Here is a 57671-nt window from a genome sequence, read left to right on the forward strand (position 1 = left end):
TCAACAAAGTCCGTTTTGTAAATCCGGTACGCAACTACCACATGATCAAAGACGAAATCGACGCAGCCTACTTTGATGTCATGGAAAAAGGCGAATACATCGACCGCTCGCACCTCAAACAATTCGAAGAAAACCTCGCGAAGTTCGTCGGCACCAAATACGCCGTCGGCCTCAACAGCGGCTACGATTCCCTACATATGTCCCTCCGGGCCGCCGGCATCGGACAGGGCGACGAAGTCATCGTCCCCGCCCACACCTTTGTCGCCTCCTGCTCGGCTATCGTCAATGTCGGCGCAACCCCGGTGCTTGTCGACGTCACCAAAGACTTCAACATCGACTGCGACAAAATTGAAGAAGTCATCACTGAGAAAACAAAAGGTATCATGCCTGTCCACCTCAGCGGCTGGATGGCCGACATGCAGCGGGTTATGGCCATTGCCGAAAAATACAACCTCGTTGTCGTCGAGGACGCCTGTCAGAGCCTTGGCGCCAGCATCAACGGCAAAATGGCCGGGGCTTGGGGACTAACCGGCTGCTGGAGTTTTTACCCCTTCAAAATTCTCGGCGGCTACGGCGATGGCGGCGCCATCACCACCAACGACCCGGACGTAGCCGCTTTCGCCCGTAGGATGCGCTACAACGGCGAAGACCGCGAAACTGGTGAATACTTCGGTCACGGCTTCACCTGTCTCCTAGACAACCTCCAGGCCGCCTTTCTCGACGTCAAACTCCGCCATCTGCCTGAAGGCATCAAAAGAAGAAAACAAGTCGCCACGCGCTACAAAGAAGCGCTCAGCGACCTCACGGATCTGCTACTGCCCCACTACGAAAAGCCCGGCTTCGACCACGTCTACCAGAACTACACCCTCAGGTCCAAGCAAGGCAGCGAGTTTTCCGATTACCTTAAAAAGAACGGCGTCGAAGTCCTGACCCAATTCCGCAAGCCCTACTACAAACACGAGGGCCTCAAACTCGTCGACCGCGGCTTCCCCGAGACCGAGGCGCTCAGCCGCGAAGTATGCTCACTGCCCATGAACGTAGAGACCAACGACGAAGAGATCGAATACGTCATCAAAGTCGTCCGCTCCTTCTACGGCAAATAGGAGGCTAGAGAGGAACAATGAAACAATTATCCAGAATAACCGAAACATTTTCCGAGTCCGTCATCCGGGAAATGACGAGAATATGCGACGCCGCCGGCGGCTATAACCTCTCGCAGGGCTTCCCTGACTTCGAAAGCCCTCAGGCCATAAAAGACGCCGCCATCGCCGCCATTAACGGCGGCCTCAACCAGTACCCCGTCACATTTGGCGAGCCCGAACTGCGCGAAGCTATCAGCAAAAAAGTCCTTGCCTACAACGGCATAAAATGCGACCCTGTTACCGACATCACCGTCACCTGCGGCGCCACCGAAGCTATGATCGCCACCCTCAAGGCGATCATCAACCCCGGCGACGAAATCATAGTCTTCGAACCCTTCTATGAGAATTACGGGCCGGACGGCATCCTCTCTGGGGCCACCCCCCGCTACGTCACCCTCTATCCGCCGGAGTGGACCTACCGACCGGAGGAACTGGCCGCCGCCTTCAACGAAAAAACCAAGGCCATCGTCATCAACACCCCCAACAACCCCACCGGTAAAGTCTTCACCCGCGCCGAGCTTCAGGAAATCGCCGACCTCTGCCAGAAGTGGGACAGCTACGCCGTCACCGACGAAATTTACGAACACATCCTCTATGACGGCGCCGAGCATATCTCGCTTGCCGCGCTGCCCGGCATGGCCGACCGCACCATCACCATCAATTCCATCTCCAAAACCTACTCCGTCACCGGCTGGCGGGTAGGCTGGGCGATCGCCGAAAAGACGATCACCAAGCGCATCCGCAAAGTCCACGACTTCCTCACCGTCGGCGCGCCTACCCCGTTCCAGCACGCCGCCGCCGCCGCCCTCACCTTCCCGCCCGAATATTACGCCGGCCTCCAGAGCCACTACGCCGAGGCCCGCCAGTTCCTCTACGATGTCCTCGTCAAAGCCGGCTTCGAGTGCTCGCCTCCTAAAGGCGCCTACTACATCCTGTCCGGCATCCAGAATCTCAAGAAAAAACTCGGCGCCGACGACGATTTCGCCTTCAGTCGCAAGCTCATCGAAGTAGCCGGCGTCGCCACCGTACCAGGGTCGTCCTTCTATTCCGAGCGCAGCAAAGGCATCAGCCAAGTCCGCTTCTGCTACTGCAAGAAATGGGAGACCCTCCACGCCGTGGCGGACTCTCTAAAGAAACTTTCCAAATAACGTTTGAAACTCACGGCAAAGATTAGAATGATCGAGGTGGAGTAATGTCCGGGTCTATCAATTGCCCCCCGCAACCTCCTCAATTCCGCAATGACGACCTGCAGCCGGCGGAAATGCAAAAACTACTGGCTACGATGATGCGGATCCGTGTCTTCGAAGAAAGAATAGCCGACTTGGTGCTCGAAAAAAAAATAATTACTCCCTGCCATCTTTATACCGGCCAGGAAGCAGTCGCCACCGGCGTATGCCACGCACTTAAAAGCGACGATTATCTCTTCGGCACACACCGCTCTCATGGCCATTATCTGGCCAAGGGGGGCGACCTCAAAGCCGCGATGGCGGAAATCTTCGGACGGGCCACCGGCTGTTCCAGGGGGAGGGGCGGTTCGATGCACCTCGTCGCCCCCGAGGTCGGCATCTTGGGAACCTCGTCCATTGTCTCCGGCAGCATGTCGATATCTGTAGGCACGGCGCTGGCCGAATCAATCCGTGGTCCGCAACGGATCACCGTCGTTTTCCACGGCGACGGCGTCCCGGAAGAAGGCAGCTGGCACGAATCCGCCAACCTGGCGGCCGTCAAACGCCTGCCGATCATCTTCATCTGCGAAAACAACCTTTACTGCACCCACCTGGCGCTGGAAAAGCGACGCGTGTACGACAACATCCCGGAAATGGCAAAGGCCCACGGGTTCAAAACATTATCTGCCGACGGCAACAATGTTCTCGAAGTGCTGGCCGTAGCGCGGGAAGCTGTTAAGACTGCCCGGGCAGGCGAGGGTCCCACGCTCATCGAGTGCCGCACCTACCGCTGGCGCGGACACGTCGGCCCCAACTACGACGTCGATCTTGGTTTGCGCGACCAGCAGGAGATCGACGCCTGGAAGGCTCGCTGCCCGATAAAGCATTTCGGCGACTTCCTGGTTGACGCAAAAATCATGACAAGGGCAGAAGTCGAGAGAGTCTGGCAGGAAGCGTGCGACGAAGTTGAACAGGCCGTTGCTTTTTCGCTGGCCAGCCCGTACCCCGACGCCGCCGACGTGACCAAAAACGTTTACCGGGGGGCCAGCCAATGACAGTGATAAGTTATGCTAAAGCTATAAACGAAGCCCACCGGCAGCTGCTGGCCACAGACGAGCGGGTATTCCTTATCGGCCAGGGAGTTGAAAGCCCCTGGTGCGTCGGCACGACCACCCTGGGACTTGTCGAACAATTCGGCACCAACCGGGTAATCGACACGCCAATCTCAGAGCTTGCCGTCACCGGCTCGGCTATCGGTGCCGCAATGACCGGTATGCGGCCAATCGTCTTCCATCCCCGGATGGACTTCATGTATCTGGCTCTCGACCCCATCATCAATCATTGCGCCAGCTGGCACTACATGTTCGGCGGTGCGGTAAACGTACCCGTCACCATCCGCGGGATTGTCAACAGGGGCAACGAGCAGGCCGCTCAGCACTCGCAAAGTCCTTATTCCCTCTACTGCCATGTGCCAGGCCTAAAAGTCGTCGCCCCCGCGTCGCCTTACGACGCCAAGGGATTGCTCGTGGCTGCCGTCAGGGACGATAACCCTGTCCTCTATATCGACGACCGCTGGTTATATCAGACTGAAGAAGAAGTGCCCGACGAGATATACGAAGTTCCCCTCGGAAAAGGCAAAATCTGCCGCGAAGGGACAGACGTGACCGTTGTAGCCGTATCTTACCTCGTTAAAGAGGCAATGACCGCTGCGGCCGAGCTTGGAAAACAGGGGATCAGCGTCGAAGTAATCGACCCGCGCACACTCAAACCGCTGGATAACGACCTTATCCTGGGCTCGGTTAAGAAAACCGGCCGGCTCGTAATCGCCGACCCCGACAACCCTATCTGCAGCCTTGGCGATTATATATCTTCCCTCGTTTACGGCAACCTCTTCGGTAGCCTGAAAGCTCCCGTCCATAGGATAAACCTCCCGGATGCCCCCGCCCCGGCCAGCACTGCCCTGGAAAAGGCATACTATCCGAACCACCAGAACATAGTCACGTCTATCAGAACGCTATTTCGGCAGTAAGGGATAACACTTCGCTTTATCGGCGGCGCACCTGCGCCGCCTCCTGTTTTTTCCCATGACGCGAACTCAAGCGTTATGTCCGGCAGGATAAGGGTTTAAAGCCACGAAGTAATTCATATAACTAATACAGTTCTAATACGCGAAGGAGCGTTCCCCCATGAAAATCATCATCCTCGCCGGCGGCGGCGGCACCAGGCTGTTCCCCCTGTCGCGGGCCAACTACCCCAAACAGTTCCTCAAAATCGGCGGTCCGCAGTCCCTTCTGGCGCAGACGGTGACTCGCTTCCTGCCCCTGGCAGACGCCCGCGATATCGTCATCGTCACCAACCACGAGCACTTCCACCACGTCCGGGCCGAACTCGAAGTCTGCGGCGCCGGCGACGCCCATATTCTTCTCGAACCAGTCGGTCGCAACACCGCCCCCGCCGTCGCCCTGGCAGCCAGCTACTGCCTCGATAACCTCGGCGCGCCCGAAGAGGAACTCCTTCTCGTCACCCCTTCCGATCACCTCGTCGGCAAGCCCGAAGCCTTCGCCCAGGCCATCCGCCAGGCAGCCCCCATGGCCGCCGGCGGCCGCATCGTCACCTTCGGCATCCGGCCCAATAAACCCGAGACCGGCTACGGCTACATCCAGGCCGGCGCCAAACAGGGCGACGGCTACCTCGTCGCCTCCTTCAAGGAAAAACCCGACGCCCAAACCGCCAAACGCTACCTCAAGGACGGCAACTACTACTGGAACTCCGGCCTGTTCGCCTTCACAGTCGGTACCTTCGCCGACGAACTATCCCGGCACCAGCCGGCCATCCGCGCCGCCCTCGATAACCCCTACGCCACCTTGCTCGAACGGTTCGCGGACCTGCCCGACATATCGCTCGACTACGCCATCGCCGAAAAATCCGACCGCATTGTCACCATCCCCCTCGCCGCCGACTGGAGCGACATCGGCTCCTGGGACGCCATCTACGACGTCCTGCCCAAAGACGCCGCCGGCAACGCCATCCAGGGCGACTGCCTGCCGGTCGACTGCCGCGACTCGCTCATCCTCGGCCATAGCCGCCTCATCGCCGGCATCGGCCTTGAAGACGTCCTCGTCGTCGAAACCGACGACGTCATTCTTGTCGCCAAAAAAGGCGAATCTCAGAAAGTCAAAGACATCGTCGCCGCCCTCAAGGCACGAGGCCGCCGCGAAGCCGCCGAACACACCACCGTCTACCGTCCGTGGGGCCGCTACACCGTCCTCGGCGAAGGACCGGGCTACAAGCTGAAGAAAATTGTCGTCAACCCCGGCCAGCGCCTCAGTCTCCAGCTCCACCACCACCGCAGCGAACACTGGATCGTCATCGGCGGCACCGCCAAAGTTACCATCGGCGGCCGGGAACAGCTTATCCCCGCCAACGAAAGCGCCTTCGTGCCTGTCTCCACGAAGCATCGCCTGGAAAATCCGGGCGACACGCCCCTGGAAATGATCGAAGTACAGAACGGCAAGTATTTGGGGGAGGATGATATCGTCCGCTTCGACGACATCTACGGAAGAGCTTGAGGCGGTACATAGAGGCCGTTGATAAGCCGCCATCTGCGGCGTACCCGCAAGGGGTAGCCGCCCCTCTAACCGCTGAAGCGCTAAGAGTGGCGCACTTGCTCCTCGCGACGTACGCAACGAAGTACGCCTGCAGTCGCGTTCTCCGGTGCGCCTTGCATCTGACGGCTTCTGAACGGCCCGTATAAAGAACGCCCTGTCATCTGGAAAATAATTACACAAAAGGCATTAGCGGCAGGACTATACTGGATGTAAAACGAAATATCTACCAGACATTCCGGATATAACAGCAGACTATATGGGAGGCGAAGGGTATGATAAAATTCGGTACCGACGGCTGGCGCGGCATAATCAGCGAAGACTACACCTTCAGCAACGTGCGGCTGGTGGCTCACGCCATTGCCGACTACGTCCTCGGCCGTGGCGAAGGTGGCAAAGGCGTCGTCGTCGGCTACGACGCCCGCTTTCTTTCGCGGCGGTACGCTGAAGACTGCGCCGGCGCTTTAGCGTCGCGCGGCGTCATCGTCTGGCTGTCCGACGCCATCCTGCCCACCCCGGCCCTCACCTGGCAGGTCAAAGACCGTCAGGCCGCCGGCGGCATCATGATCACCGCCAGCCACAATCCCGGCGAATACAACGGCCTTAAGTTCAAGGCCTCCTACGGCGGTTCGGCCTCGCCCGAGATCATCGCCGACATCGAAACCTACGTCCGCCGCCGCGAAAGCGAAGGCGGCGAATACGCCAAAATCCCCATGCCAGAGGGCATAGCATCCTTCTCACCCCACGACCCCTACCTCGACCATATTGACGCCGTTCTCGACCCCAAGATCCTCGCCGCCAGCAAAGGCAAAATCCTTTTTGACGTCATGCACGGCTCGGCCAGCGGCTACCCCGCCATGCTCGCCGCCCGCCACGGCCTCGACCTCGTCGAAATCAGGAGCGAATACAACCCCTCCTTCGGCGGCGTAAACCCCGAACCCATCGACAAAAACCTCGCCGCCCTCCGCGCCGCCATCGCCGAGCACAAAGCCGCGGTCGGTCTCGCCACCGACGGCGACGGCGACCGCATCGGCGCCATCGACGCCGACGGCCGCTTCATCAACGCCCATCAGATCATGGCCTTGCTTGCCAAGTACCTCCACGAAAAACGCGGCTGGACAGGCGGCGTCGCCCAAACCCTCACCGTCTCCGAACTCGTCAAACGCGTCGCCGGCAAATACGGCCTCAAACTCTACGAAACCCCCGTCGGCTTCAAATACATCGCCAACCTCATGCTCGCCGAGGACATCCTCATCGGCGGCGAAGAATCCGGCGGCATCGGCATCAAAAACTACATCCCCGAGCGCGACGGCGTTCTCCTCGGCTTCCTGCTCATCGAAGTCGTCGCCGCCTACGGCAAAACCCTCGGCCAGCTCCTCGACGAAATGATGGCCGAGCTCGGCCACTTCTACTACGGGCGCGAAGACCTCCACCTCGACGACGCGAGGAAAAACCGCCTCATGGGCGGCCTCATCCCCGCGCCGCCCGGCGCTTTAGGCAGCCTCAGGCCGCTCAAGACCGACTGCACCGACGGCTGCAAGCTTTACGTCGACGGCGGCTGGCTCATGTTCCGCGCCTCCGGCACCGAGCCCATCGTCAGAGTCTACGCCGAGGCCGGCAGCCCCGAGAGACTTAAAACAATCCTATCCGAGGCGGTGAATTATGCCAGAAATGCGTAAAATCAGAAAAGCCGTCATCCCCGCGGCCGGGCTCGGCACGCGCTTCCTGCCGGCCACCAAGGCTCAGCCCAAGGAAATGCTGCCCATCGTCGACAAGCCTGCCATCCAGTACATAATCGAAGAAGCCATCCAGTCGGGCATCGAAGAAATCCTCATCATCACCGGCCGCAACAAGCGGGCCATCGAGGACCACTTCGACCGCGCCGTCGAGCTTGAGCTCACCCTCAAGGCCCAGGGCAAATACGACCTCCTCGGCCTTGTCGAGGAAATCTCCAACGTCACCATCCACTACGTCCGCCAGAAAGAGCCGCGCGGCCTTGGTCACGCCGTCCTCTGCGCCAAGCAGTTCGTCGGCCCCGAGCCGTTCGCCGTCCTCCTGGGCGACGACATCATCGACGCCGCCGTCCCTTGCCTCAAACAGCTGCTCGACGTCTACGAAGACAACCCCGGCACCATCCTCGGCGTCCAGGAAGTGCCGCAGGACAAAGTATCGAGCTACGGCATCGTCAAGCCCGTCCCGGTCGGCGAAAACCTCTGGAAAGCCGCCGACCTCGTCGAAAAACCGCCTCAGGCCGAGGCTCCCTCGCGCCTCGCCGTCCTCGGCCGTTACATCATCGAGCCCGAAGTATTCGCAATCCTCGAAACCACCCCTCCTGGCCGCGGCGGCGAAATCCAGCTAACCGACGCCCTCAGAGTGCTGGCCGCCACCCGCCCGGTGTACGCCTACCACTTCGACGGCCGCCGCTACGACGTCGGCGACAAACAGGGCTACCTTGAGGCCACCATCGAATTTGCCCTCAAGCGTCCCGACCTCCGCGACCAGTTCCTCCAATACCTCATAAAAACCGTCAAACCCCTTCTGGTCGGCCAGGAAGCGGCGGCATCCTGCCGCCTCCGGCCGGATAAAGGCGGGGAGTAGGGGAGAACCCATGAACATACTCGTCACCGGCGGCGCCGGCTACATCGGCTCCCATACCGTCCGCGAACTCCTGCGGGCGGGGCAGGGGGTCGTCGTCTACGACAACCTCACCAAAGGCCATAAGCAGGCCGTCCCGGCCGGGATCGGGCTCGTCGACGGCGACATCCGCGACCGGGACAAACTCGCCCAAACCCTTAACGCCCATAGTATTGATGCCGTCATCCACTTCGCCGCCTCCAGCCTGGTCGGCGAATCAATGAAAGACCCCAGCGCCTACTACAACAACAATGTCGCCGGCACCCTCGCCCTGCTCGACGCCATGCTGGCCGGCGGCGTCAAAAAAATCGTCTTCTCGTCCACCGCCGCCGTCTACGGCGAACCGGCCGCCTGGCCGATCGTCGAAGACATGCCTACGGCGCCCACCAACGTCTACGGCCGCACCAAACTGGCCATCGAGCAGATGCTGGCCGACTTTGCCGCCGCCTACGGGCTCTCCTACGTCTCCCTCCGCTACTTCAACGCCGCCGGCGCCGCCGAAGACGGGACCATCGGCGAAGACCACAGCCCCGAAACCCACCTCATCCCCCTCATCCTTCAGGCAGCGCTCGGCCAGCGCGAATCCGTCGCCATCTACGGCGCCGACTACCCCACCGACGACGGCACCTGCATCCGCGACTACATCCACGTCACCGATCTCGCCGACGCCCACGTCAAGGCGCTGCAACACCTCACCGCCGACGGAGGGCCGAAAGTATACAACCTCGGCTCCGAGACAGGCTTTAGCGTTCGCCAGGTCATCGATCGCGCCAAAGCGGTTACCGGCGTCGACTTTACCGTCCGCGAACAAGCCCGCAGACCCGGCGACCCCGCCGTCCTCGTCGCCTCCTCGCGCCGCATCGCCGCCGAGCTCGGCTGGCAGCCGCGCCTCAGCGACCTCGACACAATCATCGCCACCGCCTGGCGTTGGCACAAATCACATCCCGCCGGCTTCGTCGGTTCCCTGCAGCACGACCGCTGATAAATCATTCTACCGGGAGGCGCCTCATGACACCGAAAGCCGCTGTAATCGGCACAATCTTCATGGACTGCAAAGGCTTCGCCAAGCAGAAATACAGCCCCGCCGGCCGCAACCTCGGTTCCGTCAAATTCGTCCACGGCGGTGTCGGCCGCAACGTCGCCGAAAACCTCGCCAACCTCGGCATCGCCACCAGCTTCGTCGCCAGCGTCGACCGCAGCGGCATCGGCCGGGAGATCACCGCCCGCCTCGCCAAAGCCGGGGTCGGAGCCGAATACATAATCGAAACCGAAACCCGCGGCATGGGCCTGTGGCTGGCAGTTATGGACGACACCGGCGACCTGGCCGGCTCCATCTCCCAAATGCCCGACCTCTACCACCTCGAAACCCACATCAGCAAAAACGGCGCCGAAATCGTCCGCCACACCGACCATATCGTCCTCGAACTCGACCTCAACGAACACATCACCAAAAAAGTGCTCAGCCTGGCCCGCGAACAGGGCCGTCCCGTCTACGGCATCCCCGGCAACCTCTCCGTCATCATGTCCCACCCCGATATCCTCGGCCAGCTAGACTGCTTCATCTGCAACAACGTCGAAGCCGAGCGGCTCTTTGGCGTCCCCCTGCCGGCTGACAACATCGCCGGCATCGAGTGGGAACTCGCCCGCTTCGTCGCCGCCAAAGGCCTCGGCGGCATGGTCATCACCCTCGGCAGCGCCGGCTGCGTCTACTACGACGCGGTAAGAGGGACGGCCGGCCACCAGCCCGTCTTCCCCGTCACCGTCATCGACACCTCCGGTGCGGGCGACGCCTTCTTCTCCGGCACCGTCATGGGCCTCATGCGCGGCCTGCCGCTCAAGGAAGCCGTAGTCTGCGGCACAAAAGTCGCCAGCTGGACCGTCCAATCGGACGAAAACACCTGCCGCGACCTGGCCGTCAAACTCGCCGCCGACCCCATCCTCACCAAGCTCCTCGCCGGGTAACGCAGCCCGGCGCTCTAAACGAAGGAGGCGCCTGACATGCTCAAGCTCCCCTCGGGATTCGCGTTCGACCATGCCAACCTCTACGGCGACGGCAAAGTGACCGACGCCGACCTCGCCGGCATCGCCGGCCGCATAGCCGCCGCCCACGCCGCCGTCTGCCGCATGCGGGCCACCGGCGAAGTGCGCGGCCACCTCTCCAAAGACGGCGCCCCCGAAAAAGTCCTCTTCAGCCAGCTGCCCTATGTCGCCGCCGGTAACCTCAACAGCCCGGAATCCATCAGCAGGCTCAAAGACTTCGGCGCCAGCCTCCGCCACCGCACCGACGCCGTCATCCACTTCGGCATCGGCGGTTCCTACCTCGGCAACCGCGTCCTCTTCGACGCCCACTGCGGCGAATTTTGGAACAGCCGCTCCCCCGAGGAGCGCGGCGGCTATCCCGAGCTCTATTTCAGCGGCAACAACCTCGATCCCCAGCGCACCCGCGACCTCATCGGCCACATCCTCGCCGCCACGGCGCAGAAATCGCCCTACCGCCTCCTGCTCGTCGTCGTCTCCAAATCGGGCGCCACCCTCGACACCATGGGCGCCTTCATGGTCGTCTACGACGCCTTGCGGCAGGCCCCCGGGCTGGATCTCTCCGTAGTCGCCGTCACCGACCCGGCCGAGGGCGACAAAGCCACCCTTCTCAAAAAACTCGCCCAGGAAAATGGCTGGCCCACCTTCGCCGTCCCCGACGGCATCGGCGGCCGCTTCAGCGTCTTCTCCGAAGTCGGCCTCGTCACCGCCGCCTGCATCGGCTTCGACATCGACGCCTTCCTTGCCGGTGCGCAGGCCATGGACCAGGCCTGCCAGCAGGGCGACATAAAAACCAACCCCGCCCTCCTGAACGCCGCCCTCAAATACCTCGCCGCCGCCAACCACGGCCGCGACATCGAAATCTTCATGCCCTATTCCGACCGGCTCAAAGCCGTCGCCGAATGGTATATCCAGCTCTTGGCCGAATCCCTCGGCAAACGCACCGACCGGCAGGGGAGGGAGGTCTTCTACGGCCGCACCCCCATAGTCGCCGTCGGCACCACCGACATGCACGCCCAGACCCAGCAGCACCAGGACGGCGCCCGTGACAAAGTCGTCCAGTTCGTCCGCATAGCGGCATGGGAAGATGACCCCGTCATCCCCGACGCTTTCCCCGCCTCCCGCGAGCTATCGAAAATCTCCTCCCTGCGCATGAGCCAAGCCCTCGACACCGCCCTCGCCGCCAACGCCGAGGCCCTCAGCAGCGACGGGCGCTTCAGCGCCGTCTTCCACCTTCCACGGCTCGACGCCTTCCACCTCGGCGAGCTCCTCTACCTGCTCGCCCTGTCCGTCGCCTACGAAGGCGAACTCGCCGACGTCGACGCCTTTGATCAGCCCGGTGTCGAAGCCTATAAAAGAATAATGGCTCCTAAACTTGAGGCAATAAAACAGGGCGGACGTTGATAAGCCAAATGCAAAAACAGGGAACGCAATCGCGTTCCCTGTTTTTTATTCACATCCCCTGGGGCACGTTGACGATGATTTCGCGCGCGTGGGTCTTGCGCTCGCCTTCCGGCGGCACCTTCAGAAAATCGCCGTACTTCTTCCGCAGATAGGTATCGGGCCGGTGCGGCGCGAAAAACGTGTAGCCTTCGAAAGAAATCTCCCGCAGCGGAAAGATATCCCGCCGGTCATGGGGCGGTTTGCTGGAGACCTCCACCCCGCGCGACAGATATTTCTGGCCGGGCTTGTTGAAGAAAATATCGCGGAATCGCCAGGCGGTCCATTCCGCCGCGTATAGCGCCAGGACGAGCGGCAGGCCGAGGGTATAAAGACCGCATATATACGCGGCTCTGCCGGGGGAGTCTTGGGGAAGCCTCTTCCTGTACTGCTGCAGGCGGTGGCGGAGCGTCAGCGCCGCCATGACAAGCCGGTTGGGGTAAGAATCGAACGGGAAGATATCCAGATATATTCCCTGGTGACGAGGAACATAGCCCTTATCCTTTTCAAAAAATTTGCTCCTCGTGTCCCTGATCCGCGGCAGCAAATCGCGGTAATTGACGTCAGTCTCCGTCGTCTGGAAAACCAGGTCTTCAGGCAGTTCCAGAAACGCTAACGCCCGAAAACGCTCGTAGTCCGCCCGCCGCATAGCGATATCCAGATCGTCGTCCCAGGGGATAAAACCGCCGTGGCGCACCGCCCCCAGCAGCGTGCCCGATTCCAGCCAGTACTCGATGCCGTGCTTGCGGCAGATATGGTCCACGATACGCAGCATGCGCAGCATCACCAGTTGCGCCTGGCGCAAATTCGTATCGCCCATTGCGCGGTTGTCGGGGAACAGCGCCTGATAATCCTCGTCCACATCGGTATCCTCCAGTCCCGTGGCTGATAAACGGTACACAAAGATGGGGAACTTTCGTTCCCCATCTTTGTTAGCTAGCTTATTCCTCTTTGGCCTCCGCCGCCTTCGCGTCCTGGATAACCTTCAGGAGCCGCGAGCCGGGAGCCGCCTGAGCCGAGGCCGGCACGGCCTCAGCGCTCTTCACGGCCGCCTTGTCCGTGCGCTTGCCGCCGATCCGCCACGTCATGCCCGCGCGGGCCATCTTCTCGCTGCTGGCCATCGCGAAGCCCAGATTGAGGAGAACGTCCTTGCCGCCGCCGTAGTGGTAGAGACCTACCGCCACCGCCTGCTGGCCGGCGTAAGTGCCGACACCGATCGCGACCTGGGTAGGCTGCTCGGGATCGTAGTCCAGCGGCGCCAGGCCCGACATGGCCGCCGACAGGGCGCCCACGCGGTCTACGCGCGATGCGAGGTCGCCGATGGACCTGTTGAATTGACGCATGTTGACGGCATCGGTCGGGGCAATACCGTCCTGCACGCCATGAATCTGACCGTTAACCGTCGCCTCGCCGCCGACATATAAGTCGCCGCCAATATGGGCGTCGTTGCGAACCCTGAGCTGACCGGCATTGACTTTCGCGGCGTCAACGTCATAAGCATCGATAAACGCGGCATTAACCTTAAACGCGTTGACCGTGCAAGCGTTGACCGCGCCGGCGGTGATTCTGGCCGCATCGATGTCATAAGCATCGATGAACCCGGCGTTAACCTTACCGGCGTTGACCTGACCGGCATTTACCTGGAAAGCGTTCATCTGAATAGCGTTCATCTGAATAGCGTTGGATTGTACCGCGCTGACCGTGCCGGCGGTGATTCTGGCCGCGTCGATATCATAAGCGTCGATGTAGTCGGCGTCGACTTTATGAGCATCGACTTTATACGCATTGACCTTGCCGGCGTTGACCGTACCGGCGGATACTTTGCCGGCGTCGATATCCTTGGCATCGATGTACTGGGCATCGACCTTATACGCATCGACTTTACCGGCGGATACTTTGCCGGCGTCGATATCCTTGGCGTCGATGTACTTGGCATCGACCTTATACGCATCGACTTTACCGGCGGATACTTTGCCGGCGTCGATATCCTTGGCGTCGATGTACTTGGCATCAACCTTATCGGCTTTGACCTTATCGGCGGTTAATGTGCCGTCGACAGTCGAGTTTCCTTTGACGGTTTGGTTGCCGGTGATTTCCTGGTTTCCACCGACTTTCAAATCGTCACCAACTGTCAAATCGTCACCGACTGTCACATCGTCCCATACTTTCAAATCGTCAGTAACTTGTAAATCGCCAGGAACATACACATCGGCCGAGCACGGTACTGCCATAGCTGCCTGGAGAATTAAACACAACGCCAATACCAACAGTTTTTTCCGCATCTTGTCAAATTCACCTCATCTCTGAATTCCTTAGAATAAAACCCGCTACCCTATGAGCCTGCCTGCATTCCACCACCTCGATCCTGATAAAAAGCTCGCCCTGGCGAGAGCTTCCGCCGACACCCGACAAGATCAGCGCCGGTAGGTGCCGGTTCGTCCGCGCCGCTATTGGGAAAGCAAACGGGTGAAGTTTCCGGTGGTAGTAATGCGTAAACAAGGAAAAAATATGCATGGTGCAAAAGAAAAAAATACCGCCCGCAAACAAACCCCATTTAGTTATTATTTTTCCATAATTTACCAACGAAGAATGTCTGATTTAGTCTCAGGGCCGGACAAAAAAACCGACAAAATGGTCTTCCCGGCAACAAAAAAAGGCGGGCGGCCAGACCGTATGCCCCCGCTGCCGCCCGCTCGCCCCCGCCCGCTATCGCCGCGCCTTGTATTTTTTAAGGGGCAGCCTTACCGCGACCGCCCCGGCCGGCATGGTCTCGTGCCTCCCGATGCATCCGCCGCGAAAAAAGTCGGAACAATTTACTTGATTTGGTAAATTTTTACAAGTATGATATAAGCAACAACAAAATTTACGGGAGGGTGATATGGACAGCCAGCTCGCGCGCATCTACGAACTGAAACTCCAGCTCCTCCATCTGGGCTACCACGGTTTTCAGGTCGACGCCATGATAAAGGAAGTCATCGGCGCCGCCCTCCCCGAAGAAGTCGGCGCCGAAAAACGGCGCCAGATCATCGAAGCCCTCGAGAAATACGCCTACTTCGCCATCAAAGCCCGCCGCGGCGGCGGTGGCGACATGCGCCGCACCCAAGGCCCCCGCTAAACAAACAATTAACCTAAGCCCCCTCAGGAGGTACCATGTTCACCAGCAAAAAACCCATCCAGCTCTGGGGCGCCAAGGCCGAAGACCTCTCGCGGGTCTGGATCTGCGGCCACTGCGGCGCCAAAATATACTGCGGCCGCCTGACAGCCAAGCCCGCCTACCGCTGTCTGTGCGGCAGGGCATCCTGGCGGGCGGTGGGGCACGCGCCGACCGCAGACAGCCTTCTCTAAAATGGCGGACGGCAAAAAATCCTGTGAGCCTTCACAGGATTTTTTAATTCAGTGATAAATTTTTCTTTTCGACGCTTTATGATGCTTAGAAATGCCTATTCCTTACAGGATTTCTTCACAAGGCGTCGAATATTATGTCGAATAAAGCGTTTAACTTTCACCGTCCGGCCGTCGAAGAAAATAACGTAGAGTGGAGTGTCCGAAAAGATGTCGCCGATTATTGCGGCTTTTGCTTCCCGCTGGCGCCTGCTCACGGTTCTGGCCATCGTCGCCGCCCTAACCGCCACGATGTATTACCGCAGCCTGCCGCAGCTGCCCCTCGTACCGGCCGGCGTCTTACCGCAGATTACCATGCCGTCCCAGCCCGGCAAGCCGGTCATGCCCAAGGGCTACCAGCCCGATTTGGCCGTGCGCGATCCCTTTGCCGCGCCGGCGGAATACCTGGCCAAGCAGCAGCAGCTTTTCCCCGGCGCAGCCCAGGCCAAGCAGGCCAACGCCGAGCGGCAGATCCGCCAGACGGAAATAATGCCCATCCTCTCCGGAGTCATCATGGCCGGCAACATCGGCTCGGCCATCATCCAATACGGCGCAGACAGCCGTTCCTACCGCAGGGGCGACTACGTCGGCCCATACCAGATTGTCGCCATCAGCAACAGCTACGTTACGCTGCATGGCCCGGGAGGCCGTCTAACTCTCGGCCTGGGAAGGTGAACACATGAGGGGAACTAAAAAATACATAGCATTGCTCAGCCTGCTCTTACTACTGTTCGCCGGCCGGGCGACCGCCGCGCCGCTCGTAAACATGAACGTCGTCAACACCGAAGTGCGCGACGTGCTCACCGCCCTGGCCAGCGTCGGCGGCGTCAGCATCGTCGCCGACGACTCGGCTGCCGGCAAAATAACCATCCACCTGGCCAACGTCCCCTTCGAAACCGCCCTTGACCTCGTCACCAAGACCAAAGGGCTCGTCTACCAGCGGATGGGCCACGTCATCGTCGTCGCCACCCCCGAAAAGCTCAGCAAAGGCTTCGGCAACGTCCAGATCATCAAGGTCAACTACGCCAAAGCCTCCGAAATCAAAAAGACCCTCGCCCTCATCATCCCCGAAGACCGGCTGAAAGTCGACGAAGCCACCAACTCCATCGTCTTCAGCGGGTCGCCGGCCGAAGCCGACACCATCCGCAGCACCCTTGAGGAACTCGACATCCCCTACCGGCAGATCTCCCTCGAAGCCCAGGTTGTGTCCATCAACAGGACGGCCGGCAGGAACCTCGGCATCGACTGGAAATGGTCGGGCCTGCCCGCCAAAACCGAATACGATACATCCTCAAGCTCCGGCTCGACCAGCAAGACCACCGTCACCCGCGAATACCCGGGCGTCATATCCTTCGGCCGCACCCCCGAGGGCCGGCCGTTCGAATTCACATTCCAGGCCACGCTAAACGCCCTCATCACCAAGGGCGACGCCAAAATCCTCGCCAAACCCAACATCACCACCATCGACGGCAAAGAAGCCAACATCCTCATCGGCGATCGCATCCCCGTCCTCGTAGAAAAAACCGAAAACGGCAAAACCACCAACACCATCAGCTACGTCGAAGCCGGCATCCGGCTCAAATACACTCCCCGCATCAACGCCGACGGGCTGATAACCGCCGCCGTCCACACCGAAGTCAGCACTCCCACCCTCGTCACCGAGATGAAAGCCTACCGCATCAGCACCCGCGAAGCCGAAACCAACGTCCGCATGAAAGACGGCGAAACCATGGTCATCGGCGGCCTGATCAACACCGAGGAATCGGGTGGCAAGAACCGCATCCCGGGGTTGGCCGACCTGCCCATCCTCGGCAAACTGTTCGAAAGCAACTCCAAATCCAAATCGGAAACTGAAGTCATGATCTTTCTTACGGCCCGGATAGTCAAATAGCGAAGGGATGTGAGGACCGATGCCGATCCGGATTCTGATCGCCGACGACCATGCCCTGCTTAGGCAAGGCATCAAAAACGTGCTTGAGCTCGAAAGCGATTTCGCCATCGTCGCCGAAGCCGGCGACGGCGAGGAAGCGGTGCGCAAAGCCGGCGAAGCGGTTCCAGACATAGCCCTCCTGGACATCAACATGCCGCGCCTCAACGGCCTGGAGGTCACCAAACGCATCCGCGCCGCCCAGCCAAGCGTCAAAGTCATCATCCTTACCATCCACGACGACGAAAGCTATGTCGTCGAAGTCGTCAAAGCGGGCGCCGCAGGCTACCTTCTCAAGGACGTCGAGCCCGGCATGCTCATCAAAGCAATTCGGACCGTATACGAAGGAGAATCCTTCATCTATCCCACCCTCGCCAAAAAACTGTTCGGCGAAATCACCCGTCTGGAAGAAGAACGGCGGCACGGTGCGGCCAGCATCCTCCAGCACGGCCGCGACGAGCGCCTCACCCTGCGCGAGCTCGAAGTCCTGCAGCTCATCGCCAAAGGCCTCAGCAACCAGGAAATCGCTCACAGACTCTTCCTCAGCGAAAAAACCGTCAAGAACCACCTCACCAACATCTTCCGCAAAATCGACGTCGCCGACCGCACCCAGGCAGTCCTCTACGCCATCAAAAACAAGATCGTCGTCCTCGACTGAGCGGGCAGGCACGCCCGCTCCGCCGGCACATATAATATCCTATCCCGGAAAAGGGGGTAGGATATTTTGCTTTTCCCCTACTGGCTGACCGTCATCGTCGTCTCCCTGGCCCTCTACGGCCTATGGCACGTCTTCCGCGACCTCCTGGGCCTGTGGTCAGGCGGCGGGCCGGGCAGGACCCTCAGAGCCAGCCTGCTCGTCATCGTCCGCAACGCCGAGGACAGCGTCGAAGACAACCTGCGCCGACTGCTGTACGAAACCGCCCTCGAACCGGCGTGGCAGGAAATAATCGTCGCCGACCACGCCTCCGACGACCTGACCCCCGCCATCCTCGACCGGCTGGCCGCCTGCTACCCGCTCCTCAAAATCGTCCACCTGCCGGCTGCCGCCAGGCCGGTCGCCGACGCCATCGCCTTCTGCCAGGGCGAAATCCTCGAAATAATCGACCTGGAAAGCCGCGTGGGCGATGCCGACTGGGACGCGGCCATCCGCAGGCTCGTCCGTCGCTAAGCGGCGCGCCGCATATTTATGCCAGCGGAGGAAATACTGCATAGCAAGCGATAAGGGGGTGCGAAACCATGGACAAACCAGCAGACAACGCCGAAACCGGATACAAATGCAGCCGCTGCGGCGGCATGTTCGCCAGCCACGCCGCCGCCGTGGTGCGCTGCCCGTTTTGCAGCATGCTCTGTGAAGAGACAAGCTGCCGGGTGGTCGATTTCAGCAACGAGGAATACTGAGGGAGGGAAATAGCTCCCCCAAAGCGAATAGGTAACTTACACCAAAAGCGGCAGCCATCACACAGGGAGGTATCCACCATGGCGTACGGACAGCCGGAAGCCGGCAGCGGCCTCAAGGCCTCGCCCCTGGAGCAGCTCATCATCTGGCTCAGGGAAGACCTGATGGGCGAACTGCAGGCCATCAACCAATATCAGGCCCACATCGACAATATCGACGACCAGGAAATCAAAAAACTCCTCGCCCACATCCGTGACGACGAAAAAGAACACGTCGCCGAAATAACCCACCTTATCGCCAGAATCGACGCCGTTCAACGGCAGAAATTCGCCGAGGACCATACCGCCGGCGCCGAAAAAGTCGCCACCGCCCAGAAATAACCGAGCTTGAGCGCGATTGAAATTGTATGAAATATAAGGCCGTTCAGTACTGCCCAGATGCTAGGCAGGCCGAGGACGCGCCGCGCCGCGTACTCGCAAGTACGCAAGCAAGCGCCCGCAGGACTAACAACGCAGATGGGCGGTAATCAACGGCCGGTAGCAAGGAGAGAGGAGGGGGGCGATGCGGCTCATAATCAGCGCCGTCACCTGGGACCAATACCTGCGCTCGGGGATGTGCCAGCTGGAACTTGTGCCGGTGGCGGACAAATACGGCTGCGCCGGCATCGAATTCCGCCCCTACTGGCGCAGCTCCATCGAAGAACTTTACGAAATCAAGGACTTCCTGGCCGAATACCAGCTCGAATGCACCTACGCCGCCAACGACTGCCTGCTGGCCGCCACCGACGAAGGCGCCCGCCAGGCGCTCCTGTCGGTGGAAAAAAGCCTTGCCAAAGCCGAGCGGCTTGGAGCCAAGGTATTCCGGCTCCTCTTAGCCGTAGGGCCCGTAGACCGGTCGATGCTCGAAGCCGGCTGGTGGCGGCAGGCGATCAGCCAGCTCATCGACGACGCGGCCGCCAAAGGCATCGTCCTCGCCGTCGAGAACGCCCCCAACCCCACCACCGGCGACGCCGAACTTCTCCGCGACTTAGTCGCCCCGTTCGCCTCGCCGTGGCTCAAAGTCACCTTCGACACCGGCAACTGGCTGCCCGCCGGCTGGGACCCCTTGAAAGCCGCCCACATCCTTGCCGGCCACATCGGCTACGTCCACCTCAAGGACATGGTCAACCGGCCGGACGGCTTCGTGCCCGCCTACCCCGGCGGCGGCGACATGGACTTTGCGGCCATCATTGCCAAGCTGGAACAAACGGGGTATAAGGGCCTATACGCGCTGGAATTCCCCGGCGGCCGCAGCCCGGCATCCAAAGTCAAAGCCAGCCTGAAACATCTGCGCAAGCTAAATTTCGAATGTACCAAATAAAAACAGCCCTGACAGTTGTCAGGGCTGTTTTTCCAGTTCCGGCAGCTACCGGAACATCACAACAATAGTAACGACCGCATAAGCCAGCCCGCAGAAGAGCGCGGCCTGGACGAGATAATCCGAAGTCTTGGCCGGTGTCATAACCGAGCGACGCTTGTAGTAGTGATAGCTGTACATATCCTCTTTCAAGCAGCCTTCACCTCTGATGTAATTTGCTGTAAAATTTCCACACTACATCTCAGTATTCCTGCCGGAAATAAAAATAATTCGCAGATTTTCTTGTCGATTATTGCGCTGAAAAGAGAGGGTTGGCGCCTTTAGGCAGCAGGCCGTCCGCCGCCAGCGCGGCCGCGAACTTCAGCAGCAGCGGGTCGTTGTAGCGTCTGGCCGCGAGCTGCACGCTGAAAGGCAGGCCGGCAGGCGACACCAGCGCAGGGGCGCTGATAACCGGCAGATGCGTGGCCGTCCAGATCAGGGCGGGGTCGCGCGGCTCCGGCTCGTCCCTCAGCGGCGCGTGCCCGGCCGTACTCAGCGAAATCAGGATATCGTATCCGCCCGCGGTGAAGAACGCGTCCATCGACCGGGCCATCGCCAGTTGATCGGCCATCGCCTGCCAGTAGTCCTCGCGGGCGATCGCGTTGCCGTGCCTGATGAGGTCGTTCATGATCGGCGAAACGAGGGAAGCGTTCTTGAACTCCTCCTGGAAGTAATAGGCCAGCGCCCGGTCGTAAACGGTGGCGTGGACCTCGTGGATGCGCTCCAGGCCCGCCGGCAGGTCAGCCTCGGTCACCTCGATCCCGGCCGTGCCGGCCAGCTTCTTCGCCCACTCCAGGAAAGCCTCCCTGGCGTAATCCTTGGCCTCCGGCCAGGTATGAGTCTTTACCAGCGCCACCCGCCAGGGGCGGCCCGCCGGCTTGTCCTGGCGGGCGGGGTCGGTCAGCGCCGCGTCGCTCAGCGGATAATCGCGGCCGTGGACCCTAAGGGCGTCGAAAACCCGCGCCGCGTCCTCCAGGCAGCCGACGAAGAAGCCGACGGTATCGAGGCTGTCGGTCGTCTTCAGCATCCCCGTGCGGGGGATGAGCCCGAACGACGGCTTCATGCCATATACGCCGCAATAACTCGCCGGCCGCACGATCGAGCCGGCGGTCTGCGTCCCCAGGGCTACCGGCGCCATCCCGGCCGCCACCGCCGCCGCCGAACCGCTCGACGACGTACCGGGGTTGCGCAGGCGGTCATGGGGATTCTCGGTCTTCCCCAGCGTATGGACGGCGAACTCGGCAGTAACCGTCTTACCGGGCACGAGCGCCCCGGCCCGCTTGGCGTGAAACACCACCCGCGCGTCGTTGCCGGGGGTGAAGCCCTCCCACAGCGGGCTGCCCATCTGAGTCGGGAACTCGGCTGTATTGATGATATCCTTGACGCCGACCGGCGCCCCTTCGAGAGCCCGCACCGCCTCGCCGGCCATCAGCCGTTTCTCCGTCTCGCGGGCGGCGGCCAGGTACTTTTCGGCGTCGTAGCACACCCACGCCTTGCAGACCGGCTCGGCCTTCTCCACCTGGGCGATATACAGGCGGGCGATCTCCACCGGGCTGAATTTGCGCTGCCGGTACCCGTCGACGATCTCCCGCACGCTCAGACCCAACGTAGCCATCTCCTCCACCGTCATTCCCCCTTCCGGCCCGCGCCGCCGTCCGTCTTGCGCCTGACATCCGCGATGAACTGCTGCACGAACGGCTTCATCGTCCGCCGCCGCGACGGGTCCTTGGGCGTCACCGGGATGTCGGTGTCCTTCAGCTTCGGCACCCTAAGCCCCTTCATCGTCGCGTAAAACTCCTCCTCAGGCATGCCGGTCGTTTCCAGGTAATAATCTAGCGCCTCCGGCCGCTCGGAATCGTACTCGTTCGCCAGCGCGAAGCCCTCCTCGCGGGTCACCAGCCCGGTGCGCACATCCACACTGGCGTGGAAGGTCGCCCGGCCATAGCCGCGCTTGAGGTAACAGGTGAAATCGTGGACGCCCGGCATCATGCACTCCGCGCTCTTATAGCGCTTATACGTCCCCTCGATATCGACCTCTTTCCAGCCGTAGTTATCGCGGACGAACTCCGTCTGCCGCTCGTCGTCCCAGAAAATATAATCGCCGAGATGGATGCCGTGCAGGCCGACCCGCTCGCATTCCTCCAGGGTGGGGATATTAAAAGGATATAGATCCCGCTCGGAAAGATAGCTGCACACCATCTCCGACGGCTTCAGCTTGGCGGACACCTTCGTGAAATACTCGCGGTCGAACTTCTTCACCGGATTGAAATACGAAGCCCGTCCCGAAGACTCGGCGATCGACTCGCCCCAGATGAGCAGCGGGATGTTGAACTTCACCGCGATATGCAGCGGAAAAGCGCCCACCCCGGCGTGGCAGTGCCAGCAGGAATCGCCGATCCCCGACAGCGACCGGCGCGCCATCCGGTTCACCAGATCGCGGTTGGGGGTGAACATCATATGGTCGACGTTAAACTGCTCCAGCGAGTTCACCAGGTTATACCAGCCGATCTCGCTGTACCAGTTGTGGCTGAAAGTCACCGCCAGCGGCTTCATGCCGTAGACCTTCGTAAGCACATGGAGCTGGAAGGTGCTGTCCTTGCCGCCGCTGATGGGGATGATGCAGTCGTAATTATTGCCCGCCTTGGCCTTGGCGTCCTCCAGCAGGCGCCTCAGCTCCTTCTCCCGCTCGACCCAGTTGATATGGATCTTCTGCTCGGAAGACTGGCACGCCTGGCAGATACCCAGGTCGTCGAAAATAAGTCCCTCCTGCGTCTCCGGCATACAGCACCTGACGCAGTATTGCAGGTGGCCGAACCTGGGCTCAGTTTTGCCTGTCGTCATTGTCGCGGCTCCTTCCTTGTCTGATAGCGCTCATCGGCTGGCGAACAGCCGGACTATTTCCGGATAAGGTAGGGTCATTTTCCGGCCGCCCGGCGGAATACATGAGAAGACCGTCCTACCGGCCAGCAGCGCGATCACCATCGCCATGCTGTCGCAGCCCGCCACCCAGTCCGCCCAGGCGCAGTCGGCGGCCAGCGGCGCGCCGGCGCTCTCCGTAAGCGGCAAGGCGTCGGCAAATTTCGCGGTCACGGCTGCGTACTTGCCGGCGCTCTCCGCCGGATGAAGACGGACACGGACCTCTTCCACCGGCACAGCCTCGCGGACGAGATGCTCCAGGTACCCCGCCAGCGCCTCGTACTCGGTGTAGCCCCAATAATCGGCCCGGCCATATTGCATCGTTCGCGGTTCGCAGATATAAAGAACGCGCTTGCCGTTGCTCCGCCGGGGCGGCGACGCGGCCTCCCTGAAGGCCGCGACCGCGTCCGCGAAATAGCGGTTGGGTTCCAGCACCACCGGCACGGACGGAAAAACCTGCCGCGCCAGGCGGTACGCATGCTTGTCCCCCGCCCACAGCTCGTCCGGCAGCACGGGGGCGCCATCCAGCACGAACCGCTCGCGGTAATTCGTCCAGTGGTCGAGATACGCCGCCACCCTCACGCCGGCCGCCTTCGCCGCAGCAATCGCCCGCCGCTCCAGATCCGACCCCCAGCCGGTGCCGGTCAGCACCCGGTCATAGCCAGCCACGGCGGCGAACGCCTCCTCCGGCGCCGTCAGGGCGATATCGCCCAGCCTCGCCCGGAACACCTTCACCGCCGGCCCGGCCAGCGCGAAAGCCACCCGGGAGCAGTCGCCCCCGGCAGCCTGCCGCAGCCAGGCGGCGACAACTTCGGCGCCGCCGGCGTCATGGGCGGCGACCAGCAGCCTACCGTCCGGCCAAAAACTCATCCTTCAGCACCCCGTATTCCCACACATCGGCGTACTCGCCGTTCAGAAAAAGCGCCTGGCGGCGGACGCCCTCCCGCACCATGCCGAGAGCTGCGGCCAGCTTCTGCATGCCGGTGTTGCCGGCCGCCGTCCCGCAGTACACGCGGTGCAGATTGAGCTTCATAAACCCGTGGCGCAGCAGCAGCTCGCCCGCCTCGCGGGCGTAGCCCCTGCCCCAGTACTCCTTCTCGCCCATCAGCACCGCAAACTCGGCGCTGCGGTTAATATAATCGATGGCCTGCAGGCTCATGTTGCCGATATGGCGGCCGCTCGCCAGGTCGACCACCGCCCACACCACCTTCGAGCGGTCGCCGGCCAGCGCGTCGATGTAGGCCGTCAGCTCCGGCAGCCGCTTGGGGAATGTGCCGTGGGAATTATAGCGGCAGACCTCGGCGTCGCGGAACCACAGCGGATAGCCGCCCTCCAGGTCGGCCCGTTCCAGGGCGCGCACGCCCAGCCGGTCCGTCCGGTAGATAAAGCAATTGTCGGTCGCCGTCATCTCAGTCCCTCCATGCCGCGCCATACCTTGCGGAAAGCGCCGATAACCAGGGCCGTCTCCTCGTCGGAATACTCGTGCAGGCAGGGCTGCAGGCCGATCATCGCCGACCCGTGCAGCCGTTCCGCCACCGGGCATATGCCCCGCGCATAGGAAACGTTCCCCTTATAAATCTCCGGCACCCAGGGGAAGCCCTTGGCGCCGTAAGCGATCTTGCGCTGGTAGATGGGGAGGAGGTGGATATTGGTATAGCCGCGCATCAACCCCGGCACCCCTTCGGCTCTGAGAGCCTCGATCAGCCGGTCGCGGGGCACGCCGAGCACAGCCTCGTCGACCGTCAGCGCATATACGTAATAAACATGAGTGCAGTCCTTTTGGACTACCGGCGTCTTCAGTCCGGCCAGGCCGGCCAGCCCCTCGGTCAGGCGTTCGCCGGCCGCGCTCTTGGATGCCGCCAGGCGCTTGAGTTTTTTCAGCTGCTCCAGGCCGATGGCGGCCTCGATCTCGCCCATGCGGAAGTTGAAGCCCACCAGGTTGGCCAGATTGTCGGGCTCCTTGCCGGCGGCCACCGCCTCGGCGTGATTGCGGATGAGCTGCATCCTCTCCGCCAGCGCGGCGTCGTTCGTCACGCACATCCCGCCCTCGCCGGTGTGGATATGCTTGTGGTAGTTGAAGCTGAACACGCCGATATCGGCGACCGTGCCGACGTAGCGGCCGCGGTAAAAGGCGCCCGGCGCCTGGGCGGCGTCCTCGACCACCTTGAGCCCGTATTTGCGGGCGATCGCCATGATGGCGTCCAGGTCGGCCGCCTGGCCGAATATATCGGGCACCACGATCGCCTTCGTCAGCGGCGTGATGTTCTTTTCAATGCTCGCCAGGTCGAGGTTGAAGGTGTCGGCGTCGATATCGGCGAACACCGGCACCGCGTTCCAGACGAGGATGGCGGTCGCCGACGCCGACATCGTCCAGGGGCTGACGATCACCTCGTCGCCCGGTTCGATGCCGATCGCCCCCAGGGCTGCCATCAGCCCGGACGTCGCCGAGTTGACGGACACGGCGTGGCTGACGCCGAAATACGCCGCCCAGGCCGCCTCGAACTCCTTCACCTTGACGCCGCCGTAAAAATCCTCCGACCAGGCGCCGATGAACTTCGACAACACCCCGCTCTCGACCACCGCCTTGGCGGCCTGGGGCTCCTCCGGTCCGTACGGGTTATAGCGCTTGAATTCGCCGTCGATCGTCTTTGGACCGCCCAACAGAGCAAGTTTATCGCTCACTTATCTCGCCTCCCTGCAAAGTTCCCTGACAGCCTCCACCGCCGCCAGCGTCGTCAGCGCCGTTTCGCCTGTCGAGGCGAGCGGCGCGCCGCCGTCGAGCGTCCGGTAGAGGGCTTCGGTCACGTGGGCCTGGTAGCGGTAGAAATCGGTCGCGATCTCCGTCCCGCGCTCCGCCAGCACCGTATAGCCGGCGAAAGTGGGGTGGGGGACGGTAGTGCGGACGCTGATCCGCGCGCCGCCATTTTCATAATTGACGCACCCGCCGGTGCCCATCAGCGCGATCTCCTTCACCGAGAAACACGCCTCGCGGCCGGCCAGGAAATAGACATCGACAGCCCCGAACGACAGGACGAAATCCGGCTCCGGGTCAGGGCCCGGCTCGGTCCCCGGGCTCAGCAGCCTGACAGCCGTCACCGGTCCGAGGAGGAAGATCAGCAGATCGATGAAATGCGATCCGTTGTTGGCAAGGCCCTTGGAATACCACACCGTGCCTTTGTATATCTCGCCGCAGCGGCCGGCGGCGAGCGCCGCCTTCAGGGCCAGCACGCCGGGCTCGAACCGCCGGATGTAATTGACCAGCAGCAGCGTGCCCTTATCCTTCGCCAGCGCCGTAATCGCCGCCGCGTCCCGCAGCGTGCCGCCCAGCGGCTTCTCGGCCAGCACCGCCCGCGGCCCATGGGAAACAACCTCTTCGAAAACTTCGCGGTGGCTGGCGGTCGGCACCGCCACCGACACCACCGCCGGCCGGCAGGAGGCCATCATCGCGCTCATCGTCGCGAAAGCCGGGCGGCCGTACTTGGCCGTGAACCGCTCGCGGGCCGCCGCGCTGCCGTCCACCCCCGCCGCCAGTTCGAAGCCGGGGTGGAAATGGAACCCGGCGGCATGGGTCAACACGCGCGAATCGTCGGCGGCGTCGTAGTCGTATCCCAGGCCGATGCTGCCCAGGCCCACGACCGCCGCCTTGTACCTATTCATGGAGGCCCTTCCGCCGCACCGTCCGGTTGATATCCACCCATTCGGGATGCACATCCGCCAGCAGGGTGATGACCTCGCGGCAGCCGAACAGCCGGTCGGGGGCGAAGTATTCGATGATCTTCTTCAGCAGCTCGTAGTCGGCCCGCTCGTCGAGGGTCAGGCCCAGCTCGGGCCAGTCCATGTCCGGCGAGGCGACCAGGTGGAGCTGGGGGAAGATATCGGGGTTGAGGCGCATGTGGCGGCTGACGTGTTCGCGGTCGAGCGGCTCCTCGGTCATGGCAAACGACTTCTTCAGCGTATCCAGGCGGAAAACCTGCGTATCCATGCCCACCGGGTAGGAACGCACCTGGACGTTGCTGGCGTATGCGCACGGGTTGTTAAGGAACAGCCTGACCGTCTGCTCGACGACCTGCGGGTCGATGATCGGACAATCGCCGGTTATCTCGACGACGATATCGGCGTCCACCGATTCCGCCGCGCCGATCACCCGCGCCATAACATCCTCCTCGCTGCCGCGGAAACAGGCCACTCCTTGGGCCGCGGCGTAAGCGGCCAGCACGTCGTCCTGGCGGTTGACCGTCGTCGCCACCACGATAGCGTCCAGAGACGGCGCCTTTTTCAGGCGTCCGATAAGGTGTCCGAGCATCGGCAGGCCGTCAGCCTCCAGCAGCACCTTGCCCGGCAGGCGGGACGAAGTCATGCGGGCCTCGATCGTTGCGACAATCTTCATGGCGCACCCCTTTTAGAAAAAATATCGCGCAGCCGCGGCCCCGTCAGCGGAGGCAGTCCCAGGTCAGTGGCGTGCCTTTCGCCAGGTCGCGACCGGCCAGGCGGCCGAGGACCAGATCGTAATACTTCGGCGCCAGCCCGTAACCGGGCCGGATGCAGCGGATGTTGTCGGCGGTAAGCGTCTCGCCGGCCTTGATATCGCGGGCCACATACAGCGACCGCCGGAAGCGGCGCGAGCTCTCCTCGCTCGCCGACAGGCCGTAGCTCACCTGCCCCAGGCTCTGCCAGGCCCGCTCCGTCTCGACGGCCAGGGCGGCCAACTCGGCCGGCTCGAGGGAAAAGGCCGAATCGACGCCGCCGTCGGCGCGGCTGAGGGTAAAATGCTTCTCGATAACCGTCGCCCCCAGGGCCACCGAAGCGACGGCCGCGCCGATGCCCATCGTGTGGTCGGACAGCCCCGTCTGGCAGCCGAACAGGTCGCGCATATGGGGAATTGTCAGGATGTTGGAATTCTCGGGGGTCGACGGATAACTACTCGTGCACTTGAGGAGGATGATCTCGCCGCTGCCGGCGTCGCGCAGCGTCCGCACCGCCTCGTCCAGCTCGGCGATCGACGCCATGCCGGTCGACACTATCACCGGCTTGCCGAGCGAGCCCACCTTGCGGAGCAGGGGGATGTCGCTATTCTCGAACGACGCGATCTTATAGCAGGGCACAGCCAGTTCCTCGAGGAAATCGACCGACGAAGCGTCGAACGGCGTGCTGAACCCGACCAGCCCCAGCTCGCGGCAGAGATCGAGGATGGGCTTGTGCCACTCCCACGGGGTGTAGGCCTGCTGATAGAGCCTGTACAGGCTGTTGCCCTTCCACAGGCTGTTGCTGTCGCGGATGACGAAGTCGTCCCGGTCGGTCACGTCGAGGGTCATGGTATCGGCGGTATAGGTCTGGATCTTCAGGCCGTCGGCCCCCGCCCGGGCGGCGGCGCGCACGATGTCCAGGGCCCGGTCCAGCGACTGGTTGTGGTTGCCGGACATCTCGGCCACGATGAAAGGCTTGTGGCCCGCGCCGATCTTCCGGCCGGCGATGGTAACGTCGTTCATCTCGTCACTCCCTGTCGCGGTATATCTTCACGATGTATTTGCAGCCGTTATGCTCGAACCAGGCCGGATAGGCCTCGTTGTCGACCGCCCGCAGCAGATTGAACTGCGCGGCCAGCGGCTTATCCGCGTCCAGCCTGCTGTCGGCCGGCGTCCGCTTCCGGTAGAAGCTGGGTTCGCCCTCCTGGGGAGTACGTCCGGCGACGATATCGGGATACTCGTCGGCGAACCGCAGGCACAGCCTGATTGTCGCGTCCGCCAGGGCGGGCTTCATTTCGTCCATAAGCTCGCAGCCCGCGAATTCGAGCGTCTCGGCGGCATAGATGTCGCCGCTGTCCAGTGCGGGCGCCGCCTCGAACATCGTCACCGGGATGCTGTTGACCCCGGCCGCGATCTGCCAGTTGAGCGGCGACCAGCCCCGCCCCTTCGGCAGGGCGCTGGCGTGGACGACGATATTGTGGCGGTTTTTCGCCAGGACGGCCGGCGGGGCGATCTCCCCGCAGCCGAGCAGGAAGACCCAGTCGCCGGCGGGGATATCCTTCACCTTGTGCACCCAGCCGACAGTGTGGCCCCGCGCCTCGAAAGCGGCGGCCAGCGCCGGGATGCGGTCGTTCATCCAGTATTTGGCATCTGTAACGATTGTAATTTTATACTTGGCAAAGCCCAAAGCCCTTACCACCCTTTCCGTGCCATAGCCGTCGACCACCTTGGCGGCCTTGGCGGACATGCTCCTTACCGCCGCCGGGTCGGCGAGCAGCCTGCCGAGCGCGGCCGCGATATCGCCGGCGCTCACCTCCGCAGCCTTCCCCAGATAAAGCAGCGCGCCCGCGTCCGCCGCGGCGGCGGCGATCGGCTCCTGATTGGCGGCGAGGGAGGTGCAGATGGCGGGCAGCCCCAGCGCGCAGCGCTCCCAGGTGGCTGTCCCGCAGCCGCCGATCGCCAGGTCGGCCCCGGCCATAAGCGCGGCCATCGCCGTCGTCTGCCGGTGGACCGTCGCCCCCGGCAGCCCGGCGCACAGTCTTTCGATATCCTCGCCGTGCGGGTTGCTTGCCCCCAGCACCACATCCACATTCAAGTCGGCGCATGTCAGCGCGATCGCCGCCAGCGCCTTGCCGGTCTCGTTACCCTCATCGCCGCCGCCGAAAAACACCAGCAGGCGGCGGACAATGCCGTCGCGCCGCCCCAGCCCGCTGCGGAGAGCGGCGAATTCGGGGCGGAGGAGCGTGTAGGCCGTGCCGAGCAGCAGCGTACACGCGGCGGGCGTCAGTGCCCGGTATTCGCGCGGCGGATCGCCGGCCAGGTTTTGGTCGAGCAGGAAATCGCAGTCGTGGCGGCGGTTGCCGAGATCGTCGATCGCCAGCAGCCGGCCGGCCAGATGGTTCATTTTCTTTTCCCAGCGCTCGTCGAGCGCGTAGTGGTCGACCACCAGCAGCTCGACCGGTCCGGCGGCCTTCAATATCGCGGCCGTCTCGGCGGCGTCCGTCTCCCGCGGTGCGCCCAGCAGCCGTTCGTACTCGTCCGCACCGTCGGCGACCGGGCGGTGGGGGAGGGTATGCGCCTTATAGCCCCGGCCGGTCACGGCGGCGATAATGTTGCCCGGCAGGTCGCGGCAGACGAACGACACGGCGTAGCCGCGCCCGGCGAGAGCGTCGGCCAGCGTCAGGCACCGCATGATATGGCCGCTGCCGAGAGCGGTCGACGAATCGGCGCGGAAGACCGCCTGCTTGCTGGTCACATTCAGCCTTCTTTCTGCCTGATATGCTCGTTGATCGCGCTCCACCCCGGATTGGCGGCCAGCAGGTCCAGGCAGTCCTCCAGGGTAAAGGCGGGATTGTGCGAATAAAGCGCGGTCAGCATCTTCTCGATCAGCATAAAATCCTCGGGGGTGTCGACCGTCCAGCGATGACCGCTGGCGTCGCAGCCGTAGCTGAGGTTGGCGGCCGGGAAGCGTACGTTCTCCCGGCGGATAAAAGGAGTGACATGCTCGCGGTCGCCAGGGAGGACGGCCTCGGCGTGAGCGGCCGCCAGGGCGGAAAAAGGAAAAACCTCGGTATCCATCCCCCGCGGATATGTCCGCGCGCCGATGTTCGAGGCGTAGGCGTAGCGGGGGTAATTATCCTCATACAGGGCGATGACCTGGTCGATCACCGCCGGGTCGATCAGCGGGCAATCCGACGTCACCCGCACGACCGTGTCGGCGCCGTGCTCGGCGGCGGCGAAATAGTAGCGGGACAGCACATCGTTCTCCGAGCCACGGAAGCAGGGCACGCCCAGACGGGCGCACAGCGCCGCCACCGGCTCGTCGGCGGCGTTGACCGTCGTAGCGATCACGACCGTCCCCGCCCGCCGCACCCTCGCCAGCCGCTCGAGCTGGTATGCCAGCAGCGGCTTGCCGAGGACCTCCTTCAAAATCTTGCCCGGCAGGCGGGTCGAAGTCATGCGGGCCTGGACGATAATCGCCGTCCTCATGCCAGCACCTTCGCGAGCGTCGCCGCCACATAGTCCTGCTGTTCGTCGCTCAGGCCGAAATACATCGGCAGGCTGATCGCCTCGGCGTAGTACCGCTCGGCGGCCGGAAAATCGCCCGCCCTGAAGCCGAGGCCCTGATAATACGGCTGCGTATGCACGGGGATATAATGAAGGTTCACGCCGATGCCCGCGGCGCGGAGCTCCTCGAATACCTGGCGGTGGCTCTTGGCGATTTTATCGAGCTTAAGCCGCACCACATACAGGTGCCAGGCCGAGGCGTCCTTCTCCCGCTGCCACGGCAGCGTCAGCGGCAGGCCGCCGAGCAGCGCGTCGTAGCGCGCCGCCAGCGCCCGCCGGCGGGCCACGAATTCGTCGATCCTCGCCAGTTGGCTGGCTCCCAGCGCTGCCTGGATATCGGTCATGCGGTAATTATAGCCCAGGCCGATCTGCTCGTAGTACCACGGCCCGTGGCTTTCGCCCGCCATCTTGGCGGTATCGCGGGTTATGCCGTGGCTGCGCAGCAGCACCAGCCGCTCGTACAGCTCGCGGTTATTGGTCGTAATCATGCCGCCCTCGCCGGACGTGATGATCTTCACGGCGTGGAAACTGAACACCGTCATAGCGGCGTAGCGGCATGCCCCGATCTTGTCGCCCCGGTAAGTAGCGCCGATGGCGTGCGAAGCATCCTCGATAACCGAAAAACCAAAATCTTGCGCAAGGGCGGCGATCCGCTCCATGGCGCAAGACTGACCGGAAAAATCTACAGGCACGACGGCCTTGGGCAGCCGGCCGCCCTCGCGGGCGCGGGCCAGCTTGTCCGCCAGCTCGGCCTCGCTCATGTTGTAAGTCGTTGCGTCGATATCGACGAAATCCACGTCAGCCCCGCAGTACAGGGCGCAATTCGCCGACGCCACGAACGTATTGGGCGTCGTCCACACCGCATCGCCGTGGCCGACGCCGGCCGCCAGGCAGGCAATATGCAGCGCCGAAGTCGCGCTGTTCACCGCCACGGCGTATTTGGCGCCGCAATACGCGGCCACCGCCTGCTCGAACCGCTCCACCGCCGGCCCCTGAGTCAGCCAGTCCGAATTGAGCGCCTCCGTCACCGCCGCCACGTCGGCGGCGTCGATATTTTGCCGGGCATAGGGAATAGGCTTCATTATTTCAGCAGCCCCCTCAGTTCGTCGACAGTCAGGAATGTGGGGTTTGTGCCGGAATTATACTCGAACCCCGGCTCGACCGGGGCGCCCTGTTCGCCGATGGCATTGGCCGAATAGTCCACCGCCTCCGCGAAGGTAATCGTCGGCTTGATCACATAGTGGTCGGCGAACTCCACCGTCAGGTGCGAGTCGTCGGCCGGGCACATCGTCTCGTGCAGCTTCTCGCCGGGACGGATGCCGACGATCTGCGTGGGCATCCCCGGAGCGATCCCCTCCGCCAGATCGGTGATCAGCATCGACGGAATCTTGGGCACGAAAATCTCCCCGCCCTGCATGCGGGCAAAAGCCTTCAGCACGAACGCCACCCCCTGGTCGAGGGTGATCCAGAACCGCGTCATGCGCGGGTCGGTTATCGGCAGCGATTTCTCGCCGCGGCTCATCAGCGCCTTGAAAAACGGGATCACCGAGCCGCGCGACCCGATGACATTGCCGTAGCGGACGACCGCAAAGCGGGTGTTGTTCCCGCCGGCGATATTGTTGGCGGCCACAAAAAGCTTGTCAGACACCAGCTTGGTCGCCCCGTACAGATTGATGGGCGTCGCCGCCTTGTCGGTCGACAGCGCCACAACCTTCCCGACCCCGCTGTCGATGGCGGCCTTGATGACATTCTCCGCCCCGTTGATATTAGTCTTGATGCACTCCATCGGGTTATACTCGGCCGCCGGCACCTGCTTCAGCGCCGCGGCGTGGATGACGAAATCGACGCCGCTCATCGCCTGCTTGAGGCGCTCCACGTCGCGGACGTCGCCGATGAAGTAGCGCATCGGCTTGGCGTTATACTCCTGCTGCATCTCGAACTGCTTCAGTTCGTCGCGCGAAAAAACAATCAGGCGCTTGGGGAAATAATTCGCCAGGATCGACCTGACGCAATGTCGGCCGAAAGAGCCCGTACCGCCGGTGATTAGAATCGATTTGCCATTAAACATTCTGTAACCACCTCTGAATTTGATCACACAATTTATATCGTAGCGAAAATCGGTAAACATTAGGCGAACGGCGAAGATAATTGTCCGAATTTGTTGCCAAATACTTCGTCAGAATGAGCCGATTCCCCTGCCTGCCGCGCTTAAAAAACACGATAGTTAATATTATATGTTAACTATCGCCGCCATCAGCGCGCCTTTGCGGCAAAATCGCCGCAAATAAAAGGGATTGGCGGCAAAACCGGCGAATACCGCCACGATAAAAGTACGCACGGACGGAGAATACGGCATGCAGGCGCTAACAGGCACAGTCGACAGCATAGTATATCGCAGCGACGGCGACGACTTCACCGTCTTCCGGCTCGTGCCGGCGCGGGAAAACGCCCCCGTCAGCGTCGTCGGCAACTTTCCCGTGCCCCTCGTCGGTGAAGAGCTTGAGCTCACCGGCGACTGGGTCGAGCACAACCGTTTCGGGAGGCAGTTTAAAGCCGTCTCCTGCCGCCGCATGGCGCCCTCCACCGTCAAAGGCATCGAACGCTTCCTCGCCTCCGGCGCCATCAAAGGCATCGGCCCGGCCACCGCCGCCCGCATGGTCGCCCGCTTCGGCGACCGCACCCTGGAAATGCTTGAGAACTACCCCCACCGCCTCACCGAAATCGAAGGCATCGGCGCCAAAAAAGCCGCCGTCATCCGCACCTCCTTCGCCGAGCACTCCGACCTCCGCGAAATCATGCTCTTCCTCGAAACCCACGGCGTCACCGGGGCGTACGCCGGCAGAATATACAAGCACTACGGCGGGGCCGCCCTCGACGTCCTCAAGGATAACCCCTACCAACTCGCCGCCGAAGTAGACGGCATCGGCTTCCGCACCGCCGACCACATCGCCGTCGCCCTCGGCCGCGACATGAACGACCCCGCCCGGCTGACCGCCGGCATCGAATACGCCCTCCTCCAGACCGCCCAGACCGGCCACTGCTGCCTGCCGGAAGACACCCTCGTCCAGGAAAGCGCCAAACTCCTCGGCGCGCCCGCCCTCGACATCGCCGTCTGCCTCGCCGGCCTCGTGCGCGACAACCTGCTCCACACCGAAGACTTCCAGGGCGCCACCCTCATCTACCCCGGCCTCCTCTACCACGCCGAAACCCAGGTCGCCGCCCGCCTCAGGAAACTCCGGGAACGAGCCGTCCCCGCCAGGAGCGGCGACGCCGAACAGGCGGTGGCAGCCTGGGAAGAAAGCGAAGGGGTCACCCTCGCCGCCGCTCAGCGCGAAGCGGTCGCCGCCTCCCTCCGCCACGGCGTCCTCGTCCTCACCGGCGGGCCAGGCACCGGCAAAACCGTCACCGTCAAAGGCATCCTCGCCGTCCTCGCCGAGCAGGGCTTCAAAATCCTCCTCGGCGCGCCCACCGGCCGGGCCGCCAAACGCCTCAGCGAAGCCTGCGGCCGCGAAGCCGCCACCATCCACCGCCTCCTCGAAGCCACCGGCGGCCGCGAAGGCGCGCCCTTATTCATGCGCGACGAGCGCAACCCCCTCGACGCCGACGTCGTAATAATCGACGAAGCCTCCATGATCGACATCACCCTCATGTACTACCTCCTCAGAGCCGTACCCGAAGGCTGTCGCTTCGTCCTCGTCGGCGACGTCGACCAACTGCCCGCCGTCGGCCCCGGCAACGTCCTCAAAGACATCATCCGCTCAGGCACCGTCCCCGTCGTGCGCCTCAGCGAAGTCTTCCGCCAGGCCGGCGAAAGCGTCATCGTCGTCAACGCCCACCGCATCAACCGCGGCCTCTTCCCCGACGTCCGCTCCAGCACCGACTTCCAGTTCCGCGAAGTCGCCGACGAAGCGGCCGTCGCCGCCGCCATCGTAAAACTGTGCGGTGAAGAACTGCCGGCCGCCGGTCTCGATCCCCTTGCCGACATCCAGGTCCTGTCGCCCATGCACCGCCAGCCGTGCGGCGTCGAAAACCTCAACCGCCTCCTCCAGGCCGCCCTCAACCCCCCGTCGCCCGCCCGGCCCCCGGTCGGCGCCGGCGCCCTCCGCCAGGGCGACAAAGTCATGCAGACCCGCAACAACTACGGCAAAGGCGTCTTCAACGGCGACATCGGCTACATAATCGGCGCCGACAGCGGCATCGCCGTCGTCCGCTACCCCGACGGCGACGTCCTCTACGAAAAAGCCGAAATCGACGAACTCGTCCTCGCCTACGCCATGAGCGTCCACAAAAGCCAGGGCAGCGAATACCCCGCCGTCGTCATGCCGCTCGTCGCCGGCCACTACGTCATGCTTCAGCGCAACCTCCTCTACACCGCCGTCACCCGCGCCAAGCAGCGCGTCATCCTCCTCGGCGCCAAAGCCGCCCTCAACACCGCCCTCGCCAACGACCGCACCCGGCGGCGCTACTCGCTGCTCGCCGAGCGCCTCAGGGGTGAGGACCTGTGCTGACCGACTGGTGGGCGGCTCTCCTCGACATAATCTACCCGCCCCGCTGCCCCGTCTGCCGGCGGCCGGTCGCCGTCCACGGCGCCTGGTGCCCCGCCTGCCTCGCCCCCGTCCTCGCCGGCCACGAACTCAACCTCGTCGGCCGCCGCCTCGCCGCCCTCGCCTCCTGCCGGGTGGTGTGCGACTACGCCGCCGGCGTCAAAACCCTCCTCCACCGGCTCAAATTCCGCGGCGGCGCCCGCGCCGCCGTCCCGCTTGCCTGGCTGCTCGCCGCCCGCCCTGACGGCCTCCGCCTCGGCGGCATCCAGGCCGTAGTCCCTGTGCCCCTGCACCCCGGCCGCCTTGCCGAACGGGGCTACAACCAGACCGAACTCATCTTCCGCCGCTGGGCGGAGCAGCAGGGCTGGCCGTGGTGCGAAGCCCTCATCCGCACCCGCCCCACCGCCCCCCAGTGGGAACTTCCGCCCGCCGAACGCCGCCGCAACGTCAGAGGCGCCTTTGCCCTCGCGCGCCCCGAAGCCGTCCGCGGCAAAACAATCCTCCTCGTCGACGACATCGTCACCACCGGCGCGACAATCAACGAATGCGCCAAGGTGCTGAGAAGGGGAGGGGCCGCTAAAATTCACGCCCTCGCCCTGGCGGGTGGAGATTACGGCCGCTGATAAACCGCCATCCGCGGCGCACCCGCACAGAAGCCGCACTCATATTTTCGACGCGACAGCTATATATTGTTAAGAAGGCGCCTATCCGCCTGCGCGCTTTAATTCAAAATCCGCCAGCAGGGAGGTGGCGCATGGAATTCGGCGAAATCCGGGAAATCATCGACGGTCTCGGACTTACAGAAGAAATACCGCCGCACGAAATCCCCGAACTGGAACTATACATGGACCAGGTGCTGGAATTTCTCAACGCCAGATTGGACTGGCTCAAGAGAGAAGAACTAGACAAAGGCTTAACGAAAATGATGATAAACAACTATACCAAGGCTCAACTGCTGATACCGCCGAAAAACCGCAAATACGGAAAACACCACATAATGCTCCTGATTCTGATATGCCAGTTGAAAAGCGTCCTTTCAATCGAAGATATAAAAACGCTCTTCTCGCCGATACTTAACGACATCACCACCCCGGACGACGATGTAATCCCGCTGGAAAAAATCTATACGATCTTCTTGGAGCTGCAACGCGAGCAATTTAGCGACTTTCAGGAAATATTCGCCGAAAAGGCCAAATATATCGAAAACAAATTGGCGGAAATCGAAACTCCCCATCAGAAAACAGCCAAAATGTTTTTAGTTGTGCTGATGTTGGTCGCCCAGGCCGGCGTATCAAAACGGCTGGCGGAAAAAATAATCGACGCCTATTTTCCCAAACCCGGACAAATAACCACAACGGGGAGCATTTGAGATATGCGGCAGTGTAAAACCGACAACACCGCCGCATATCTTTTTTATGACTATATCTGGCGGTTTGCAATGCCACCAATTGCCGTCCGCCACTCCCCGCAAGGAAAATTGCCCGAAAAAAAGAAAAAGCCGTGCGGCATGAAAATACCGTCGCCTTTCAAAAACGGGCGAATACAATAAAGCATAAAATGATGGCAAAGGAGAGAAACAACGGTGGTTAGGCTGGGGATACTGGGGTACTCCAAACTCGCCGCTATAAACGGGGAAGTTTACGATCTTGCAAAAGCGGCGCAAGAAGCGAAAGGCGTCTTCAAAGAACTGGGCCCGGTGGAACTTGTAGGCTGCGTGACCTGTAACGGCTATCCGGGAAAAAGGATAATAGACGGCGCCAGACTGTTGGCAAAATGGGGGGCGGACATCATCGCCTTCTCGGCCGGCGGCAAAATAGGCGCCGGCGAGTATAGCCGGCATAACGAGCGCATCCTCAAAGAGCTTTCCGAGCAGATGCGGACGACGATTATTATCGACTGCGGCCGCGGCATCGGCGTTTAGCCCGCTCTGCCGTCGCCATCACGCCCGCGCCTGCCGGGAATAACACGAAGAGAGGTGTTGCGGTTGAGCTTCGATGTAGCGGTGCTATACCTAGCGCTAACAGTGGGCTGGATAACGGCCACCATCTTTCGGTGCAACGCCATCCTTGCCCGGTGGAAATCCCCGGATGAGGCCGGAAAGCGCGGCAGCCATAGCTGAGAGCGCCGGCCTTCGTCCAACCCCCTATTTCGCAATAAAGCCCCGGGTGCTTTGCCAGCACCCGGGGCTTTATACAGTCCTACTTATCCCAGCGAATCCACGAACGCGCGGACCACATCGTGGTCGAACGCCGTCCCGGAATGGTCGTGCAGCTCGCGCACCGCTTCCTTCTTCGTCTTCACCCAATGCTGAGTGCAGGGATTGATGAACCGGTCGTAGTGGTTGGCCACCGCGATGATGCGGGCGCCGAGGGGGATATTGACCCCCTTGAGGCGTTTCGGGTACCCCTGACCGTCCCAGCGCTCGTGATGGTACCTTATATAAGGCACGATCTCCTGGCAGGCGGGGATATTCTCCAGCATCGCGCTGCCGGCGCTGCAATGGTTCTTATACACGCTCAGCTCCCGCGTCGACAGATACGGCAGCTTCGCCAGCACCGCGTTGGGCACAGTCAACTGACCGACATCGTGAAGGATGGCGGCAACCCTGATACGCTCGATCTCATCCCGCGGCAAACGCATCTTGGCGGCTATGCTGACGGCATAGTTCGCCACTTGCTGGCTGTGCAGGTAGAGCTTGGGGTTCTTTAATTCTATCAGCCGCATCAGGATGGGAACGATCTCCTGAAGCGTCTCGGCGGCATTGGCGCCGTTTTCCACAGCCTGCATAAGGGTAAGCATATACACGGAGGAACGACCTTCCCGCTTCAGAGTCAAGCCAAGTCAAGTATAAGCCAAGTCAAGTATATTTTAATTTAGCTACAAATGAAGATTATCCTGCCGCGCTCAGAAAAAAAACCGGCGGCAAAGCAAATTAGGGCTAAAGACCTAGCACTTTTTGTCGGATATGTTATAATTTCCATAGAAAGGGGGCGCGACCCATGAACCTTACAAACTGTATCGAATGCGGCGGCCTATGTGTCGAAAATCCCTCCAAGCTTTGCAACAACTGTATTCGTGCCGAGGAAGAAGCGGAAGACAAGGTGGCCGAATACTTACGAAACGCCGACAGGGCAACCTTGGACGATATCAACAAGGCCACCGGCGTAAAACACAAAATAATCCTTCGGATGCTCAAACGCGGCCGGATATTCAGCGACGCCATCATCAGCTACCCGTGCGAAACCTGTGGCGCGCCCATCAACGAAGGCCGCGTATGCACCAGCTGCAGCAAAAACATCGTCGGGCAGGTAAAGCACGAGGAATGGAAGCCCGAGAAACGGCCGGAATCGACGCGCAAAGACGAGAAGATGTACACCAAAGACATCATCCAGCGAAAATAACCACGGATACAGCCTCTAGGACGAGAAAAACGGCCAAAAAGCGGATATAGAAGTCAATAAGCTACCTAAACAGCTAGTGGCGGGGGTTAAAAACCCCGCCACTTTTGACGATACTATATCAGGAGACTGCTACGTAAGTGAGGTGTTACCCATGATTATTTCCGGCAAACAGATCCAGAGCATCATGAAAGTCTATACAGATCAGAACAAGGTCGCGAAAAGCTCCAAACCCGGCGACGTCGCTCCGACCTCGAAAAAAGACGAAGTGATCCTCTCCACCCAGGCCCAGGAATTCGGCCAGATTTACCAGGCCATCAAAGCCTTGCCCGAGGTGCGCGAAGACAAAGTAAGGGAACTGTCCGCCCAAATCGCTCAGGGCAACTACAGCGTCGACGCGAAGGAAGTGGCGGAAAAAATGCTCGGCCGCCTGATGGCCGACCGCATTCGCTAAAGGAGGAAACCGTGGCCAACTGGGACAAACTAGTCATCCTGCTCGACGAAATGGTCAGTCTCTATGGGGCCATCCTCGAACTCAGCCGCCAGAAGCAAGACATCCTTATCGCCGTCAAACCGCAGGACCTCGAAGCGGTAACCAAGCAGGAAGAGCTCCTCATCCTGCAGGCCGGGAAACTGGAAGCGGCCCGCGGCAAACTCCTGCAGCAGCTTGCGGCGGCAGACGGCGTAGCCGTCCAGGACATCACCTTGGCCAAAATGAAAGAACTGGCCGGTCCGGAAGCGGGCGCACGCCTCGACAAAATCGCGGCTGAATTCGAACGCATCATGGCGGAACTCGCCCCGGTCAACAAGCTCAACGCCGAACTCATCCAGCGGGCTCTCGGTTTCATCAACTACAACATCAACCTCCTGACGCAAAGCGCGACAGGACCTACCTATGCCCCAAAGGGGAAAAACACCCAGGAAACTCAGGTCAGGAAACTGGTAGACAAGAAAGTTTAAGCAACACGGGGTAAGCAATATGCGCTCGACCTTCAGCGGTCTCAACGCGGCCGTCCGCGGCATCTACGCCAACCAGCTGTCGCTCGACACCGTTGGCCATAACATCTCCAACGCCAATACCGAAGGATATTCCCGCCAGCGCGTCAACCTGTCCACCACCCGCCCGGAAGTCGTTTACGGCGGAGCGGGGGCGTTACAGGTCGGCACCGGCGTTGCCATTCAGTCAGTTACCCGCGCCCGCGACATCTTCATGGACAGGCAATTCTGGAAAGAATCCTCCACCCTCGGCTACGCGTCGACCTCGGTCAGCACCTACAGCCAGATCGAAGGCATCTTCCGCGACGAACTGCCCGACGCCGGCCTCCAGACCGTCCTCAACAACTTCTGGCAGTCCTGGCAGACGCTGGCCACCAACGCCTCCAACGACAGCGCCCGCACCGCCGTGCGGGAGCGGGGCGCCGAACTCGTCGACGCCATCGCCCACGCCCGCGACCAACTCGAAGACATGATCACCAACGTCAACGACTCCCTATCAGCCAAAGTAGCGGAAATCAACGAAATGTCGTCTGAAATATACTCCCTCAACAAACAAATCTCCAACATCGAAGTCGGCGGCATGGAAAACGCCAACGACCTGCGCGACCGGCGCGACCTCCTTACCGATAAACTTTCCAAAATGATGAATGTCCGCGTCTTCGAAGACGCCAACCATAACTACGTCATCCAGGTATCGGACGTCGTCCTCGCCGACGGCGGCGGCTACACGCCCCTCGCCCTCAACGACCCTTCCACCTCCATGGACCCCGAGTACGGCTTCGAGGTCAGATACCTCGTCGTCGCCGACGGCCGAAACCAAAGAGTCAACATCACCAACGGCGAAATGAAAGCTTTGCAGGAAGCAAACTCCACCGTCCCCAAAAACTACCTCGACAAACTCTCCACCATGAGCAAGTTCCTGCTGCAGGAATTCAACGCCGTCCACCGTTCCGGTTTCGGCACCGACAACTCCACCGGCAACAACTTCTTCGGCAACCAGTCCGTCAACTACGCCACCCAAACCCTCGGCAAAAACGGCTGGCTCGACGCCCTGTCCGTCAACAGCGACCTATACAACGACGGCGGCCTGGCCAAAATCGCCGCCAAAACCCTCATCAGCAACCCCGTCAACCAGAGCAACGCCTCCGGCGGCCAGGCCTCGGTCGGCGGCGCCTACACCTCCACCGCCACCGTCGCCTATCAGATCAGAGTAAACACCGTCAACGCCGCCGGCCAGGTACAGACCGCCAGCTACTCCATCGACGGCGGCACCACCTGGGTCGCGGTCGCAGCCGGCGATACCGACACCACCAACGCCAACTACACCGTCCTCAACAACCTGCCCAACGGGCTAAGCCTCACCATCAACACCGACATCGACAACCGGGCCTACGACCCCGTTCCCGTCCCTCCGGTGGCCGACATATACACCTTCAGCGTCCCCCAGGGCAACGCCTCCGGCGACAACGCCACCCTCCTCGGCAACAAACTCAAGAACCCCACGCCGGCAAGCTCGGTGCTTGGCGGCTCCTCCCTCGACGGCTACTACAACTCTATCATCGGCGAACTGGGCGTCAAGGCCCAGAACAGCAAACGGCTGGAAGAAAACCAGCAGACGCTCGTCGATCAGATCGAAAACTGGCGCCAGGCTACCGCCGGCGTCAACATCGACGAAGAAATGACCAACATGATCCGCTTCCAGAAAGGCTACAACGCCGCCGCGCGGATCATGACATCCATAGACGAAATGCTCGACAAACTCATCAACGGGACCGGCGTCGTCGGTCGATAGGAGGTAGGACGCGGTGCGAGTAGCAAACAGCACGATAATATACAACTTCCTGTCCAGTCTCAACAAATCCCAGCAGCGGATGAACGCCTACCAGGAGCAGCTGTCGGACGGAAAACTCGTCCACCGGCCCTCCGACGACCCCGTGCGCGCCATCCGCAGCCTGCGGCTCAACACCGACCTCATGACAAACGAACAATACACCCAGAACGCCAAAGACGCCCAATCGTGGCTCAACCAGACCGACTCCGCCATCGACGGCGTCGTCAGCGTCATGGAAAGAGCCAGGGAACTCGTCATCGACTCCATCAGCCCCAACCCCGCCATCGCCTACACCACCGCGGCCACCGAACTCGACGGCCTCATCAACCAGGCCATCTCCCAGGGCAACACCCAGATCGGCGACCGCTACGTCTTCGCCGGCCAGCAGGACAAAGTCGTCGGCGGCCCCTTCGAGCGCAAAATCATCAACGGCGTCGAGCAAGTCGTCTACAAAGGCGACGACAACAAAATCTCCATGCGCATCCAGCCCGGGGCGGCCAACCCCAACCAGGACAGCATCAACGTCACCGGCGAGGACATCTTCGGCCCCATGACCACCGTCGTCGACGGCGCGACCGGCCAGACATACCAGGTATCCACCACCTTCCGCAACCTGCTGGCCATCAAAGAAGACCTCGCGACCGGCGCCCCTAACATGAAGGATCTATCGACCACCGGCCTCGCCAACATCGACACGGCCACCGACCGGGTGCTGCTCGCCCAGACCAACATCGGCGCCCGCATGGCAACCTACGAAATGGCCCAGAACCTGATGAAGAAAAACTACGTCACCATCAGCGAAAACGTCGCCGCCAACGACTCCATCGACATCGCCAAGGTCACGATTGACTTCAAAAACAGCGAAAACATCTACAACGCAGCCCTGGCGGTCGGGGCGAGAATCATGCCCCAGTCGCTCGTCGACTTCCTCAGCTAGGAAGGTAACAAATCATGAGCCGCCTCATCCTCACCATCGACCAGACGCCCTGCCGGGCGTCTTACGGCCTCCTGGGCCCGGACGCCCTCCGCCGCGACCTCGCCGCCACCCAGCGCGGCGCTGTCCGCGAAACCATCGGCAACTACGTCGCCCGCGGCAACCGCCTGGCCACCATCGCGGCGGGCAACGGCATCGCCGACCTTGCCGCCGAGCTATACCTCAGCGAACCCACCCCCGAAGTCATCGTCGTCCCCGTAGAACGGCCGGTCTTCGGCTTCACCGAAGCCACCGGCATCGACATCGTCATCTGAACGGCGCAGCCCAAACTTATTGAGAGGTGAGAATATGGTAATAGAATCCACCCGTTTCGGTTCCCTCGAAGTGGACGACCAGGACATCATCCGTTTCCCCCAGGGCCTGCCCGGCTTTGACGACGAAAAGGCCTTCGCCTTCCTGCCCTACGGCCCCGACAGCCCCTTCGCCTTCCTCCAGTCGGTCGCCGAGCCCGCCCTCACCTTTTTTGTCGTCGAGCCCTTCCCGTTCTTCACCGACTACGAATTCGAACTGAGCGACGACTTGGCCAAAGAAATCGGCATGACCGCCGCCGCCCCCTTCCAGGTCTTCTGCATCGTCACCGTTCCCGATAACCTTGAAGAAATGACCGCCAACCTCCTCGCGCCCCTCGTCGTCAACTGGAAAGAGCGCCGCGCCGTCCAGACCGTGCTCGACAACAAAGGCTACACCACCAGGCACCGGCTCTTTCCCGCCGGCTTCCCCCCAAAACCCAAGGAGGGCAAATAACCATGCTGGCCCTCACCCGTAAATGCGGCGAAAAAATCATCATCGGCGACAATATCGTCATCACCGTCGTCGACATCAAAGGCGACAGCGTCAAACTTGCCATCCAGGCCCCCCGGGAAATCAAAATCTTCCGGGGCGAACTCTACGAAGCCATCGCCGCCGAAAACAAACAGGCCGCCGCTCCGCCGCCCGCCGCCGGCCTCGACCTCCTCAAAGACTTCCACAAATAAACCAACGCCAAACCAGGGGATTGCCCGTCACGGCCGGCAATCCTCTTTCTATTGACGCCGCGGAGAATAATTCGCCTTTATTGTTTTATTTTCGATAAATGGCGATACCGGGAGCATTCCGGCGTAATAGCGGGATTATGAGCCGTAAACGCCGTAAATCGTCCGCTGGCAGGTTTTATCTCTTGACAAATCCTCCCGATATATAAAGTGAAGATGTCCTGCTCCCCCGCCTCCGACGGCCAACGGCAGCGTGCGAGCAGACACTCTAGCAAAGCGGGCAAGGAAGCTCGCGGAAAAGAATTCAGGGAGGAATAACAAAATGATTATCAACCACAACATCGCGGCCCTCAACACTTACGGCCGTCTGTCCGCCAACAACGCGGCCACCGGCAAATCCCTCGAAAAACTGTCGTCCGGCCTGCGCATCAACCGCGCCGGCGACGACGCCGCCGGTCTCGCCATCTCCGAAAAAATGCGCGGCCAGATCCGCGGCCTCGACCAGGCGGTCCGCAACTCCCAGGACGGCATCAGCCTCATCCAGACCGCTGAAGGCGCCCTCAACGAAACCCACAGCATCCTGCAGCGTATGCGCGAACTCGCCGTGCAGTCGGCGTCCGACACCAACACCAGCCAAGACCGCAGCAACATCCAGAAAGAAATCGACCAGCTGGTGAAAGAGATCGACCGCATCGCCACCACCACCGAGTTCAACACCAAGAAACTGCTCGACGGCTCGATGGGCACCCTCGTCAGCGCCGCCACCGCCAACGTCCTGGCCAACTCGTCGGTCAACAGCGGCATTACCACAGCTACGGTACTCACCGCCCTGACCGACAAAGCCGGTAACACTCTCGGCATCGTCGAAGGCGACGTCGTCACCGTCAGCTACATGAAGAATGGCGCCCTGGTCACCAACAACACGACGGTAACAACTACCACGGCCGTTGAAGGCCTTGACACCGCCGACTTCACCTTCTCGATGAGCTCCGGTGTCCTCGACGCTGTAGCTGCCAACGCTGGCACCGCCGGCGCCGTCTACGGCATAACCATCACCGTCAAGGATTCGACCGGCAACGTCAAGTCGTCCCCGACCAACCTGCTGTCGTCCTTCCAGCAGACAAGCGCTGCCAAGGACGCCCGCAACGACGGCCAGGCCACCATCCTAATCGGCGCCAACACCGGCCAGAGCCTCAACGTCGACATCGAGACCATGAAAGCCGGCTCGCTCGGCGTCAGCGGCCTCAAGGTCGATACCCAGGGGGCGGCCAACGTCGCCATCTCCGTCCTCGACACCGCCATCCAGACCGTCTCGGCCGAGCGCTCCAAGCTCGGTGCGAACCAGAACCGTCTGGAGCACACCATCAACAACCTCAGCACGTCCAGCGAAAACCTGACCGCTGCCGAAAGCCGCGTCCGCGACGTCGACATGGCCAAAGAGATGATGACCTTCACCAAGCTCAACATCCTCAACCAGGCCGCCACCGCCATGCTGGCCCAGGCCAATCAGCAGCCCCAGGGCGTGCTGCAGCTCCTCAGGTAATATCCGGCGAGCGCGGGGGAGGCGCCGATAATTGGAGCCTTTCCCGCCCGCCCACGGCTTAATCCCCCATCCGCCCCGTAGTCCCGGTGGCCGACGGCGAGCGGGGCGCCGAAAAAAGCGGGCAAGGATGCCCGTGTAAAAGAATTCAAGGAGGAATAACAAAATGATTATCAACCACAACATCGCGGCTCTCAACACATACGGCCGTCTGTCCGCCAACAACGCGGCCACCGGCAAATCCCTCGAAAAACTGTCGTCCGGCCTGCGCATCAACCGCGCCGGCGACGACGCCGCCGGTCTCGCCATCTCCGAAAAAATGCGCGGCCAGATCCGCGGCCTCGACCAGGCGGTCCGCAACTCCCAGGACGGCATCAGCCTCATCCAGACCGCTGAAGGCGCCCTCAACGAAACCCACAGCATCCTGCAGCGTATGCGCGAACTCGCCGTGCAGTCGGCGTCCGACACCAACACCAGCCAAGACCGCAGCAACATCCAGAAAGAAATCGACCAGCTGGTGAAAGAGATCGACCGCATCGCCACCACCACCGAGTTCAACACCAAGAAACTGCTCGACGGCTCGATGGGCACCCTCGTCAGCGCCGCCACCGCCAACGTCCTGGCCAACTCGTCGGTCAACAGCGGCATTACCACAGCTACGGTACTCACCGCCCTGACCGACAAAGCCGGTAACACTCTCGGCATCGTCGAAGGCGACGTCGTCACCGTCAGCTACATGAAGAATGGCGCCCTGGTCACCAACAACACGACGGTAACAACTACCACGGCCGTTGAAGGCCTTGACACCGCCGACTTCACCTTCTCGATGAGCTCCGGTGTCCTCGACGCTGTAGCTGCCAACGCTGGCACCGCCGGCGCCGTCTACGGCATAACCATCACCGTCAAGGATTCGACCGGCAACGTCAAGTCGTCCCCGACCAACCTGCTGTCGTCCTTCCAGCAGACAAGCGCTGCCAAGGACGCCCGCAACGACGGCCAGGCCACCATCCTAATCGGCGCCAACACCGGCCAGAGCCTCAACGTCGACATCGAGACCATGAAAGCCGGCTCGCTCGGCGTCAGCGGCCTCAAGGTCGATACCCAGGGGGCGGCCAACGTCGCCATCTCCGTCCTCGACACCGCCATCCAGACCGTCTCGGCCGAGCGCTCCAAGCTCGGTGCGAACCAGAACCGTCTGGAGCACACCATCAACAACCTCAGCACGTCCAGCGAAAACCTGACCGCTGCCGAAAGCCGCGTCCGCGACGTCGACATGGCCAAAGAGATGATGACCTTCACCAAGCTCAACATCCTCAACCAGGCCGCCACCGCCATGCTGGCCCAGGCCAATCAGCAGCCCCAGGGCGTGCTGCAACTCCTCCGGTAACATTAAGTAAACAGAGCTTCAAACAAGGGGATTGCCTGTCAGCGACAGGCAATCCCCTTGCTACGTCAGCGGCAAAGAAAATTATACGCAAAACCCCGTCTATTTTCGAAAAATGGCGATATCGGGAGATTGGTGGCGTTATAACGGGAAATTGCTTTATAAACATCAAAAATCACCGAAAGAAACGTTTTATTTCTTGGCAAATCGACCCGATATATAAGTGAAGGATGTCCGTTTCTCCCCTTTGCGCCGGTCACGGCGGCGGAGGAACGGCAAAGAGGGCAAGGAGGCCCGCGAAAAGAATTCCGGGAGGAACAACCGAATGATTATCAACCACAACATCGCGGCTCTCAACACTTACGGCCGCCTGGCCGCCAACAACGCATCCACCGGCAAATCCCTCGAAAAACTGTCGTCCGGCCTCAGGATCAACCGCGCCGGCGACGACGCCGCCGGCCTCGCCATCTCCGAAAAAATGCGCGGCCAGATCCGCGGCCTCGACCAGGCGGTCCGCAACTCCCAGGACGGCATCAGTCTCATCCAGACGGCTGAAGGCGCCCTCAACGAAACCCACAGCATCCTGCAACGTATGCGCGAACTCGCCGTGCAGTCGGCGTCCGACACCAACACCAGCCAGGACCGCAGCAACATCCAGAAAGAAATCGACCAACTGGTCAAAGAAATAGACCGGATCGCCACCACCACCGAGTTCAACACCAAGAAAGTGCTCGACGGCTCCATGGGCACCCTCGTCAGCGCCGCCACCGCCAATATCCTCGGCAACACGGCGGTCAACGCCGCGACCACCGTATCCGCCGCCCTGACAAGCTTGCAGGATCAGGCTGGCAACACCCTCGGCATTGTCAGCGGCGACAGCATCACCGTCAGCTACATGAAGAACGGCTCGTTGGTCACCAATACTACCTCGGTAGCTTCTGCCACCGCACTTTCCGACATCGACACTGGTGACTTCACCTTCTCGATGGGCACCGGTGTCCTCCAGGCCTATGCCGCGACCACCGGCACCGCCAACGCCGTCTACGGCCTGACGGTCACCGTCAAGGATGCGACCGGCAACGCAAAAGCCACCCCGACCAACCTGCTGTCCTCCTTCCAGCAGACAAGCGCCGCCAAGGACGCCCGCGCCGACGGCCAGGCCACCATCCTCATCGGCGCCAACACCGGCCAGAGCCTCACCGTCGACATCGAGACCATGAAAGCCGCTTCGCTCGGTGTCAGCGGCCTCAAAGTCGACACCCAGGGCGCGGCCAACGTCGCCATCGCCGTTATCGACACCGCCATCCAGACCGTGGCCACCGAACGCTCCAAGCTCGGCGCCGGCCAAAACCGTCTGGAACACACCATCAACAACCTAAGCGCGTCCAGCGAAAACCTCAGCGCCGCCGAAAGCCGCATCCGCGACGTCGACATGGCCAAGGAAATGATGACCTTCACCAAGCTCAACATCCTCACCCAGGCCGGCACCGCCATGCTCGCCCAGGCCAACCAGCAGCCCCAGGGCGTTCTGCAGCTCCTCAAGTAACGCCAGACGACCTCTCCAGGGAGGCTCCTGACAACTGGAGCCTCCCTGACACGGCTATTCCCGGCGATAATTAACTAACGAAAAGGTGAGCGTGTGGACAACTTCGAACAAAACCTCCAGGTGTTGGCCAGCGGACAATATCATCATATCGATCCCCTTGAGGAAAGCGATCTGAACATATCCTTCCTGGCCGCCGAGAATGGAAGCGAATTCTTCCTCCGCCAGCCCGGCGAAGAAGTCTTCGTCGTCCGCGGCGAAGCCGACAAAGACAACATGCCCGACCCCCTCAGGGAAGAAATCATCTTTGTCATCGGCTTCGGTGCCCCGGCGGAGATGGCCGCCCTCCTCGACGCCGCCAACCCGCGCTCCATCGTCGTCGTCATCGAGCCCAACCTCGCCTTCTTCCAGCACGCCCTCGCCACCTGGGACATGCGGGCCGTAGCCGACCGCAATTTCATCGTCGTCGCCAAACGTCCCGACGGCGTCGGCCAGGCCGTCAGCAAACTTATGACAACGGCGCTCATCCTCTACCTGCGCAACATCCGCATCTACAGTACCTACTACTACCGCACCCAGGAATCAGACACCGCCCTCGCCATCGCCAAAACCATCTCCGAGCGCGTCATCTACCAGATGCGCCACCTCGGCAACGACTTCACCGACGCCATCTGGGGCGTCACCCACGACCTCGCCAACGTCAGGCACCTTAACGGCGCCGTTGACGTCGACAAACTCAAAGGCCGCTTCCACGGCCGTCCTGCCGTCGTCGTCTCCGCCGGGCCGTCGCTCGAAAAGAACATGCGCCACCTCCCCAAGCTCGCCGGCAAAGCCCTCATCATCGCCGTCGACACCATCCTCGCCAAGCTCCTCAAAAACAACATCGTCCCCGACGTCGTCTGCTCCATCGAGCGTATCGACGAAGTCTACGAATACTTCTACAAGGACAAGGACATCCCGGAAAGCATCGCCCTCACTGCCCCCCCCGTCCTCAAACCCCTGATCTTCGCAGAATACAAAGGAGCGCGCATCATCCCCTACCGGGGGCCGCTGCCTGTCTATAAATGGCTCGCCGCCGCCACCGGCGTAACCGGCGACGCCTTCATCGAAATGGGCGCCTCCGTCGCCCACCTCGGCCTCGCCCTCGCCGCCCACGCCGGCTGCTCGCCCATCATCCTCACTGGTCAGGACCTAGCCTTCGGCGCCAAGGACGGCGCCCTCGTCAGCCACTCCGGCGACACCATCTACGAAGACATCGACAAATGCACCGAAACGGACGACTACAGCCGCCCGTCCGCCGAAATCGAAGGCTACTACGGCGGCAAAGTCATGACCAGCATGTGGTGGCAGGACGTCAGGCTCTGGTTCGAGAACCAGATCCGTGAAAACGGTCTTAAAGTAATCAACGCCACCGAAGGGGGCGCGAAAATCAACGGCGCCGAGCAGCGGCCCCTCGGCGAACTCGCCGACCAATACGCCGCCCTTCCGCCGGTAGACTTTTCCCGCGAACTGGCCGCCGCTCCGAAGAACAGCGTCGACCTGCCGGCGTTTGTCGCCAGACTCAGGGAAAAACGCGACGATATCGAGGCGCTGGTCAAGCAGGCCCGCAAACGCGAAAAGAAACTGAAAGCGCTGAAAATCACTCCCCATACTACCCCCAAGAACCTCCAGCGCAACTGGCGCGAACTGCAAAGCACCGACGAACTTCTCATCGATACGGTCAAGGATCCCTTCATGAACCAGCTCATCCACCCCAACATCATCCATATAGCCCAGAAAGTCAACGCCCTGCCCCAGCGCATCGACGCCGAAATCCTCGCCCAGAACCGCGACCTCCAGGTCGAACTGTGCTGGGTAGTCGGCTTCGCCGGCGACGAACTCATCCAAGTAATCGACGACACCATCGCCGACCTTGGCGCCGGACAAGAAAACAAAATCGGCTAATCGGCAAATAATGACGCCAAAAATAAAAATCCCCTTAAACTTCCCCGCAAAAATCTCGATAAATAATATACCAGGCTAATTTTTGCAAGGATGGTGATTCACATGGATGTGAATGCCCTGAAAAAGGTGACAGCAAACTCGGATTACGGAATATCCGGGGTCGCCGCCGAAAAACCCAGAGTAACTCCGGCAGAAGCGGCCAAAGCCAAACATGCCGACGTCGCCAGACAGGCCGAAAACCCCAACGACGAGAACATGGCCCTCACCAACGAAGAAGTGCGCGAACTCACCGAAGCCCTCAACAAATTCATGACCTCGATGAACGCCGACCTCCAGTTCGCCCTTCATGAGAAGACGAAATCCCTCATGGTGCAGCTTGTCGACCCCAAAAGCCAGCAAGTCATCAAGGAATTCCCCCAGCACGAATTCCTCGACATGGTCGCGCGCATCAGCGAATACGTCGGCGCGCTTGTCGACAAAAAAGTTTGATGCCCTTTAAGGAGGGATAACCAATGGTTATGCGTACCTATGGCCTTAGCGGCTCCGGGATGGATATCGACCAGCTCGTCAAAGACCTCATGAAGGCGCGGCGCAGCCAATACGACAGCCTCTACAAAACAAAGACCCAGATGGAATGGAAGAAAAGTGACTACGTCACCGTCTATAACAGCATCAACACCTTCCGCAGCCAGACCGTCTTCAACTACACCCTCGACAGCACCCTGCAGGCCAAAACGGCCGCAAGCAGCAGCGAAACCGTCCTCACCGCCAAAGCCAACGCCGACGCCGCCGACATGACCCACAGCCTTGTCGTCAGCCAGCTGGCCGACGGCGTCAAAATGACCAGCACCGGCGCCATCACCACCGGCGCCAACAAAGACACCATCGCCAGCCAGTTCGGTCTCGCCGCCGGCGCCAGCTTCGACATCGCCATCGCCAACGGCGACCTCACCAAAACCATCACCGTCAACACCGACAGCACCATCTACGACCTTGTCGGCCAGATAAACAACGCCGGGGTAAAAGTGCGCGCCAACTACGACGCCACCCTCGACCGCTTCTTCATCAACACCACCAACAGCGGCTCCGCCGCCGAAATCGACTTCGCCGGCAGCTCCGCCGACGGCATGAACTTCCTCCTCGACAACCTTAAACTGCCCACCGTCGCCCACGCCGGCGCCACCGGCCTCACCAGCAACACCGCCATCGGCGTCGGCGACCCCAACGCCACCCTCGCCAGCGAATTCGGCATGACCGGCGCCTTCAACATCCGCATCGCCAACGGCGCCAGCACCGCCAACATCGCCATCGACACAAGCGTCGACACCCTCAACACCGTCATCGGCAAACTCAACGCCGCCGGCGTCAACGCCAGCGCCGTATACAACGCCGGCGCCGACACCTTCTCCCTTGCCGCCGCCAGCGGCGCCCTCGACCTCACCGGCAGCGACGCGGCGGCGTTCGACTTCTTCGCCAACAAACTCAACCTGTCCGAAAAAGGCCAGGACGCCAAATTCACCCTCGACGGCGTCAGCCTCACCCAAACAGCCAACACCTTCACCGTCTCCGGCGTCACCTACACCCTCAAATCAGCCGGCGCCACCACCGTAAACATCACCAGCGACATCGACAAAACGGTCGAAACCGTCAAATCCTTCGTCGACTCCTACAACAAAGTCCTCTCCCAGCTCTACGGAGAGCTGGAAGAACCCAAATACAAGAGCTACCTCCCGCTGACCAGCGAGGAAAAAGCGGCCCTCAAAGACAGCGAAGTCACCGAATGGGAAAAATACGCCAAAAGCGGCCTCCTTCGCAACGACAGCATCCTGCGTGACGCCGTCTACAAAATGCGCGCCGACATCTCCACGCCAGTCTCCGGCCTCAGCGGCAAATACACCAGCGCAGCCTCCATCGGCATAACCACCGGCAGCTACCTGGAGAACGGCAAACTTTACTTCGACGAAAGCAAACTGCGCAAAGCCCTCGAAGAAGACCCCGACGCCCTCAAAAACCTGTTCAGGACCGACGGGGCCACCGCCGGCGCAGACGGCATCGCCGTCCGCCTCTACGACAACCTCAAAGTCATCTCCGACCGGCTCAGCCAACAGGCCGGCGTCAGCGCCTCGGCCCTCTACGACACCACCAGCCTCCTCGGCAAACAGATCAACGCCTACGCCGACCGCATGACCGCCCTCAACGACCGCCTGGAGATGGAAGAAAAGCGCTACTACGCACAATTCGACGCAATGGAAGTAGCCCTGAGCAAACTCAACCAGCAAAGCTCCTGGCTGACCTCGCAGCTAAGCGGCTCATAAAATACGGAAACCGAATGGAGGCAGGCGCATGAACGCTGCAGTTACCGCCAACACCTACAAGAACCAACAAATCCTCACCGCTTCTCCCGAAGAGCTCACCCTGATGCTCTACAACGGCGCCGTAAGATTCGCCAACGAAAGCATCAAGGCCCTGGAGAAGGGCAACATAGAGCAGGCCAACACCGCCAGCCAGCGGGTCCAGGACATCGTCCGCGAATTCATGTCCACCCTCGACATGCAGTACGAAATCTCTAAAAACCTTTTCGCCCTCTACGAATACATCGACTACCGCCTCATCCAGGCCAACATCCACAAAGACGCCGTCCAGCTAACCGAAGCCCGCGACCTCCTGGTCGAGCTGCGCGACACCTGGATCGGCGCCATGAAACAGACCCAACTGGCCCGCGCCGTAGGGCGCTAGCTATGGCCGCCGCCGCAACCCCCGCCCAGGCCTGGGAAGACTACCTCTTCCTCACCCGTGAAATGGACAAATTCCTTGTCAGTCAGGACTTCGCCATGTTCACGGAACTTGCCGACCAGCGGGAAAAGCTGCAAACCATCATCGAAGAAATGGCGGCGCGCGAATATCTTCGCACCCCCCGCGGGCAGGAAATAGCCGCTGCCGTCCGCAAACAAGACAAAGCCATGCACGACAAACTCCTGCTCCTCATCAACAGAACCAGGCAGGACCGCACCGTGGCCCAGGCCTACGACCTATACGGCGCCGCCACGAAACTCGGCAGTCGGATGGACAGCTCCCGCTAATAGGAACAAACGGCGATAAAGGATTATCGCCGTTCTTATTACCAAGGAGGGTAAAAAATGAAAATTGTCAGCTCCGAAATTGCCATGGCCAGCAGCCATAGCAGCGTCGTCCGCGACCAGCAATACGAATCGCTGCGCATGTGGACCGACGGCTCCGCCGGCGACGGCGGCGCCCCTGCCGTCAACGTCACCATCTCCGATCTCGCCAAGCAGCTCGCCGCCGGGCAAGCCGACGGCCTCGCCCCCGCGGAAGACGATTACCTCTTCGAACTGTCCGACAAAGACAAGCAAAAAATCCAGCTCATCGAAGACCTCATCTACGCCCTCTCCGGCAAACGCATCAAATTCGCCATCCCGAAGAAATTCCGCCTCAACCAGGACCAACTCTCCCTCCAGACCAGAGCCGGCAAAATCACCGTCAACCTCGGCGAAGCCGCCGCCCGGCCGCGTGTAGGCTGGGGCCTGAACTACGAATACCACGCAAGCCACTACGAAAAAGAACAGACCGCCTTCGCCTCCTCGGGCACAGTCAAAACCGCCGACGGCCGCGAGATCAAATTCGACCTCGCCTACGCCATGAGCCGCGAATACAGCTCCCGGACCGACATCAGCATCAAAGCCGGCGACGCCCTCGTCGACCCGCTCGTCATCAACTTCGCCGTCCCCACCGCCAGCCTCACCGCCGGCAAATACGCCTTCGACCTCGACAGCGACGGCGACAAAGAGCAAATCTCCTTCGTCGGCCAGGGCAGCGGCTTCCTCGCCCTCGACAAAAACGGCGACGGCGCCGTCAACAACGGCAGCGAACTCTTCGGCCCGGAAAGCGGCAACGGCTTCGCCGACCTCGCCGCCTACGACGCCGACGGCAACAACTGGATCGACGAAAACGACGCCATCTACTCCCAGCTAAGCATCTGGACCAAAGACGAAAACGGCGGCGACCGCCTCCTCGCCCTCGGCCAGACCGGCGTCGGCGCCATCTACCTCGGCAACATCGGCGCCGCCTTCAGCTACAAAGACACCGCCAACCAGCTCCAGGGCCAGCTCCAGCGCAGCGGCGTATTCCTGCACGAAGACGGCAGGGCAGGGACGATACAGCAAATCGACCTGGCAGTTTAACAATCCGCTACAAAAAGGCTTGACTACCACCCGTAGCCAAGTCTTTTCTATTTCCTGCCCCCACGACTTAACTAACGGCAAAAAAATGAGCCGCCGGCCCTATTTACATTATGGGCGAATATGGTAAAATACTTATACTGAATAGTCTGATAACATTGCGAGCGATGTTTTGAAGGCGGTGGACACCATGGCCGGCATCTCGGGCCTTAACCCCTACGGAACATACAACATCCTCTACAATCGCAACACCGGCAGAAGTTCATCCGGCTCAACCGGCAGTTACGGCAGCGAGTTCCAGCAGCTCGACGCCCTGTTCAGCAACCTCAAACTCATAGCCAACTACACCAGCGGCCAAGTCGCCTCCCAGCGGTCCGCCTACCAAACCCAGATCAAAGAATACGCCGCCGAAATCAAAAACCTTGCCGGCAGCGCCGGCAGCCTCCGGAGCCTTGCCGACACCGCCGGCGCCAGCCGGAAGATATCCGCAGTCAAAGAATTTGCCGCCAGCTTCAACAACCTCGCCAAAACCCTCAGCGAGGCCGACAACCTCACCGCCGAGGGCCGGGGGCTTCTCAAAACCCTCAAAGCCGCCGCCTCAGTCCGCGAAAACGAGCTCAAACAAATCGGCATCGCCTACGACAGCGACAGCGGCGAACTCACCGTCGACGAAGTAAAACTCAAAAAAGCCGTCGAAACCGACTACGGCAAAGTGCAGGAAACGCTCACCGGCAGCTCCGGCCTCGCCGCGTCCGTAGACAAGACAATCAGCGCCGCCGTCAAAGAACCGGTAAGCGAATACCTCGCCGCTCCCACCGCCCAAGCCACCGACTACACCAAGCTGCTCGGCGGGAACGCCACCGCCTACTACGGCGCCTACAGCCGGGGACTGCTGCTCGACCTCCTGGCTTAGCATAAAGTAATTACCGTATTTTTTTACTTGCTTTTTTTTGCCTCCGTCCTTATAATTTTGGGTAAAGAACCTTTTGCTTAGGTCTGTGGTTGAAAATCGATGCCAGTCGCAGGCGAAACGATCCACGTAAGGGGCCCAAAGAGGCTTTGAGCATGGTGCGGCTTAGAAGTAAGCCCTGCCGGCGGGCGCTTAGGCGCAGCGGCCGAGAGAAGCAGTAGTGAGGGGATTGAATTCCTAGTAGCGAACCTTCCAGCAGGCGGGTGTGGGGGAAAAGACCAGGTCGGCTAAGCAATGGTTTTTTAATTTGAAGGTGAGGGGATTTCGAGGAATGGCTTTCGAGGACAAGACCTTAAAGTGCAAAGACTGCGGGGGAGACTTCATCTTTACGGCTGGAGAGCAGGAATTCTACGCCGAAAAGGGCTTTGAAAACGAACCTGCCCGCTGCCGCGATTGCCGCGATGCACGCAGGCGCGGCCGGGAAGGCGGCGACGCCAGAGCCCCGCGGGAAATGCACGAAACCGTCTGTGCCGAGTGCGGCGTTACCACCCAGGTACCCTTCAAACCGCGTAACGACCGCCCCATATACTGCCGCGAGTGTTTTGCCGCCAAAAAACAAAGCTAACCAAACAGCATGCCAACGCCCGGATTCTATCCGGGCTTTTTTTATGCCTTTCCCGGCAGCGGGGATTTTTCGGCCCGCACAGGTTATCCCCAGCCAAAACCGTGGCAAATAAGGTTATCAACACATTTATCCACATTATCCACAGAAGCGGAATGATGAATCCTGTGGAAAAATGTCTAACCTACGCCCCGGTAATCTATTGATTAATTATGCAAATTTGTGTATAATTATGTCTGCGCTACACCACAACACCAGGAGGGAACACCATGTTCAAGAAACCGCTCTCCATCGCACTACTGACCGCACTCGCCATCTCCCTGCTCCTTGCCGGCTGCGGCGGACAGGCCCCCCAGCAGGGCAAAGTCCTCAAAATCGGCACCGACGCCGCCTTCGCGCCCTTCGAATTCCAGGACGAAAAAAGCAAAGAATACGTAGGCTTCGACATCGATCTCATCAAAGCCATCGGCAAACAAATGGGCTTGGAAGTCAAAGTGCAGGGCATGGGCTTCGACGGCCTCATCCCAGCCCTCGAAGCCGGCCAGATCGACGCCGCCGTATCCGGCATGACCATCACCGATGAACGCAAGAAAAAAGTCAACTTCTCCAAACCCTACTACACCTCCGGCCTCTCCCTCGTCGTCAAACAGGACAACGCCGCCCTGAAAGAATTCAAAGACCTCGAAGGCAAGCGCCTCGCCGTCCAAATAGGCACCACCGGCGCCGACTTCGCCAAAAAAATCAAAGACGCCAAAGTCCGCGAATTCAACACCGCCCCCGAAGCCTTCCTAGAGCTCAAAGCCGGCGGCGTCGACGCCGTCATCAACGACCTGCCTGTCAACGAATACTACATCGCTAAATCCGGCAGCAAAGACGCCAAAATCGTCGGCAAACCCCTCAACTCCGAAGACTACGGCATCGCCACCGCCAAGAAAAACACCGAACTGGCCCAGAAAATCGACAAAGCTCTCGACGAAATCAAAAAAAGCGGCGAATACGACAAAATCTACGAAAAATGGTTCGGCCGAAAACCCGCCCAATAAAGAACCAACACGGGGCGCGGACCACATTCGCGCCCCGGTTTTTTTCCGCCGCCCTTTCCAGCCGCGGAATACCCCCGTCTTTTGGCCGAAAAAGCAGGAAGGGGCGGCTTTATAGAGAACATTTACATTATTATGAATAAACATCAAATTGTGAATATAAACCAACCGCGCTCCACCCCCAAAATCATCGCCCTCGCGCTCTGTCTGGCAGTCCTCCTCGCCTGCCTTGTCCCGCCCTGTCCGGCGGGCGCCGAAACGCTCGCCCAAATCGACGCCGAAATCCAAACCGACAAAACCCTCGTCCGCGTCGCCGGACAGGACGCCTACAACGTCTACGCCGGCGTCACCATCGGCCGGCTCGACCGCAAAATAGCCATCCTCACCGCCGCCGGCATCACCACCTTCGCCTCTGTCGGCCGCTACGACAACTTCTACTCCTTCACCGGCGCCTACGGCGTCACCGACACCAAAATCGACATCGTCACCACCACCGCCGCCATGCGCCTCTACCGGCGCGGCCAAAGCAGCGTCCAGGAAACGCAGTCCCACCTCGGCAGCTGGTGGGGCGGACAATACCGGGGCATCCAGGCCTCCCGCGACGAGCAGGCCATCCCGGCCGCCTGGGGCAGCGACCTTAACCGCATCTACGTCATCAGCGTCCCCGCCGGCACCACCCTCGTCGGCGG

At 61.1% G+C, this 57671-nt stretch carries 61 protein-coding genes (2 of these 61 only partly in view); 45 read left to right on the forward strand and 16 right to left on the reverse strand.

Annotation, left to right across the window (positions count from 1 at the left end):
- The 10 genes from RIN56_05655 to RIN56_05700 all read left to right on the forward strand — a co-directional run.
- Positions 1-1103: the 3' portion of a DegT/DnrJ/EryC1/StrS family aminotransferase gene (locus RIN56_05655; protein MDR7866285.1), read on the forward strand. Its footprint begins 4 nt before the window's first position; only the last 1103 of its 1107 coding nucleotides appear in the window; the start codon falls outside the window, past its left edge; it ends in the stop codon at positions 1101-1103.
- A gap of 17 nt (positions 1104-1120) precedes the next feature.
- Entirely contained in the window at positions 1121-2290 is a 1170-nt protein-coding gene (locus tag RIN56_05660) for an aminotransferase class I/II-fold pyridoxal phosphate-dependent enzyme (protein MDR7866286.1), read from the forward strand.
- Between the two features lie 134 nt (positions 2291-2424).
- Positions 2425-3363: a thiamine pyrophosphate-dependent dehydrogenase E1 component subunit alpha gene (locus tag RIN56_05665; protein ID MDR7866287.1), complete on the forward strand. Its 939-nt coding sequence runs from the start codon at positions 2425-2427 to the stop codon at positions 3361-3363.
- Positions 3360-4337, forward strand: a complete 978-nt coding sequence (locus tag RIN56_05670) for a pyruvate dehydrogenase complex E1 component subunit beta (GenBank protein ID MDR7866288.1) — start codon at positions 3360-3362, stop codon at positions 4335-4337. Before RIN56_05665 ends, RIN56_05670 begins: the two co-directional genes overlap by 4 nt.
- A gap of 157 nt (positions 4338-4494) precedes the next feature.
- A complete protein-coding gene (locus tag RIN56_05675) occupies positions 4495-5877 on the forward strand; it encodes a mannose-1-phosphate guanylyltransferase/mannose-6-phosphate isomerase (GenBank protein ID MDR7866289.1) in 1383 nt (460 codons plus the stop codon).
- 311 nt (positions 5878-6188) lie between these two features.
- Positions 6189-7592, forward strand: a complete 1404-nt coding sequence (locus RIN56_05680) for a phosphoglucomutase/phosphomannomutase family protein (GenBank protein ID MDR7866290.1) — start codon at positions 6189-6191, stop codon at positions 7590-7592.
- Entirely contained in the window at positions 7585-8511 is a 927-nt protein-coding gene (gene galU / locus RIN56_05685; GenBank protein MDR7866291.1) for a UTP--glucose-1-phosphate uridylyltransferase GalU, read from the forward strand. The genes RIN56_05680 and galU overlap by 8 nt, the downstream gene beginning before the upstream one ends.
- A gap of 10 nt (positions 8512-8521) precedes the next feature.
- Positions 8522-9529, forward strand: a complete 1008-nt coding sequence (gene galE, locus RIN56_05690; protein MDR7866292.1) for a UDP-glucose 4-epimerase GalE — start codon at positions 8522-8524, stop codon at positions 9527-9529.
- A gap of 26 nt (positions 9530-9555) precedes the next feature.
- Positions 9556-10509 carry a PfkB family carbohydrate kinase gene (locus tag RIN56_05695; GenBank protein ID MDR7866293.1) on the forward strand — a complete coding sequence of 318 codons (954 nt, stop codon included), beginning with the start codon at positions 9556-9558 and terminating at the stop codon, positions 10507-10509.
- 36 nt (positions 10510-10545) lie between these two features.
- Positions 10546-11988: a glucose-6-phosphate isomerase gene (locus RIN56_05700; protein ID MDR7866294.1), complete on the forward strand. Its 1443-nt coding sequence runs from the start codon at positions 10546-10548 to the stop codon at positions 11986-11988.
- A gap of 49 nt (positions 11989-12037) precedes the next feature.
- On the opposite strand, the gene RIN56_05705 is transcribed toward RIN56_05700, so the two are convergent.
- Both RIN56_05705 and RIN56_05710 read right to left on the reverse strand, forming a co-directional pair.
- On the reverse strand, positions 12038-12925 hold the full coding sequence (locus RIN56_05705; GenBank protein ID MDR7866295.1) for a LicD family protein: 888 nt from the start codon (positions 12923-12925) through the stop codon (positions 12038-12040).
- Positions 12926-12965: 40 nt separating this feature from the next.
- Entirely contained in the window at positions 12966-14255 is a 1290-nt protein-coding gene (locus RIN56_05710) for a YadA-like family protein (GenBank protein MDR7866296.1), read from the reverse strand.
- A gap of 196 nt (positions 14256-14451) precedes the next feature.
- Between RIN56_05710 and RIN56_05715 the strand changes: the two genes are divergently transcribed.
- From RIN56_05715 to RIN56_05760, 10 genes are all read left to right on the forward strand, one after another.
- Positions 14452-14853 carry a hypothetical protein gene (locus RIN56_05715; GenBank protein MDR7866297.1) on the forward strand — a complete coding sequence of 134 codons (402 nt, stop codon included), beginning with the start codon at positions 14452-14454 and terminating at the stop codon, positions 14851-14853.
- Between the two features lie 49 nt (positions 14854-14902).
- Positions 14903-15139 carry a hypothetical protein gene (locus RIN56_05720; protein ID MDR7866298.1) on the forward strand — a complete coding sequence of 79 codons (237 nt, stop codon included), beginning with the start codon at positions 14903-14905 and terminating at the stop codon, positions 15137-15139.
- A 35-nt stretch (positions 15140-15174) separates the two neighbouring features.
- Positions 15175-15369, forward strand: a complete 195-nt coding sequence (locus RIN56_05725; protein ID MDR7866299.1) for a hypothetical protein — start codon at positions 15175-15177, stop codon at positions 15367-15369.
- A gap of 195 nt (positions 15370-15564) precedes the next feature.
- Positions 15565-16080: a hypothetical protein gene (locus RIN56_05730; protein MDR7866300.1), complete on the forward strand. Its 516-nt coding sequence runs from the start codon at positions 15565-15567 to the stop codon at positions 16078-16080.
- Between the two features lie 4 nt (positions 16081-16084).
- A complete protein-coding gene (locus RIN56_05735; GenBank protein MDR7866301.1) occupies positions 16085-17296 on the forward strand; it encodes a secretin N-terminal domain-containing protein in 1212 nt (403 codons plus the stop codon).
- Positions 17297-17315: 19 nt separating this feature from the next.
- Positions 17316-17990 carry a response regulator transcription factor gene (locus RIN56_05740; protein MDR7866302.1) on the forward strand — a complete coding sequence of 225 codons (675 nt, stop codon included), beginning with the start codon at positions 17316-17318 and terminating at the stop codon, positions 17988-17990.
- Positions 17991-18056: 66 nt separating this feature from the next.
- Complete coding sequence (locus tag RIN56_05745) at positions 18057-18500, forward strand: hypothetical protein (protein ID MDR7866303.1); 444 nt, start codon at positions 18057-18059, stop codon at positions 18498-18500.
- A 68-nt stretch (positions 18501-18568) separates the two neighbouring features.
- Positions 18569-18730, forward strand: coding sequence for a hypothetical protein (locus tag RIN56_05750; protein MDR7866304.1), 162 nt, complete (start codon positions 18569-18571; stop codon positions 18728-18730).
- 78 nt (positions 18731-18808) lie between these two features.
- The gene (locus RIN56_05755; protein MDR7866305.1) at positions 18809-19108 is read left to right on the forward strand and encodes a demethoxyubiquinone hydroxylase family protein; all 300 of its coding nucleotides are present in this window, start codon (positions 18809-18811) and stop codon (positions 19106-19108) included.
- 181 nt (positions 19109-19289) lie between these two features.
- Positions 19290-20087, forward strand: a complete 798-nt coding sequence (locus tag RIN56_05760) for a sugar phosphate isomerase/epimerase family protein (GenBank protein ID MDR7866306.1) — start codon at positions 19290-19292, stop codon at positions 20085-20087.
- A 45-nt stretch (positions 20088-20132) separates the two neighbouring features.
- Here RIN56_05760 and RIN56_05765 read toward each other — a convergent pair whose 3' ends face one another.
- The 13 genes from RIN56_05765 to pseB form a co-directional block, all read right to left on the reverse strand.
- On the reverse strand, positions 20133-20276 hold the full coding sequence (locus tag RIN56_05765) for a hypothetical protein (protein ID MDR7866307.1): 144 nt from the start codon (positions 20274-20276) through the stop codon (positions 20133-20135).
- Between the two features lie 97 nt (positions 20277-20373).
- Positions 20374-21738: an amidase gene (locus tag RIN56_05770; protein MDR7866308.1), complete on the reverse strand. Its 1365-nt coding sequence runs from the start codon at positions 21736-21738 to the stop codon at positions 20374-20376.
- Positions 21739-21749: 11 nt separating this feature from the next.
- Positions 21750-22964, reverse strand: a complete 1215-nt coding sequence (locus RIN56_05775) for an N-acetyl sugar amidotransferase (protein ID MDR7866309.1) — start codon at positions 22962-22964, stop codon at positions 21750-21752.
- A 30-nt stretch (positions 22965-22994) separates the two neighbouring features.
- Positions 22995-23909: a hypothetical protein gene (locus RIN56_05780; GenBank protein ID MDR7866310.1), complete on the reverse strand. Its 915-nt coding sequence runs from the start codon at positions 23907-23909 to the stop codon at positions 22995-22997.
- Entirely contained in the window at positions 23887-24447 is a 561-nt protein-coding gene (locus tag RIN56_05785) for a GNAT family protein (protein MDR7866311.1), read from the reverse strand. Before RIN56_05785 ends, RIN56_05780 begins: the two co-directional genes overlap by 23 nt.
- Entirely contained in the window at positions 24444-25721 is a 1278-nt protein-coding gene (locus RIN56_05790; protein ID MDR7866312.1) for a DegT/DnrJ/EryC1/StrS family aminotransferase, read from the reverse strand. Before RIN56_05790 ends, RIN56_05785 begins: the two co-directional genes overlap by 4 nt.
- Positions 25722-26696: a Gfo/Idh/MocA family oxidoreductase gene (locus RIN56_05795; GenBank protein MDR7866313.1), complete on the reverse strand. Its 975-nt coding sequence runs from the start codon at positions 26694-26696 to the stop codon at positions 25722-25724.
- On the reverse strand, positions 26689-27426 hold the full coding sequence (locus RIN56_05800) for a glycosyltransferase family protein (GenBank protein MDR7866314.1): 738 nt from the start codon (positions 27424-27426) through the stop codon (positions 26689-26691). The genes RIN56_05795 and RIN56_05800 overlap by 8 nt, the downstream gene beginning before the upstream one ends.
- 43 nt (positions 27427-27469) lie before the next feature.
- Positions 27470-28525: a pseudaminic acid synthase gene (gene pseI / locus RIN56_05805; protein MDR7866315.1), complete on the reverse strand. Its 1056-nt coding sequence runs from the start codon at positions 28523-28525 to the stop codon at positions 27470-27472.
- 4 nt (positions 28526-28529) lie between these two features.
- Positions 28530-30257 (reverse strand): UDP-2,4-diacetamido-2,4,6-trideoxy-beta-L-altropyranose hydrolase, encoded by a 1728-nt coding sequence (pseG, locus tag RIN56_05810; GenBank protein MDR7866316.1) that lies wholly within the window; start codon positions 30255-30257, stop codon positions 28530-28532.
- A gap of 2 nt (positions 30258-30259) precedes the next feature.
- Positions 30260-30991 (reverse strand): glycosyltransferase family protein, encoded by a 732-nt coding sequence (locus RIN56_05815; protein MDR7866317.1) that lies wholly within the window; start codon positions 30989-30991, stop codon positions 30260-30262.
- Positions 30988-32151 carry a UDP-4-amino-4,6-dideoxy-N-acetyl-beta-L-altrosamine transaminase gene (gene pseC / locus RIN56_05820; protein ID MDR7866318.1) on the reverse strand — a complete coding sequence of 388 codons (1164 nt, stop codon included), beginning with the start codon at positions 32149-32151 and terminating at the stop codon, positions 30988-30990. The genes RIN56_05815 and pseC overlap by 4 nt, the downstream gene beginning before the upstream one ends.
- Positions 32151-33137: a UDP-N-acetylglucosamine 4,6-dehydratase (inverting) gene (pseB, locus tag RIN56_05825; protein ID MDR7866319.1), complete on the reverse strand. Its 987-nt coding sequence runs from the start codon at positions 33135-33137 to the stop codon at positions 32151-32153. Before pseB ends, pseC begins: the two co-directional genes overlap by 1 nt.
- A gap of 286 nt (positions 33138-33423) precedes the next feature.
- Between pseB and RIN56_05830 the strand changes: the two genes are divergently transcribed.
- From RIN56_05830 to RIN56_05845, 4 genes are all read left to right on the forward strand, one after another.
- Positions 33424-35577 carry an ATP-dependent RecD-like DNA helicase gene (locus RIN56_05830; GenBank protein MDR7866320.1) on the forward strand — a complete coding sequence of 718 codons (2154 nt, stop codon included), beginning with the start codon at positions 33424-33426 and terminating at the stop codon, positions 35575-35577.
- Positions 35571-36236, forward strand: a complete 666-nt coding sequence (locus RIN56_05835) for a ComF family protein (protein ID MDR7866321.1) — start codon at positions 35571-35573, stop codon at positions 36234-36236. The genes RIN56_05830 and RIN56_05835 overlap by 7 nt, the downstream gene beginning before the upstream one ends.
- A 131-nt stretch (positions 36237-36367) precedes the next feature.
- Positions 36368-36982 (forward strand): DUF1836 domain-containing protein, encoded by a 615-nt coding sequence (locus RIN56_05840; protein MDR7866322.1) that lies wholly within the window; start codon positions 36368-36370, stop codon positions 36980-36982.
- A gap of 213 nt (positions 36983-37195) precedes the next feature.
- Positions 37196-37534, forward strand: a complete 339-nt coding sequence (locus RIN56_05845) for a CGGC domain-containing protein (protein ID MDR7866323.1) — start codon at positions 37196-37198, stop codon at positions 37532-37534.
- Between the two features lie 281 nt (positions 37535-37815).
- Here RIN56_05845 and RIN56_05850 read toward each other — a convergent pair whose 3' ends face one another.
- Positions 37816-38412 carry an HD domain-containing phosphohydrolase gene (locus RIN56_05850; protein ID MDR7866324.1) on the reverse strand — a complete coding sequence of 199 codons (597 nt, stop codon included), beginning with the start codon at positions 38410-38412 and terminating at the stop codon, positions 37816-37818.
- A gap of 200 nt (positions 38413-38612) precedes the next feature.
- Between RIN56_05850 and RIN56_05855 the strand changes: the two genes are divergently transcribed.
- The 21 genes from RIN56_05855 to RIN56_05955 all read left to right on the forward strand — a co-directional run.
- The gene (locus RIN56_05855) at positions 38613-39014 is read left to right on the forward strand and encodes a flagellar protein (protein MDR7866325.1); all 402 of its coding nucleotides are present in this window, start codon (positions 38613-38615) and stop codon (positions 39012-39014) included.
- Positions 39015-39198: 184 nt separating this feature from the next.
- A complete protein-coding gene (gene flgM / locus RIN56_05860; protein ID MDR7866326.1) occupies positions 39199-39465 on the forward strand; it encodes a flagellar biosynthesis anti-sigma factor FlgM in 267 nt (88 codons plus the stop codon).
- Positions 39466-39476: 11 nt separating this feature from the next.
- Positions 39477-39971 (forward strand): flagellar protein FlgN, encoded by a 495-nt coding sequence (locus RIN56_05865; GenBank protein ID MDR7866327.1) that lies wholly within the window; start codon positions 39477-39479, stop codon positions 39969-39971.
- A 19-nt stretch (positions 39972-39990) separates the two neighbouring features.
- Positions 39991-41799, forward strand: a complete 1809-nt coding sequence (gene flgK / locus RIN56_05870; GenBank protein MDR7866328.1) for a flagellar hook-associated protein FlgK — start codon at positions 39991-39993, stop codon at positions 41797-41799.
- Positions 41800-41812: 13 nt separating this feature from the next.
- Positions 41813-42775, forward strand: a complete 963-nt coding sequence (flgL, locus tag RIN56_05875) for a flagellar hook-associated protein FlgL (protein MDR7866329.1) — start codon at positions 41813-41815, stop codon at positions 42773-42775.
- A 14-nt stretch (positions 42776-42789) separates the two neighbouring features.
- Positions 42790-43086 carry a DUF6470 family protein gene (locus tag RIN56_05880; GenBank protein ID MDR7866330.1) on the forward strand — a complete coding sequence of 99 codons (297 nt, stop codon included), beginning with the start codon at positions 42790-42792 and terminating at the stop codon, positions 43084-43086.
- Between the two features lie 34 nt (positions 43087-43120).
- Positions 43121-43576, forward strand: coding sequence for a flagellar assembly protein FliW (gene fliW / locus RIN56_05885; GenBank protein ID MDR7866331.1), 456 nt, complete (start codon positions 43121-43123; stop codon positions 43574-43576).
- A 2-nt stretch (positions 43577-43578) separates the two neighbouring features.
- A complete protein-coding gene (csrA, locus tag RIN56_05890; protein MDR7866332.1) occupies positions 43579-43806 on the forward strand; it encodes a carbon storage regulator CsrA in 228 nt (75 codons plus the stop codon).
- Positions 43807-44125: 319 nt separating this feature from the next.
- Complete coding sequence (locus tag RIN56_05895) at positions 44126-45346, forward strand: flagellin (protein ID MDR7866333.1); 1221 nt, start codon at positions 44126-44128, stop codon at positions 45344-45346.
- A 163-nt stretch (positions 45347-45509) separates the two neighbouring features.
- The gene (locus tag RIN56_05900) at positions 45510-46730 is read left to right on the forward strand and encodes a flagellin (protein MDR7866334.1); all 1221 of its coding nucleotides are present in this window, start codon (positions 45510-45512) and stop codon (positions 46728-46730) included.
- Positions 46731-47052: 322 nt separating this feature from the next.
- Positions 47053-48273, forward strand: coding sequence for a flagellin (locus RIN56_05905; protein MDR7866335.1), 1221 nt, complete (start codon positions 47053-47055; stop codon positions 48271-48273).
- Between the two features lie 93 nt (positions 48274-48366).
- Positions 48367-50214 carry a DUF115 domain-containing protein gene (locus RIN56_05910; GenBank protein ID MDR7866336.1) on the forward strand — a complete coding sequence of 616 codons (1848 nt, stop codon included), beginning with the start codon at positions 48367-48369 and terminating at the stop codon, positions 50212-50214.
- Positions 50215-50316: 102 nt separating this feature from the next.
- Positions 50317-50703 (forward strand): flagellar protein FlaG, encoded by a 387-nt coding sequence (locus tag RIN56_05915; GenBank protein MDR7866337.1) that lies wholly within the window; start codon positions 50317-50319, stop codon positions 50701-50703.
- 23 nt (positions 50704-50726) lie between these two features.
- The gene (gene fliD, locus RIN56_05920) at positions 50727-52529 is read left to right on the forward strand and encodes a flagellar filament capping protein FliD (protein ID MDR7866338.1); all 1803 of its coding nucleotides are present in this window, start codon (positions 50727-50729) and stop codon (positions 52527-52529) included.
- Between the two features lie 28 nt (positions 52530-52557).
- The gene (gene fliS, locus RIN56_05925) at positions 52558-52950 is read left to right on the forward strand and encodes a flagellar export chaperone FliS (GenBank protein MDR7866339.1); all 393 of its coding nucleotides are present in this window, start codon (positions 52558-52560) and stop codon (positions 52948-52950) included.
- A gap of 2 nt (positions 52951-52952) precedes the next feature.
- On the forward strand, positions 52953-53294 hold the full coding sequence (locus RIN56_05930) for a hypothetical protein (GenBank protein MDR7866340.1): 342 nt from the start codon (positions 52953-52955) through the stop codon (positions 53292-53294).
- Positions 53295-53351: 57 nt separating this feature from the next.
- Complete coding sequence (locus tag RIN56_05935; GenBank protein MDR7866341.1) at positions 53352-54413, forward strand: hypothetical protein; 1062 nt, start codon at positions 53352-53354, stop codon at positions 54411-54413.
- 187 nt (positions 54414-54600) lie between these two features.
- Positions 54601-55323, forward strand: a complete 723-nt coding sequence (fliD, locus tag RIN56_05940; protein MDR7866342.1) for a flagellar filament capping protein FliD — start codon at positions 54601-54603, stop codon at positions 55321-55323.
- Between the two features lie 328 nt (positions 55324-55651).
- Positions 55652-55945: a zinc-ribbon domain containing protein gene (locus tag RIN56_05945; protein MDR7866343.1), complete on the forward strand. Its 294-nt coding sequence runs from the start codon at positions 55652-55654 to the stop codon at positions 55943-55945.
- A gap of 266 nt (positions 55946-56211) precedes the next feature.
- Positions 56212-56985: a basic amino acid ABC transporter substrate-binding protein gene (locus tag RIN56_05950; protein ID MDR7866344.1), complete on the forward strand. Its 774-nt coding sequence runs from the start codon at positions 56212-56214 to the stop codon at positions 56983-56985.
- A gap of 132 nt (positions 56986-57117) precedes the next feature.
- Positions 57118-57671 carry the beginning of an autotransporter outer membrane beta-barrel domain-containing protein gene (locus tag RIN56_05955; protein ID MDR7866345.1) on the forward strand. It continues 1042 nt past the right edge of the window, so 554 of the gene's 1596 nt are visible here — the first part of the coding sequence; it begins with the start codon at positions 57118-57120; its stop codon lies beyond the right edge, outside the window.

This window comes from Sporomusaceae bacterium, from assembly GCA_031460455.1.
Lineage (GTDB): Bacteria > Bacillota > Negativicutes > Sporomusales > UBA7701 > Anaeroselena.

Excerpts from the sequence above, each read along its gene's own strand:
- RIN56_05830 (MDR7866320.1), top strand. The coding sequence starts at position 33,424 with ATGCAGGCGCTAACAGGCACAGTCGACAGCATAGTATATCGCAGCGAC.
- RIN56_05720 (MDR7866298.1), top strand. The coding sequence starts at position 14,903 with ATGGACAGCCAGCTCGCGCGCATCTACGAACTGAAACTCCAGCTCCTC.
- RIN56_05750 (MDR7866304.1), top strand. The coding sequence starts at position 18,569 with ATGGACAAACCAGCAGACAACGCCGAAACCGGATACAAATGCAGCCGC.
- RIN56_05855 (MDR7866325.1), top strand. The coding sequence starts at position 38,613 with ATGAACCTTACAAACTGTATCGAATGCGGCGGCCTATGTGTCGAAAAT.
- RIN56_05900 (MDR7866334.1), top strand. The coding sequence starts at position 45,510 with ATGATTATCAACCACAACATCGCGGCTCTCAACACATACGGCCGTCTG.
- flgM (MDR7866326.1), top strand. The coding sequence starts at position 39,199 with ATGAAAGTCTATACAGATCAGAACAAGGTCGCGAAAAGCTCCAAACCC.
- RIN56_05945 (MDR7866343.1), top strand. The coding sequence starts at position 55,652 with ATGGCTTTCGAGGACAAGACCTTAAAGTGCAAAGACTGCGGGGGAGAC.
- RIN56_05735 (MDR7866301.1), top strand. The coding sequence starts at position 16,085 with ATGAGGGGAACTAAAAAATACATAGCATTGCTCAGCCTGCTCTTACTA.
- RIN56_05935 (MDR7866341.1), top strand. The coding sequence starts at position 53,352 with ATGAAAATTGTCAGCTCCGAAATTGCCATGGCCAGCAGCCATAGCAGC.
- RIN56_05795 (MDR7866313.1), bottom strand. The coding sequence starts at position 26,696 with ATGAATAGGTACAAGGCGGCGGTCGTGGGCCTGGGCAGCATCGGCCTG.
- RIN56_05815 (MDR7866317.1), bottom strand. The coding sequence starts at position 30,991 with ATGAGGACGGCGATTATCGTCCAGGCCCGCATGACTTCGACCCGCCTG.
- RIN56_05680 (MDR7866290.1), top strand. The coding sequence starts at position 6,189 with ATGATAAAATTCGGTACCGACGGCTGGCGCGGCATAATCAGCGAAGAC.
- RIN56_05675 (MDR7866289.1), top strand. The coding sequence starts at position 4,495 with ATGAAAATCATCATCCTCGCCGGCGGCGGCGGCACCAGGCTGTTCCCC.
- RIN56_05785 (MDR7866311.1), bottom strand. The coding sequence starts at position 24,447 with ATGACGGCGACCGACAATTGCTTTATCTACCGGACGGACCGGCTGGGC.
- RIN56_05700 (MDR7866294.1), top strand. The coding sequence starts at position 10,546 with ATGCTCAAGCTCCCCTCGGGATTCGCGTTCGACCATGCCAACCTCTAC.
- pseI (MDR7866315.1), bottom strand. The coding sequence starts at position 28,525 with ATGAACGACGTTACCATCGCCGGCCGGAAGATCGGCGCGGGCCACAAG.
- fliS (MDR7866339.1), top strand. The coding sequence starts at position 52,558 with ATGAACGCTGCAGTTACCGCCAACACCTACAAGAACCAACAAATCCTC.
- RIN56_05840 (MDR7866322.1), top strand. The coding sequence starts at position 36,368 with ATGGAATTCGGCGAAATCCGGGAAATCATCGACGGTCTCGGACTTACA.
- RIN56_05670 (MDR7866288.1), top strand. The coding sequence starts at position 3,360 with ATGACAGTGATAAGTTATGCTAAAGCTATAAACGAAGCCCACCGGCAG.
- RIN56_05775 (MDR7866309.1), bottom strand. The coding sequence starts at position 22,964 with ATGACGACAGGCAAAACTGAGCCCAGGTTCGGCCACCTGCAATACTGC.
- RIN56_05800 (MDR7866314.1), bottom strand. The coding sequence starts at position 27,426 with ATGAAGATTGTCGCAACGATCGAGGCCCGCATGACTTCGTCCCGCCTG.
- fliD (MDR7866338.1), top strand. The coding sequence starts at position 50,727 with ATGGTTATGCGTACCTATGGCCTTAGCGGCTCCGGGATGGATATCGAC.
- RIN56_05665 (MDR7866287.1), top strand. The coding sequence starts at position 2,425 with ATGATGCGGATCCGTGTCTTCGAAGAAAGAATAGCCGACTTGGTGCTC.
- RIN56_05740 (MDR7866302.1), top strand. The coding sequence starts at position 17,316 with ATGCCGATCCGGATTCTGATCGCCGACGACCATGCCCTGCTTAGGCAA.
- RIN56_05930 (MDR7866340.1), top strand. The coding sequence starts at position 52,953 with ATGGCCGCCGCCGCAACCCCCGCCCAGGCCTGGGAAGACTACCTCTTC.
- galE (MDR7866292.1), top strand. The coding sequence starts at position 8,522 with ATGAACATACTCGTCACCGGCGGCGCCGGCTACATCGGCTCCCATACC.
- pseB (MDR7866319.1), bottom strand. The coding sequence starts at position 33,137 with ATGTTTAATGGCAAATCGATTCTAATCACCGGCGGTACGGGCTCTTTC.
- flgK (MDR7866328.1), top strand. The coding sequence starts at position 39,991 with ATGCGCTCGACCTTCAGCGGTCTCAACGCGGCCGTCCGCGGCATCTAC.
- RIN56_05725 (MDR7866299.1), top strand. The coding sequence starts at position 15,175 with ATGTTCACCAGCAAAAAACCCATCCAGCTCTGGGGCGCCAAGGCCGAA.
- RIN56_05880 (MDR7866330.1), top strand. The coding sequence starts at position 42,790 with ATGAGCCGCCTCATCCTCACCATCGACCAGACGCCCTGCCGGGCGTCT.
- RIN56_05780 (MDR7866310.1), bottom strand. The coding sequence starts at position 23,909 with ATGAGTTTTTGGCCGGACGGTAGGCTGCTGGTCGCCGCCCATGACGCC.
- RIN56_05760 (MDR7866306.1), top strand. The coding sequence starts at position 19,290 with ATGCGGCTCATAATCAGCGCCGTCACCTGGGACCAATACCTGCGCTCG.
- RIN56_05695 (MDR7866293.1), top strand. The coding sequence starts at position 9,556 with ATGACACCGAAAGCCGCTGTAATCGGCACAATCTTCATGGACTGCAAA.
- csrA (MDR7866332.1), top strand. The coding sequence starts at position 43,579 with ATGCTGGCCCTCACCCGTAAATGCGGCGAAAAAATCATCATCGGCGAC.
- RIN56_05710 (MDR7866296.1), bottom strand. The coding sequence starts at position 14,255 with ATGGCAGTACCGTGCTCGGCCGATGTGTATGTTCCTGGCGATTTACAA.
- RIN56_05770 (MDR7866308.1), bottom strand. The coding sequence starts at position 21,738 with ATGGCTACGTTGGGTCTGAGCGTGCGGGAGATCGTCGACGGGTACCGG.
- galU (MDR7866291.1), top strand. The coding sequence starts at position 7,585 with ATGCGTAAAATCAGAAAAGCCGTCATCCCCGCGGCCGGGCTCGGCACG.
- RIN56_05905 (MDR7866335.1), top strand. The coding sequence starts at position 47,053 with ATGATTATCAACCACAACATCGCGGCTCTCAACACTTACGGCCGCCTG.
- pseC (MDR7866318.1), bottom strand. The coding sequence starts at position 32,151 with ATGAAGCCTATTCCCTATGCCCGGCAAAATATCGACGCCGCCGACGTG.
- RIN56_05755 (MDR7866305.1), top strand. The coding sequence starts at position 18,809 with ATGGCGTACGGACAGCCGGAAGCCGGCAGCGGCCTCAAGGCCTCGCCC.
- RIN56_05895 (MDR7866333.1), top strand. The coding sequence starts at position 44,126 with ATGATTATCAACCACAACATCGCGGCCCTCAACACTTACGGCCGTCTG.
- RIN56_05915 (MDR7866337.1), top strand. The coding sequence starts at position 50,317 with ATGGATGTGAATGCCCTGAAAAAGGTGACAGCAAACTCGGATTACGGA.
- RIN56_05950 (MDR7866344.1), top strand. The coding sequence starts at position 56,212 with ATGTTCAAGAAACCGCTCTCCATCGCACTACTGACCGCACTCGCCATC.
- RIN56_05660 (MDR7866286.1), top strand. The coding sequence starts at position 1,121 with ATGAAACAATTATCCAGAATAACCGAAACATTTTCCGAGTCCGTCATC.
- RIN56_05850 (MDR7866324.1), bottom strand. The coding sequence starts at position 38,412 with ATGCTTACCCTTATGCAGGCTGTGGAAAACGGCGCCAATGCCGCCGAG.
- fliD (MDR7866342.1), top strand. The coding sequence starts at position 54,601 with ATGGCCGGCATCTCGGGCCTTAACCCCTACGGAACATACAACATCCTC.
- fliW (MDR7866331.1), top strand. The coding sequence starts at position 43,121 with ATGGTAATAGAATCCACCCGTTTCGGTTCCCTCGAAGTGGACGACCAG.